Source organism: Amycolatopsis sp. NBC_00348 (assembly GCF_036114655.1).
GTDB lineage: Bacteria > Actinomycetota > Actinomycetes > Mycobacteriales > Pseudonocardiaceae > Amycolatopsis.
Genome location: NZ_CP107994.1, coordinates 4196105 through 4252461, shown reverse-complemented (window position 1 = coordinate 4252461; position 56357 = coordinate 4196105). Strand labels below are relative to the sequence as shown.

54 protein-coding genes and 3 pseudogenes (2 of these 57 running past the window's edge) are annotated in these 56357 nt (G+C 71.1%); 28 read left to right on the top strand and 29 right to left on the bottom strand.

Annotation, left to right across the window (positions count from 1 at the left end; genetic code table 11):
* Together OHS58_RS18475 and OHS58_RS18470 are read left to right on the top strand one after the other, a co-directional pair.
* Positions 1–983, top strand: the 3' portion of a protein-coding gene (locus OHS58_RS18475) for an ABC transporter permease (RefSeq protein WP_328649179.1). Its footprint begins 100 nt before the window's first position; the window shows 983 of its 1083 coding nt (coding positions 101–1083); the start codon falls outside the window, past its left edge; the stop codon is at positions 981–983.
* Entirely contained in the window at positions 980–1669 is a 690-nt protein-coding gene (locus OHS58_RS18470) for an ABC transporter ATP-binding protein (protein ID WP_328649178.1), read from the top strand. Before OHS58_RS18475 ends, OHS58_RS18470 begins: the two co-directional genes overlap by 4 nt.
* A gap of 395 nt (positions 1670–2064) precedes the next feature.
* On the opposite strand, the gene OHS58_RS18465 is transcribed toward OHS58_RS18470, so the two are convergent.
* The gene (locus OHS58_RS18465; protein ID WP_442875546.1) at positions 2065–3297 is read right to left on the bottom strand and encodes a cytochrome P450 family protein; all 1233 of its coding nucleotides are present in this window, start codon (positions 3295–3297) and stop codon (positions 2065–2067) included.
* Positions 3298–4000: 703 nt separating this feature from the next.
* Between OHS58_RS18465 and OHS58_RS18460 the strand changes: the two genes are divergently transcribed.
* From OHS58_RS18460 to OHS58_RS18445, 4 genes are all read left to right on the top strand, one after another.
* Entirely contained in the window at positions 4001–5494 is a 1494-nt protein-coding gene (locus tag OHS58_RS18460) for a hypothetical protein (protein WP_328649176.1), read from the top strand.
* Positions 5495–5837: 343 nt separating this feature from the next.
* The gene (locus OHS58_RS18455; protein WP_328649175.1) at positions 5838–6629 is read left to right on the top strand and encodes a hypothetical protein; all 792 of its coding nucleotides are present in this window, start codon (positions 5838–5840) and stop codon (positions 6627–6629) included.
* A complete protein-coding gene (locus tag OHS58_RS18450) occupies positions 6626–7447 on the top strand; it encodes a hypothetical protein (RefSeq protein ID WP_328649174.1) in 822 nt (273 codons plus the stop codon). The genes OHS58_RS18455 and OHS58_RS18450 overlap by 4 nt, the downstream gene beginning before the upstream one ends.
* Positions 7448–7733: 286 nt before the next feature.
* Complete coding sequence (locus OHS58_RS18445; RefSeq protein ID WP_328649173.1) at positions 7734–7934, top strand: hypothetical protein; 201 nt, start codon at positions 7734–7736, stop codon at positions 7932–7934.
* Positions 7935–8439: 505 nt separating this feature from the next.
* Here OHS58_RS18445 and OHS58_RS18440 read toward each other — a convergent pair.
* Complete coding sequence (locus tag OHS58_RS18440) at positions 8440–8964, bottom strand: hypothetical protein (protein ID WP_328649172.1); 525 nt, start codon at positions 8962–8964, stop codon at positions 8440–8442.
* 304 nt (positions 8965–9268) lie between these two features.
* Here OHS58_RS18440 and OHS58_RS18435 point away from each other — a divergent pair, with 304 nt between their 5' ends.
* A complete protein-coding gene (locus tag OHS58_RS18435; RefSeq protein ID WP_328649171.1) occupies positions 9269–12661 on the top strand; it encodes an nSTAND1 domain-containing NTPase in 3393 nt (1130 codons plus the stop codon).
* Positions 12658–12813, top strand: a complete 156-nt coding sequence (locus tag OHS58_RS18430) for a hypothetical protein (RefSeq protein ID WP_328649170.1) — start codon at positions 12658–12660, stop codon at positions 12811–12813. The genes OHS58_RS18435 and OHS58_RS18430 overlap by 4 nt, the downstream gene beginning before the upstream one ends.
* Before the next feature lie 288 nt (positions 12814–13101).
* Here the strand turns inward: OHS58_RS18430 and OHS58_RS18425 are convergent, their stop codons facing one another.
* The 3 genes from OHS58_RS18425 to OHS58_RS18415 all read right to left on the bottom strand — a co-directional run bounded on the left by OHS58_RS18425 (position 13102) and on the right by OHS58_RS18415 (position 15598).
* Positions 13102–13599, bottom strand: coding sequence for an N-acetyltransferase (locus tag OHS58_RS18425; RefSeq protein WP_328649169.1), 498 nt, complete (start codon positions 13597–13599; stop codon positions 13102–13104).
* A 116-nt stretch (positions 13600–13715) separates the two neighbouring features.
* Positions 13716–14366, bottom strand: a complete 651-nt coding sequence (locus tag OHS58_RS18420; protein WP_326954135.1) for a response regulator transcription factor — start codon at positions 14364–14366, stop codon at positions 13716–13718.
* Positions 14354–15598, bottom strand: coding sequence for a sensor histidine kinase (locus OHS58_RS18415; protein WP_328649168.1), 1245 nt, complete (start codon positions 15596–15598; stop codon positions 14354–14356). Before OHS58_RS18415 ends, OHS58_RS18420 begins: the two co-directional genes overlap by 13 nt.
* Before the next feature lie 396 nt (positions 15599–15994).
* Between OHS58_RS18415 and OHS58_RS18410 the strand changes: the two genes are divergently transcribed.
* Positions 15995–16417, top strand: coding sequence for a hypothetical protein (locus OHS58_RS18410; protein ID WP_328649167.1), 423 nt, complete (start codon positions 15995–15997; stop codon positions 16415–16417).
* A 438-nt stretch (positions 16418–16855) separates the two neighbouring features.
* Here the strand turns inward: OHS58_RS18410 and uppS are convergent, their stop codons facing one another.
* The 7 genes from uppS to OHS58_RS18375 are packed head-to-tail and all read right to left on the bottom strand — an operon-like array spanning position 16856 to position 21777.
* Complete coding sequence (gene uppS, locus OHS58_RS18405; protein ID WP_328649166.1) at positions 16856–17632, bottom strand: polyprenyl diphosphate synthase; 777 nt, start codon at positions 17630–17632, stop codon at positions 16856–16858.
* A gap of 12 nt (positions 17633–17644) precedes the next feature.
* Entirely contained in the window at positions 17645–18367 is a 723-nt protein-coding gene (locus OHS58_RS18400; RefSeq protein WP_328649165.1) for a hypothetical protein, read from the bottom strand.
* Entirely contained in the window at positions 18364–18660 is a 297-nt protein-coding gene (locus OHS58_RS18395; RefSeq protein WP_328649164.1) for a PadR family transcriptional regulator, read from the bottom strand. The genes OHS58_RS18400 and OHS58_RS18395 overlap by 4 nt, the downstream gene beginning before the upstream one ends.
* A 52-nt stretch (positions 18661–18712) precedes the next feature.
* On the bottom strand, positions 18713–19633 hold the full coding sequence (locus tag OHS58_RS18390) for a M56 family metallopeptidase (RefSeq protein WP_328649163.1): 921 nt from the start codon (positions 19631–19633) through the stop codon (positions 18713–18715).
* Between the two features lie 3 nt (positions 19634–19636).
* Positions 19637–20020: a BlaI/MecI/CopY family transcriptional regulator gene (locus tag OHS58_RS18385; protein ID WP_328649162.1), complete on the bottom strand. Its 384-nt coding sequence runs from the start codon at positions 20018–20020 to the stop codon at positions 19637–19639.
* Positions 20021–20029: 9 nt separating this feature from the next.
* On the bottom strand, positions 20030–20734 hold the full coding sequence (locus OHS58_RS18380; RefSeq protein ID WP_328649161.1) for a polysaccharide deacetylase family protein: 705 nt from the start codon (positions 20732–20734) through the stop codon (positions 20030–20032).
* Positions 20731–21777, bottom strand: a complete 1047-nt coding sequence (locus tag OHS58_RS18375; protein ID WP_328649160.1) for a hypothetical protein — start codon at positions 21775–21777, stop codon at positions 20731–20733. The genes OHS58_RS18380 and OHS58_RS18375 overlap by 4 nt, the downstream gene beginning before the upstream one ends.
* Positions 21778–21912: 135 nt before the next feature.
* On the opposite strand from OHS58_RS18375, the gene OHS58_RS18370 reads away from it, so the two are divergent.
* Together OHS58_RS18370 and OHS58_RS18365 are read left to right on the top strand one after the other, a co-directional pair.
* Positions 21913–22527, top strand: a complete 615-nt coding sequence (locus OHS58_RS18370) for a phosphatase PAP2 family protein (protein WP_328649159.1) — start codon at positions 21913–21915, stop codon at positions 22525–22527.
* Positions 22528–22628: 101 nt separating this feature from the next.
* Positions 22629–23258 (top strand): transglycosylase SLT domain-containing protein, encoded by a 630-nt coding sequence (locus OHS58_RS18365; protein WP_328649158.1) that lies wholly within the window; start codon positions 22629–22631, stop codon positions 23256–23258.
* A gap of 1 nt (position 23259) precedes the next feature.
* Here OHS58_RS18365 and OHS58_RS18360 read toward each other — a convergent pair whose 3' ends face one another.
* Positions 23260–23646, bottom strand: a complete 387-nt coding sequence (locus OHS58_RS18360) for a phosphatase PAP2 family protein (RefSeq protein ID WP_328649157.1) — start codon at positions 23644–23646, stop codon at positions 23260–23262.
* 111 nt (positions 23647–23757) lie between these two features.
* On the opposite strand from OHS58_RS18360, the gene OHS58_RS18355 reads away from it, so the two are divergent.
* The 3 genes from OHS58_RS18355 (at position 23758) to OHS58_RS18345 (ending at position 26293) form a co-directional block, all read left to right on the top strand.
* Positions 23758–24348, top strand: coding sequence for an Rv1733c family protein (locus OHS58_RS18355; RefSeq protein ID WP_328649156.1), 591 nt, complete (start codon positions 23758–23760; stop codon positions 24346–24348).
* Between the two features lie 83 nt (positions 24349–24431).
* Complete coding sequence (locus OHS58_RS18350; protein ID WP_326954121.1) at positions 24432–25061, top strand: DedA family protein; 630 nt, start codon at positions 24432–24434, stop codon at positions 25059–25061.
* Positions 25062–25207: 146 nt separating this feature from the next.
* Entirely contained in the window at positions 25208–26293 is a 1086-nt protein-coding gene (locus OHS58_RS18345) for a phosphodiester glycosidase family protein (RefSeq protein ID WP_328649155.1), read from the top strand.
* Here the strand turns inward: OHS58_RS18345 and OHS58_RS18340 are convergent.
* Entirely contained in the window at positions 26244–27539 is a 1296-nt protein-coding gene (locus OHS58_RS18340) for a HAMP domain-containing sensor histidine kinase (protein WP_328649154.1), read from the bottom strand. The two genes, OHS58_RS18345 and OHS58_RS18340, sit on opposite strands and share 50 nt — an antisense overlap.
* 138 nt (positions 27540–27677) lie before the next feature.
* On the opposite strand from OHS58_RS18340, the gene OHS58_RS18335 reads away from it, so the two are divergent.
* The 3 genes from OHS58_RS18335 (at position 27678) to OHS58_RS18325 (ending at position 29879) form a co-directional block, all read left to right on the top strand.
* Positions 27678–28379 carry a response regulator transcription factor gene (locus tag OHS58_RS18335; protein ID WP_328649153.1) on the top strand — a complete coding sequence of 234 codons (702 nt, stop codon included), beginning with the start codon at positions 27678–27680 and terminating at the stop codon, positions 28377–28379.
* Between the two features lie 98 nt (positions 28380–28477).
* On the top strand, positions 28478–28927 hold the full coding sequence (locus tag OHS58_RS18330; RefSeq protein WP_328649152.1) for a DUF1707 SHOCT-like domain-containing protein: 450 nt from the start codon (positions 28478–28480) through the stop codon (positions 28925–28927).
* A 121-nt stretch (positions 28928–29048) separates the two neighbouring features.
* Positions 29049–29879, top strand: coding sequence for an undecaprenyl-diphosphate phosphatase (locus tag OHS58_RS18325; RefSeq protein ID WP_328649832.1), 831 nt, complete (start codon positions 29049–29051; stop codon positions 29877–29879).
* A gap of 5 nt (positions 29880–29884) precedes the next feature.
* On the opposite strand, the gene OHS58_RS18320 is transcribed toward OHS58_RS18325, so the two are convergent.
* The 6 genes from OHS58_RS18320 to OHS58_RS18295 form a co-directional block, all read right to left on the bottom strand.
* Positions 29885–31093 carry an alpha/beta hydrolase gene (locus OHS58_RS18320; RefSeq protein ID WP_328649151.1) on the bottom strand — a complete coding sequence of 403 codons (1209 nt, stop codon included), beginning with the start codon at positions 31091–31093 and terminating at the stop codon, positions 29885–29887.
* 38 nt (positions 31094–31131) lie between these two features.
* The gene (locus OHS58_RS18315) at positions 31132–31680 is read right to left on the bottom strand and encodes a hypothetical protein (protein ID WP_328649150.1); all 549 of its coding nucleotides are present in this window, start codon (positions 31678–31680) and stop codon (positions 31132–31134) included.
* Positions 31681–31784: 104 nt separating this feature from the next.
* Positions 31785–33800 carry a glycosyltransferase family 4 protein gene (locus tag OHS58_RS18310; protein ID WP_328649149.1) on the bottom strand — a complete coding sequence of 672 codons (2016 nt, stop codon included), beginning with the start codon at positions 33798–33800 and terminating at the stop codon, positions 31785–31787.
* Positions 33797–34420: a DUF998 domain-containing protein gene (locus OHS58_RS18305; RefSeq protein ID WP_328649148.1), complete on the bottom strand. Its 624-nt coding sequence runs from the start codon at positions 34418–34420 to the stop codon at positions 33797–33799. The genes OHS58_RS18310 and OHS58_RS18305 overlap by 4 nt, the downstream gene beginning before the upstream one ends.
* A 55-nt stretch (positions 34421–34475) precedes the next feature.
* Positions 34476–35873 carry a HAMP domain-containing sensor histidine kinase gene (locus tag OHS58_RS18300; protein ID WP_328649147.1) on the bottom strand — a complete coding sequence of 466 codons (1398 nt, stop codon included), beginning with the start codon at positions 35871–35873 and terminating at the stop codon, positions 34476–34478.
* A gap of 11 nt (positions 35874–35884) precedes the next feature.
* Positions 35885–36583 carry a response regulator transcription factor gene (locus tag OHS58_RS18295; protein ID WP_328649146.1) on the bottom strand — a complete coding sequence of 233 codons (699 nt, stop codon included), beginning with the start codon at positions 36581–36583 and terminating at the stop codon, positions 35885–35887.
* Positions 36584–36745: 162 nt separating this feature from the next.
* Here OHS58_RS18295 and OHS58_RS18290 point away from each other — a divergent pair, with 162 nt between their 5' ends.
* Positions 36746–37210 carry a DUF1707 SHOCT-like domain-containing protein gene (locus OHS58_RS18290; protein ID WP_328649145.1) on the top strand — a complete coding sequence of 155 codons (465 nt, stop codon included), beginning with the start codon at positions 36746–36748 and terminating at the stop codon, positions 37208–37210.
* A gap of 338 nt (positions 37211–37548) precedes the next feature.
* Here the strand turns inward: OHS58_RS18290 and OHS58_RS18285 are convergent.
* Positions 37549–38237, bottom strand: a pseudogene (locus OHS58_RS18285) (transposase); the annotation flags it as partial.
* A gap of 121 nt (positions 38238–38358) precedes the next feature.
* Between OHS58_RS18285 and OHS58_RS18280 the strand changes: the two are divergent.
* Together OHS58_RS18280 and OHS58_RS18275 are read left to right on the top strand one after the other, a co-directional pair.
* Positions 38359–38733 carry a dihydropteroate synthase gene (locus OHS58_RS18280; RefSeq protein WP_328649144.1) on the top strand — a complete coding sequence of 125 codons (375 nt, stop codon included), beginning with the start codon at positions 38359–38361 and terminating at the stop codon, positions 38731–38733.
* A 351-nt stretch (positions 38734–39084) separates the two neighbouring features.
* A pseudogene (locus OHS58_RS18275) lies at positions 39085–39738 on the top strand (lysostaphin resistance A-like protein); the annotation flags it as partial.
* 141 nt (positions 39739–39879) lie between these two features.
* On the opposite strand, the pseudogene OHS58_RS18265 reads toward OHS58_RS18275, so the two are convergent.
* The 4 genes and pseudogenes from OHS58_RS18265 to OHS58_RS18250 form a co-directional block, all read right to left on the bottom strand.
* A pseudogene (locus OHS58_RS18265) lies at positions 39880–40546 on the bottom strand (response regulator).
* The gene (locus OHS58_RS18260; RefSeq protein WP_328649142.1) at positions 40543–41721 is read right to left on the bottom strand and encodes a sensor histidine kinase; all 1179 of its coding nucleotides are present in this window, start codon (positions 41719–41721) and stop codon (positions 40543–40545) included. Before OHS58_RS18260 ends, OHS58_RS18265 begins: the two are co-directional and overlap by 4 nt.
* Positions 41722–41743: 22 nt before the next feature.
* The gene (locus tag OHS58_RS18255; RefSeq protein ID WP_328649141.1) at positions 41744–42385 is read right to left on the bottom strand and encodes a response regulator transcription factor; all 642 of its coding nucleotides are present in this window, start codon (positions 42383–42385) and stop codon (positions 41744–41746) included.
* On the bottom strand, positions 42382–43458 hold the full coding sequence (locus OHS58_RS18250) for a sensor histidine kinase (protein ID WP_328649140.1): 1077 nt from the start codon (positions 43456–43458) through the stop codon (positions 42382–42384). Before OHS58_RS18250 ends, OHS58_RS18255 begins: the two co-directional genes overlap by 4 nt.
* A gap of 222 nt (positions 43459–43680) precedes the next feature.
* Here OHS58_RS18250 and OHS58_RS18245 point away from each other — a divergent pair, with 222 nt between their 5' ends.
* From OHS58_RS18245 to OHS58_RS18230, 4 genes are read left to right on the top strand one after another with little or no spacing between them, the layout of a single operon-like run.
* Positions 43681–44319: a VC0807 family protein gene (locus tag OHS58_RS18245; protein ID WP_328649139.1), complete on the top strand. Its 639-nt coding sequence runs from the start codon at positions 43681–43683 to the stop codon at positions 44317–44319.
* Positions 44316–44510: a ferredoxin gene (locus OHS58_RS18240; protein ID WP_326954102.1), complete on the top strand. Its 195-nt coding sequence runs from the start codon at positions 44316–44318 to the stop codon at positions 44508–44510. Before OHS58_RS18245 ends, OHS58_RS18240 begins: the two co-directional genes overlap by 4 nt.
* Positions 44507–45721 carry an NAD(P)/FAD-dependent oxidoreductase gene (locus tag OHS58_RS18235; protein ID WP_326954101.1) on the top strand — a complete coding sequence of 405 codons (1215 nt, stop codon included), beginning with the start codon at positions 44507–44509 and terminating at the stop codon, positions 45719–45721. The genes OHS58_RS18240 and OHS58_RS18235 overlap by 4 nt, the downstream gene beginning before the upstream one ends.
* Positions 45718–46920 carry a cytochrome P450 gene (locus OHS58_RS18230; protein ID WP_326954100.1) on the top strand — a complete coding sequence of 401 codons (1203 nt, stop codon included), beginning with the start codon at positions 45718–45720 and terminating at the stop codon, positions 46918–46920. Before OHS58_RS18235 ends, OHS58_RS18230 begins: the two co-directional genes overlap by 4 nt.
* 261 nt (positions 46921–47181) lie before the next feature.
* On the opposite strand, the gene OHS58_RS18225 is transcribed toward OHS58_RS18230, so the two are convergent.
* From OHS58_RS18225 to OHS58_RS18210, 4 genes are all read right to left on the bottom strand, one after another.
* Positions 47182–47613 (bottom strand): STAS domain-containing protein, encoded by a 432-nt coding sequence (locus tag OHS58_RS18225; RefSeq protein ID WP_328649138.1) that lies wholly within the window; start codon positions 47611–47613, stop codon positions 47182–47184.
* Positions 47614–47785: 172 nt separating this feature from the next.
* The gene (locus OHS58_RS18220; RefSeq protein WP_328649137.1) at positions 47786–47986 is read right to left on the bottom strand and encodes a hypothetical protein; all 201 of its coding nucleotides are present in this window, start codon (positions 47984–47986) and stop codon (positions 47786–47788) included.
* A gap of 133 nt (positions 47987–48119) precedes the next feature.
* Positions 48120–49382 (bottom strand): sodium:proton exchanger, encoded by a 1263-nt coding sequence (locus tag OHS58_RS18215; RefSeq protein ID WP_328649136.1) that lies wholly within the window; start codon positions 49380–49382, stop codon positions 48120–48122.
* 952 nt (positions 49383–50334) lie between these two features.
* Positions 50335–50733 carry a DUF1003 domain-containing protein gene (locus OHS58_RS18210; protein ID WP_326954096.1) on the bottom strand — a complete coding sequence of 133 codons (399 nt, stop codon included), beginning with the start codon at positions 50731–50733 and terminating at the stop codon, positions 50335–50337.
* Positions 50734–51331: 598 nt separating this feature from the next.
* Between OHS58_RS18210 and OHS58_RS18205 the strand changes: the two genes are divergently transcribed.
* The 4 genes from OHS58_RS18205 to OHS58_RS18190 form a co-directional block, all read left to right on the top strand.
* Positions 51332–55150 carry a Pls/PosA family non-ribosomal peptide synthetase gene (locus OHS58_RS18205; protein ID WP_328649135.1) on the top strand — a complete coding sequence of 1273 codons (3819 nt, stop codon included), beginning with the start codon at positions 51332–51334 and terminating at the stop codon, positions 55148–55150.
* 290 nt (positions 55151–55440) lie between these two features.
* Positions 55441–55785: an ATPase gene (locus tag OHS58_RS18200; protein ID WP_328649134.1), complete on the top strand. Its 345-nt coding sequence runs from the start codon at positions 55441–55443 to the stop codon at positions 55783–55785.
* 51 nt (positions 55786–55836) lie between these two features.
* Complete coding sequence (locus OHS58_RS18195) at positions 55837–56175, top strand: hypothetical protein (RefSeq protein ID WP_328649133.1); 339 nt, start codon at positions 55837–55839, stop codon at positions 56173–56175.
* Positions 56162–56357: the 5' portion of a carboxymuconolactone decarboxylase family protein gene (locus OHS58_RS18190; RefSeq protein WP_328649132.1), read on the top strand. Its footprint extends 386 nt past the window's final position; only the first 196 of its 582 coding nucleotides appear in the window; its start codon is at positions 56162–56164; the stop codon falls past the right edge of the window. Before OHS58_RS18195 ends, OHS58_RS18190 begins: the two co-directional genes overlap by 14 nt.

Genomic DNA, 56357 nt, shown 5'->3' with positions numbered 1-56357 from the left:
GCCTCACCGCCGGCCTGGGCCAGCAGAACGTCTCGGCGATCACCGGGCTGCCCGCCGACATGATCGTGTTCGGCGGTGGCGGGGAGAAGCTCTCGTACGCCGATTCGGCCGTCACCGCCGGGCAGCAGCGGCAGTGGGCTGCCACCCCGGGTGTCGCCGCGGCCGAACCGCTGGGTATCACGACGGTCAAGGCCGCCGCCGGCGGCAAGAGCACCGGCGTTTCCGCCTTCGGCGTCGAGCCCGGTTCTAGTCTCGCGCCGGACAGCGGAAAGCTCGACGACCGCTCGGTGGTGCTGTCCGGGCCGGCGGCCGACGCCCTCGGCCTGCACCCCGGCGACCACGTCACGCTCAGCGGCCACGAGCTGGCCGTGACCGCGGTGGGGGGCGACGCCTCGTTCAGCCACCTGCCGGTGATCTGGACGAGCCTCGGGACCTGGCGGACGCTGGTGCCGCCCGCCGGCGACGTGACCGCGACCGTCCTCGCGCTGACCACCTCGTCCGATGTGGACACTGTGGACACCGCGGCCGCAGATCGCGCGGCGGGCACGAGGACGGTGGCGACCGGCGACTCGCTGTCCGCGATCGGGTCCTACACCTCCGAAAACGGTTCGCTGCAGCTGATGCGCGGCTTCCTGTTCGTCATCTCCGCCCTCGTCGTCGGGGCGTTCTTCACCGTGTGGACCATCCAGCGCAGCAGGGACGTCGCGATCCTCAAGGCGCTCGGCGCCGGCACCGCCACGCTCGTGAAGGACGCCCTCGGCCAGGCGGTCGTCCTCCTGGCCGGCGGCACGCTGATCGGTACCGGCCTCGCGGTGGGCCTCGGCGCCACCCTCGCCGGTTCCGCCGTACCGTTCCGGCTCGACCCGGGCACGGTGCTGGTCCCCGCGGCCGTGCTGATCGCGCTGGGCGCGCTCGGCGCCGTCCTCGCCGTCCGCCGCATCACCTCCGTCGACCCGCTGACCGCCCTGGGAAGTGCCCGATGAGCCTCGACCTGTCCGATGTCACCCTGACCTACCCAGACGGCGACTCCCGCCTGACCGCGCTCGACCGGGTCAGCCTGCACGTGCCCGCCGGCACCGTGACCGCCGTGCTCGGGCCGTCCGGCTCCGGCAAGTCCAGCCTCCTCGCGGTCGCGGCCACGCTGATCACCCCGGACACCGGCACGGTCGTCGTCGACGGCGTCGCCACCGCAGGGCTGTCCCGGGGCGAGCTGGCTGCGCTGCGCCGCCGCAAGGTCGGCATCGTCTTTCAGCAGCCGAACCTGCTGCCGTCGCTCACCGCCGCCGAGCAGCTGGAGGTGCTGGCGAGGCTCGACGGCCGGTCACCGGCGAAGGCCCGCGCACGGGCCGCGGACCTGCTGGCCGCCGTCGGGCTGGGCGACCTGGCGGGGCGGCGTCCCCACCAGCTCTCCGGCGGCCAGCGGCAGCGCGTCAACGTCGCTCGCGCGCTGATGAACACCCCGAGTGTGCTGCTGGTCGACGAGCCGACCAGCGCGCTGGACCACGACCGGGGTGCCGCGATCGTCGACCTGATCACCCGGCTCACCCACCAGCAGGCGACGGCCACCGTGCTGGTCACCCACGACCGCAGCCACCTCACCGCGGTCGACCGGATCGTCGAAGTCCGCGACGGGCGCCTGGCCGCCCCCGCGGCCGGGAACGCCGGCTGATGTCGGCTCCGGTGCGTCAGGGCCGGGTCGCTCTGTGCGGCTTCGCGCCGGTCACCCGGTCGGCACGCCCGCCTGTTCCTGTTCCATGTTTCGGCGTAGGGCGGCCACGGCGGTGGCCAGCTGGTCCAGCGACCGCGCCGACAGAGGGCCGGAAAGCCAGCGCCGCAAGCCGTCGTCGAAGGTGAGGGTGGTAGCGGTCAGCAGCTTGGCGTTGCTCTTTGGTGTGCGGCGCGTAGCGTGCGGGCGCGGTGGAGGCGGGCTCCAGCAGATCGGGTAAGACGGCAGGCAGCCGGCCGGACAACGGCTCGTCCGCGGTAGCGGTGTCGCGGAGCTCGAACCGAGGGATGAACCGGACACGCTCGGGCCGCGCCCGCGGTGGAGGGCCGGTTCCGGTGTCATCGAGGTGCGGGCCGGAGGTGGACGGGCAGGCTGGTGTGTCCGTTGGACAGGAACGTGGGCAGGGTGGTCAGTTTCTCCGGTGGCACGGCGAGGGACAGCTCCGGGAAGCGGTCGAACAGCGCCGGGAGCGCCACCTCGGCTTCGAGCCGGGCCAGCGGCGCGCCCGGGCAGCGGTGCACGCCGTAGCCGAAGGTGAGGTGTGGTGCGGCCGCGCGGGTGATGTCGAACTCGTCGGCGGTGTCGCCGTGCTGGGCGGGGTCGCGCCCGGCGGCGCAGAAGCCGACCAGGATCGCGTCGCCGCGCCGGATCATCGTGCCGTCCACCTCGATGTCCTCGACCGCGTACCGCAGTGGCGTGTAAGGGATCGGCGCCTGCCAGCGCAGCGTCTCCTCCACCACGGCGGTCCAGGATTGTCGCCCGGACCGGACCTGGGCGAGCTGATCAGGGTGGGTCAGCAGCGCGGTGATGGCGTGGTCGAGCAGGTTCACGGTGGTCTCGTGGCCGGCGGTCATCATCAGCATCAGCGTGTCGACGAGCTCGGTTTCGGTCAGCGCGCTGTCCCGGTCGTCGCGCGCGGCGATCAGGGCGCTGGTCAGGTCGTCGGCGGGCGCCGCGCGCTTCTGCGCGATCAGTTCGGTGAACAGGGCGTACGCCACCGCCACGTTCGCCTGCGCCTGTTGCGCGGTGATCGCGCTGTCGAAGAAGCCGTCTACTACTTCGCGGATCCCGGCCTGTTTGTCTCCCGGGACGCCGAACAGCCGGCAGATGACTTCGATCGGCAGCGGGTAGGCGTACCGCGCCCGCAGGTCGACGGGCGCGTCACCGGAATCCGCCTCGATGGCGTCGAGCAGGTCCCGGGTGATTTCTTCGACTTTCGGGCGGAGCGCCTCGGTGCGGCGGGCCGTGAAGGCGGCGGCCGTCAGGGAGCGCAGCCGCCGGTGGTCGGCACCGTAGGCGGTGAACATGTTCCGGATCGACACCCAGATCCGCAGCGGCCAGTCTTCGGCGATGTCCCCGTTGATGAATGCGGGCCAGTGCTGCAAGGCGTCCTTGGACACCCGAGGGTCGGCCAGCAGCCGACGCAGGACGTCGTTTCCGGTAGCGGCCCAGGCCGGAACGCCGCCGGGCAGTTCGATCCGGGTCACCGGCCCCCGTTGCCGCAGGCGGGCGCCTTCGGCGTGCACGTCGGAGGCGTTGACGTCGAGCGTGATCGGCTGTTCCACTCTCATTCTCCCCCCGCCGGTTCTCGCATGGACCCGGCCGAACTCGGATACGGAATACTGGCTGCGGATCAGTGCGTGTCCAGGATGCAGATCACGGTCACTCCCTTGCGAACCGGTGTTTCCGGCGTTGCCGCGGACCGCGACCGTGCCGCCGCCGACTCACGGGTTGCCGTAGAACGGCGCGGCGGCGAATGAGCCGCAGTTGTTCCGAGACTCGCCTCAAGGCGCGACCCCACCGGTGGGATTCACTGAACAAAGTGCATTTAGACCCCGCACTGCAGTGATCCAGCACATAGCCTTCCGGTTTCCCGTTATGGTTTCACCCCCCAACGATCGCCCGGAAGACAGCATTAATAATTGTGCCACCGCGAGGACGCGGCTCGCGTGCCCTCAACGAGTGAAATGACGCGCGACCGGCTCTAATCTGCCATCCCAGTGAAGTCACCCGCGTGGGGGATATTGGCGCCCGGATCAGGTGAACGATGGGTGACCAAATGCGGTTTCTCGACGGGGCAGTCCGAGTTTCCGCCCGCCCCAGCTACCGTGCGGAGCAAGCTGCAGGGAACTCTCTCTGTGCTGGGCGTTCACGCCGTCGGATCCTTCGCTCAAGCGCGGTGCCGACGTCAGGTCCGCGCTCTACACCAGCGCGGCCGGTTCGGACGGCGCTTTCACCCCGTCGTTCGACCACCCTTCGGTCCGCGGTGACCTGGTGTTGTCCACCGACGCCTCCGGTCACCAGGCCGGTGAGCTGCGGACGTACGACCCGTACGGCCGGCCGCTCAAGACGGACGGCGTGGTCGACCCGCAGAACGTGCCGGACAACTCGCCTGGCTCGATGGACTACGGCTGGCTCGGTGAACACCAGCGGGCCTACGAGCACGCCGGTGGCCTGTCCTTGGTGCAGATGGGCGCCCGCCCGTACAGCCCGCTGCTGGGCCGGTTCCTTTCGGTCGACCCGGTCGAAGGCGGCGCCGACGCCGCGACCGCGTCCCGGACGTTCGGCTACGACCCGAGCGGGCGGATGACCTCGGCCGCTACCTCCGAGGCCGGAGTGACCGGGCATTCCGACCACCAGGCGGCGTCCAGCGAAACGTTCACCTACAACGACCGCGGGGCGCTGCTCACGGCGAGCGGTTCGGCCGGGGCGTCGTCGTTCGCCTACAACACCGACGGGCTGATGACGTCGCGTGTGGACGCGGCGGGTACGACGTCGTACGGCTACGACAGCGCCGATCGGCTCTCGAATATCACCGACGCGGCTACCGGCGGTTCGCAGACGTTGAGCTACAACGCGCTCAACCAGGTCAGTGGCGTGAAGTACGGCACTGGCAACGCACGGACGTTCGGCTACGACGGCCTGCACCGGCTGACCGGCGACGCGCTGACGACGGCCGGGGGAGCGTCGATCGCGTCGGTCGGCTACAGCTACGACGCGAACGACAACCTCACGTCGAAGACGACCGCGGGCTTCGCCGGGTCGGCGGCCAACACCTACACCTACGACGCGCGCAACGAGCTGACCTCCGACGGTTCGAACACCTACAGCTACAGCGCCCGTGGCACCCTGCGGGAGCGGGCGTCCACGACCGGCACCCTCGTGTCCGCGTCGGACGCCTTCGGGCAGATGATCGTGCAGGGCACGCAGAACTTCGGGTACGACGGACTGGGCCGGAACCTGACCGACACCACGATCGCGTCGGGCGCGACGACGGCGTTCTCGTTCTCGGGCCTCGGCAACACGATCGCTTCGGACGGCACGTCGACCTACAGCCGCGATCCCGGTGGCGGACTGGTCGGCATCGCCTCCGGCGGCACCGGGGCGTTCGCGTTCGTGGACCAGCACACCGACGTCGTCGGGACGTTCACCGCCACCGGGTTCTCGCTGATGCGCTCGAAAGGATGGATGTCAATTCCCTCGCGGGTTGTAGCGAGCGGGTGTTCGACGCCCTGTACCTGGTCGACAGTGAATACAGTCATCAGGTGGAAAGCGGCCTCGCCAAGCTGGAGGACCGTTCGTGGCGGCGGGATGCTCACAAGCTCGCTGACGAGGGTGCCGGCGCTCTCGCTGTGGCGGCTACGGAAGCAGTTTCGTGCGCTGAGCTTGTCCGGTCAACCTGTATCGACGTCGATGTCAGAGGCCAGTTTCTGGATCTCGGAAACGGACATCGGTAAGCGTTGGCCGAGCGAACCCGGCGCCCGGTAGGCCGGATCGGTCGAGAGGAAGGTTGTCGTGCTGGTCGCCGCGGTCTATCGGGAGACACTCGCCCCGACATCGAGGCGTTCTTGACTGAGCTTGCCCGGCGGCTGCGTCACCCAGCTCCGGACCGCTTCGCTGCCTATCCTGGAGCCATCGGGCAGTGGGCCCCGACCCTGCGCAACTCCCACCCCGACCGGGAACGGCTTGAGCTGGCGGGCCCTATCGACCTCAACCTGCAGATCCGACGGCGAGCCCTGAAACGCCTGGGCGCCACGAGGGCCCGATAACCTAGGTTCGCGCCAACCTTTCGGTGCGTTCGTGCGTGTACTCCTCGAGGCGAGGGGGAGACGTGGAAGGACCGACGAAGGCCGAGGTCAGAGCGGCCAGGAAGTGGCTGGCTAAGCGCGGCGTCACAGTGGCCGAGCCGAGGACGCTGCTGGCGCTGCGGCTGGGCGCCCGCCGCGGCGCGCGGCCGCCGGGGTACTGGGCGTGGGCGGTCGTGCTGATCGTGCTGGTGGTGCTCGCGGGCATTGCCCTGCAGTTCCTGGCGCTCTGGCTCCACACGCCCCTGGGCAGTGTGCTCTTCGTGGGCAACGCCAGCGGGTTGCTGCTCGTCCGGAGCTCAGTACAGCGGGCCGACCGCCGGGCCGCGGCCTGGCTGGGCGACCGGCGCCTGGACGTGCCACGGCCGTCGTGGCGGAAGTCGCTGGGCGGCTGGTACCTGGCGTCGTTGGTGATCACGTTCGGCGGAGGCGCTCTCCTGGCCGTCGTGATGTGCGTGACGACGTCGCAGTGGGTCTGGGCGGTGGGCTGGCTCGCCCTGCTCACATTCGGGGCGGCGGTGGTGGCGGTGGTCCTCATCGGCGTGCTCCGGCGACCGGTCATCGCCGAGGACGAGACGTCGCTTGTGATCGACGGCGTGGTGCGGGCCGAAGACCCGTTGCTCGCCATGCCCGCGCTGTTCTCGCTCCCGGTGCTCTTCGACGTCCTGACGTCGGGCTCGCAGCCGCACGAGTTCACACCGTGGCTCGTCGGCTACGTCATCCTCGCCTACGCGACCATGCTCATCGGCCTCTACACGCAATACCGGCGCCGGAAGCTCCCGGCGGGCGACTACGGCACCTTGGCGGTGGCCAGATGATCATGGTGACCGCCGCGGAGCAGGACGTGGCCCGGCGGTGGCTGGCCAGGCGCGGACAACCGGTCGGTCGGCCGACACCGCTGGTGACGGCACTGATCGCGACGCGACTGCCGTTTCAAGGCCGTCGTTTCTGGCGCTTCATCGTCTACGCGGTGGTCGCCGCGGCCGCGGCGAGGGTGTATTCGCTGCCGTTCGAGCCCTGGATGACCGGGATCTTCCAGGGCTACTTCGTCTACTTCGCGCTCGGACTCTCGTTCAGCGACGGCATTCGCCTGCGGGAGCGGGAGCTGCGGGAGGAGGTGCCGTCGACGCACGCGCCGGATCCATGGTGGCGAGTGCTGGGCGGCTGGTACATCGCGGCTCTCGTGCTCGCTTTCGCCGGCGGGGCCGGGCTCGCCGGTGCCATCTACTTCACGACGTCGGCCCGGACGTACGCGGTGAGCTGGCTGGTTCTTCTCGTCCTGAGCGCGCTTTACGTCGGTTGGGTGCTGGCCGGTGTGCTCCGCCGGCCGCTGGTCGCCGAAGACGCCACGTCCCTGGCCGTCGCCCGGGCGATGCGGACGGAGCACCTCGTCGTCGGAACGCCGGTGCTGGCGGTCTTCCCGCTGGTATCGGATCTGCTGCTGGGGAACCGCCGGCCGCCGGCGTTCACGCCTTGGGTGGCCGGCTACGTCGTGGCGGTCGTGATCCTCCAGGTGGTCAGCTGCTTCGTGAACTTGCGCCGGCACCGCACTCTGCCACCGGGCCACTACGGCACACCGCCGGTCCAGGACCCGGGCACTCCGGTCGACTGGTCACCGCCGAGGGAGGCCCGATGATCGACGTGACGTCGGCGGAGGAAGGGCCGCGCTGAGGTGGCCGGCGCGGCGTGGTCCGCGAGTTAGGGCGGCCACGCCGCAGCTGATCGCCGTGAGACGGCCGATGTTTAACTGCGGTTTGGGTGCTATGGCGCCGAGACATGGGACGAGGTCTCCATCGGCGAGCGAGGTCGGCTTCGGCGTGCACCAAGAGCGCCAGCACCCCGTTGGCCGGGTGCGGCACGAACGCGAGTACATCACCGCGAGTTCGACCGCGAAGACTGCGGTTCGCAACGTCGTGGCGTGAGTGCCGGTGCTGGAGGGGACGGTGGTCTCTTCGCTGGCGACGAAGGGCGCCGCCCCGTTGGGTTCCGACCTGAGTCAGCCGTGTTCGGCGGAACGTTGGCGCGGCGATATCATCGCCTCGTCGTTGGTGATTGCCGTAGCCGGTTACGACCAGTCTGTGCAGCCGGTGTTGCAGCCGCGGGTGACGAAGCTCTTGACGTGAGTGAAGCTCCCGCTGGTGGTGAACAGGGTGGCGATCGGGCCGTCGAGTCGTGCCTGAGCGAACGCTTCGCCGGATTGCGCGGTGATCCTCCACGTACCGTTGTAAGCACCCCTGCCGTCGGATGTCCACGTCCGGCACACGGTGATCGATCCGCCTCCCGGCGGATTGTGGGTGCGGCACGCGCTCCCTGCCGGCGTCTGAACAGAGTTCCCTGTTGCCGACGCGGCAGTGGTTGTGCCGGCCAAGGTTATGGCCAACCCGACGACGGCGCCGACGACTGCCGTCCCCTTGGCCACGCGCATACTTGCCGAGACGGCACCGGTCGATCCGGTCGTTTACCGAGGTGGTCCCGAAGGGCAACCGGAGCCCCCTCGACTCCGGTTGCCCTTCTCGGTAGCGCTGATGGGTTGTCCGGGACCCGGCCGGTTCCGTTCTCGTAGGATTTGCCGCTGACCTGCGGAGAGTTGCTGGGGCTGGTTGCGCCAGTCCAGCCCGGCTCGGGCGGTTACGTGACGGCGAGCGACCGTGCCCGGTTGTTCCAGTTCCCGCTGGCGAAGCAGGTCCTCATGTCAGGACAGTTGACGCCCTTGGTGACGTGATTGCCGTGGAACCCGGTCTGGTCGTAGAAGGTGACCAGGCACGTTGAACCGGGCAGGATCACGAACGAGCTGATGTCCTTGTCCACGGTGGCGCCGGTGTCGAAGTAGTCGTTGCTCAGGTCGCCGTCGGACGCCTCGTTGGGGGTGAGGCTGTTGTCGCAGTAGGCCCGGCCGTAGGCGCTGTAGTAGTTCTTGTACCCACCGGTGTAGTTGACATCGTCGAACACGGTGAGCAGCGGATCGATAGCGGCGGCCGCTTGGTGGGACTCCAGCGCCTGCTCGGAGGCGAAGCACGTCGCCGGCCCGCCCTCCAGGGCTTGGAGACAGTAGTCCCCCTGTGGAGCCGACTGTGCGCTGGCCGGGGTCACGCTCGCCAGCGTGAAACTGACGACCAGGGCGACGATCGCGCCGGCGAAACGCTTCAGTCGCATCGCTCGGACATTGCTTCTCAAAGAATTCTCCTCGGAAGTGGGCGTTTCTGACTCTGCTGCTGCAGCAATTCGCGGATCACTGTGATCCGGAAGCGAGTCAACCGGCCAAATGGTTGATAAGCAATGGTCAGCGCGGTGCTTATCAATTCTTGCGCGCCGATCGTGCCTCTGCGAGGCTGGTCGCGGAGGGGGAGACATGGGACGCCGGGAAAGAAAGCTGGACGCCGACGCGGGTCCGACGCAAAAGTTCGCCGGTGAGTTGCGAGAACTGCGGCAGCGCGCCGGTAGTCCGACGTACCGGGCAATGGCTGCCCATTCGGGCTATTCCGCGCCCGCGCTGTCGCAGGCCGCCGCCGGGGTGCGGCTGCCGTCTCTTGCGGTGACGCTGGCCTACGTCGCCGCGTGTGGTGAGGACGTCCACGAGTGGGAGGCGCGTTGGCGGGAGGCGGCGCGTGATGCGGCCGCCCAGCCCGTCGATGACGGTGCCGAGGAGCCGCCGTACCTCGGGCTGGCCCGGTTCGAAACCGAGGACCACGACCGGTTCTTCGGGCGGGACCGCCTCATTGGCGAGCTGGCGGACCTGCTGGGCGACAGCCGCATCGTGGCTCTCGTCGGCGCGTCCGGAAGCGGGAAGTCGTCGGTGCTGCGGGCCGGTCTGCTGCCCCGGCTGCACAACGAAGACCCGCCGCGGTTCGGCGAGATCCGGATGATCACCCCCGGCCCGCACCCGATGGCCGAGCTCGCCCGGATCCCTGCACCGGCGTGTGGTGCCTTGCTGGTCGTGGACCAGTTCGAGGAGGTGTTCACCCTCTGCACGGATCCGGCGGAGCGCAGCGCTTTCCTCGGTGCGCTGCCGGCCATGGCCGCCCGGACGAAGCACCCGCTGCGGGTCGTCATCGCGATCCGGGCCGACTTCTACGGGCGCTGCGCGGAAGACCGGGCCTTGGCCGAAGCGGTGAGCCGGGCGCACATCCTGGTCGGCCCGCTCGCCGCGGACGAACTGCGGGAGGTGATCGTGAAACCTGCGGCGGTGGCGGGGCTGGTCGTCGAGCGCGCGTTGACCACGCGATTGATCGAGGAGGTCGTGCACCGGCCGGGCGGTCTGCCGCTGCTGTCGCACGTGCTGCTCGAAACCTGGCGTCGCCGACGTGGCCGCACGCTGTCCCTCGAGGGGTACGCCGCCTCGGGCGGGCTGCACGGCGCGATGGCGCAGACCGCCGACAGCGTCCACGAGAGCTTCACCGCGCAGCAGCAGGTGCTCGCGCAGCGGATCCTGCTGCGCCTCGTCGCGCCGGACGACGGTACCCGGCGGCCCGCCGACCGCGCCGAGCTCGTCACCACGCCGCTGCCGCACGACGACACCGAAGTCGTCCTCGCGAGGCTGGTCGCGGCGCGGTTGATCACGCTCGACGGCGACACGGCCGAACTGGCCCACGAAGCGCTGATCACCTCGTGGCCGCGGCTGGCGGACTGGATCGAAGAGAACCGTGAGTGGCTGCGTGTCCACCGCGAGCTGACCGGAGCCGCCCGCCGCTGGGAAGAACTGGACCACGACCACGGCGCGCTGTACCGCGGTGCCCGGCTGACGGTCGCTCGCGAGTGGACCGAGCACGGTGGCCGGGCCGCGGATCTCAACCCGGTCGAGCGCGCGTTCGTCGACGCCAGCGTCGAGGCGACCGACCGCGAGCGCACGGCTTCGGTGCGCAGCCAGCGCCGCATCCGGTACCTCGCGATCGGGTTGGCGGTGGCGTTGTTCGCGGCCGTCGGGGTCGGGGTGACGGCGATCGGCCAGTACCAGGAAGCCGTGGCCGCCGGCAAGGTCTCGCTCTCCCGCCAGCTGGCCGCGGAAGCGCTCGGGCTGGCGGACTCCCGGCCCGGCACGGCGATGCTGCTCGGTGTGGAGGCGTTCCGCGCCGCGCCGACCCCCGAGGCCCGCGGCGCGCTGCTCAGCGTGGCGAATCGCCAGGCTTACCAGGCGGAGTTCACCGGGCACAGCGACGCGATCAGCAAGGTCGCCTTCAGCCCGGCCGATGACACGATCGCCACCGTGAGCAAGGACCGGACGCTCGTGCTGTGGGACCGCGTGCACCACACCCGCCGCGCCGTGTACCGCGACCACGCGGCCTGGCTGCGTGCCGTCGCCTTCAGCGGAGACGGCAAGACCCTGGCCACCGGAGGCGATGACGGGAAAGTGATGCTCTGGGACGTCGGGCTGGGCAGGCCGGTCGCCACGCTGACTGGGCACGCGAAGCGGGTCGACGACATCGCCTTCGGGCCCGACGGGCACACCGTCGCCTCGGCGGGTGCGGACGGCACCGTCATCGTCTGGGACCTGGACCGCCGCACTGAGCGCTTCCGGCTGATCGGGCACACCGGCGCGGTACAGGCGGTCGCATTCAGCCCCGACGGGCGAACTCTCGCCACCGGGGGTGCCGACGGCACGATCGGCCTCTGGTCGGCCGGCAACGGAGCGAGGACAGCCGTCCTGACCGGGCACACCCGTTCGGTCGATGATGTCGCGTTCAGCCCTGACGGCCGGACGCTCGCGTCGGCCAGCCCGGACCTGAGCGTCCGGCTGTGGGACGTGACCAGGCATGCCGCGCCGGCCACGTTGAGCGGGCACACCGGTGAAGTCCGGACGGTCGCCTTCAGCCCGGACGGGACCACACTCGCTTCCGCCGGGCACGATTACCAGGTCATCCTGTGGGACGTGCGGACGCGGCAGGCGCGTGCCCACCTGACCGGGCACACCGACAACATCTATTCGGTCGCCTTCCACCCGCGGCTTCCGCTGCTGGCCTCCGCCGACGAGGACGGGCGGATGATCCTCTGGGACACCACGCGCGTACCGCCGGCCGGTGACACGGGCCCGGTCAACGCGGTTGCCTACAGCCCGGACGGGAAGACCCTGGCCACCGGCGGAGAGGACCGGAGCGTCCGGTTGCAGACCCCGCACCGCGGTGCCGGGACTGCCGTCATCACCGGGCTGAGGGGGCCGGTCAACGCTGTCGCTTACAGCCCGGACGGGCGGACCATGGTGATCGGCGGGGGCACGGCCGTGCAGAGCACGGGCCGCCTCGACGAGATGCTGACGGTCTGGGACGTCACGAACCGGCTGGCGCCGGTGCAGATCGGGGAGCTGCGCGGACACACCGACCGGATCAAGACCGTGGCCTTCAGCCCCGACGGGCAGTTGCTGGCCAGCGCGGGCAGCGACGAATCCGTGAAGGTGTGGGACCTCCGGCGCCGGGCGGAGGTGCTCAGCCTCGACGCGGGCGGCACGCTCAACACCGTCGCGTTCAGCCCGGACGGCCGGACGCTGATGTCGCTCTCCGGCAACAACCGGACCGCGACGCTGTGGAGCGTCCCCGACGGCGCCCGGGTGGCGACGCTGACCCACGACGGAGTGGTCAGCAAGGCCGCGTTCAGCCCCGACGGCCGGACGCTCGCCGTGACGTCCATCGACCGCACCCTGACCCTGTGGGACGTGCCGAGCCGGACGCGCACCGCGACGCTGAGGCACAGCGAAACGCTGACAGGCGTCGCCTACAGCCACGACGGGAGGATGCTCGCGACGGGCGATGCCAAGGGGACGACTGTTCTGTGGGACGTGGCCACGCGCACGAGGCTGGCCACGCTCACCGGGCACCACGGGGCGATCACTTCGGTCGCGTTCAGCCCGATGATCGTGAGGTGACCAGCAGCAGCCTGACCGGCGAGGTCATCACCTGGACCACTGATCCGGAGGAGGCGATCGCTCAGATCTGCGGTGCGTTGAAGCGCAACCTGACTACGGAGGAGCTGGCGCAGTTCTTCACTCGGGCGCCGGATCACGAGACGTGCGGGTAATGGCCGAGTACGGCCCCCTGCTACCCACGCGACCGAGTCGGCGACAGGAAACCGTTCCCAAGCTGCCGGTGATCGCGACGTGGATACGTGTTCGAACACGCGCCTGAGGGCTTGTCGCCATCGCCGCTTACGCCCGTGGTGTCGAGCGACAGCCTAGTTGACCAATGCGACACGCAACTTGACCACGCTTGGCCCTTACGTCAGGGATTCCGGCCCTAGCTCGACTCCGCCACACAAACGATGAGAGGAACTTCAAAGGGACATGATCCAGCTATCGCTTCGGACGTGTCATGAGACGGGCGGCAGCGCGAGCCAATCCCGCCAGGCAATGTCGCGACCCAGAAAGCGGGGCCGGCGGAAGGGCCAGTCGGCGGCGATCCACTGCGGCACCAGCGCGTCGAGCGCACGCTCCACGTCGCTGCCGGCGAGGTCGTCCACCACCCACCACGCCACCTCGCCGTCGGAACCGGTGCGCTCGGGCGGGTCGATGTACACGCAGCCGAGGATCGCGGTCTCCTCTTCGTCCAGCAGTGCGTAGTTGAACGACTGATGAGCGGCTATCTCCTTCTCGTGCCGCAACAGGTCGAGGCGGTCCTCCTCGTACGTCATCGTCTCCCTGGGCCAAGACCAGGCCGGGCCGAAGATTCCCCACAAGCGCTCCCGGGAGCCCATCACGGCAGGGTAATCGAGAGCGGTGTCCGTCTCCCGGATCGGCCGCAGGTGAAGCCCGGTGTCGAGCACGGGCGTGTAGACGGGGTGGACGAAATCGTCAGGCAGCCAGCTCATAGCAGCCGACGCTACACACCTGGCCACCGTGGCATCCGCGCGATCATCCTTCAACGGGCCGATCAGATCTTGCCCGAGGCATCATCAGCCGTAGATCGTGATCACGGATGGGAAGGTCAGGCTCGGGACGCTCCGAGGAACCGCAGCACGGCCAGGACGCGGCGGTGGTCCGCGTCGACCACGGGCAGGTCAAGCTTGGCGAAGATGTTGTTGATGTGCTTCGCCACGGCGCTCTCGCTGACCACCAGCGCCTGCGCGATGCCGGCATTGGAGCGCCCTTCGGCCATCAGGCCGAGCACCTCCCGTTCGCGGGGGGTCAGCCGCGCGAGCGGGTCGCTGTCGCGCCGCAGCAGCAACTGGGCGACGACCTGCGGATCCAGGGCCGTGCCCCCGTCCGCCACGCGCCGGACCGCCGCCACGAACTCGGCGACATCGGCAACCCGCTGCTTGAGCAGGTAGCCCACACCGCTGGTGTTCGCAGACAGCAGGTCAGCCGCGTACCGCTCCTCCACGTACTGCGAAAGCAGCACCACCGGCGTCCCCGGCCAGCGCCGACGGATCTCCATCGCCGCCCGCACTCCCTCGTCGGTGAAGCCGGGCGGCATCCGGACGTCGATCAAGGCGAGTTCGGGCCGGTGCTCCGCCACTGCCGCCAACAGCCCCTCCGCGTCGCCGGCTTCCGCGGCGACCTGGAACCCGCCCATCTCCAGCACCTTGATCAGGCCTACCCGCAACAACACCGAATCCTCGGCGATCACTGCGCGCACGGCAGCTCCGCGGTGATGGTGGTGGGCCCGCCGACGGGGCTGCTGACGTGGAAGGCCCCGTCGAGGGAGCCGACCCGCTTGGCCAGCCCGGTCAGCCCCGTGCCGGCGGCGTCGGCACCGCCCAGCCCGTCGTCGGTAACGCGCACGCGCAGCACCTCGCCGACCTGACGGACCAGCACCTCCGCACGCATCGCGTTGGCGTGCTTCGTCGCATTGGTCAACGCCTCGGAGATCACGAAGTACGCGACCGACTCCACATTGGGCGCCACCCGTTCCGCCAGATCGACCCGCAACCGCACCGGCACGGGCGTGCGGGCAGCCAGCCCGGACAACGCCGCGTCCAGACCTCGGTCCTCGAGCACGGCCGGGTGCAGCCCCCGCACCAGGTCATTGAGTTCGGCGATCGCCTCCTTCGCCTCCAGGTGCGCTCTAGCGATCACCTCGCGGGCATCACTCGGCAGGTCCGGGCGGGTGGCCATGGCCAGACCCAGGTTGACCGCGAGGGACACCAGCCGCTGCTGGGTGCCGTCGTGCAGGTCGCGCTCGATCCGGCGGCGCTCCGCGTCGACGGCCTCGATCAAGTCGGTCCGGCTCACGGCCAGCTGATCGACCCGCTCCTGGAGCCGCTGCGTCCGGCTGGGCCCGAGCAGGCCCGACGCCAGCCGCGCCTCGGCCCGGGCTACTGCCCGCGCGGTCCAGGGCAGGGCGCACAGGAGGAGGAGCCCAGCCGCTGTGTAAGCCGGCAGCTGGGTCGCGTAGCCGAACCCGTCGTGGCGGATTCCGGTCGGCAGCGCCCATGACCAGGCGTAGGCGGTGACGCCCGCCAGGCACGTCACTGCTACCGCGAGCACCAGCAGTTCCAGCAGCGCGAGCAGCGGGCCCAGCAGGAGGTGGTAGCAGATCTTGCGCCAAGGCCGTGTAGCCGCGAGCCACCGGGCGGTCGAGGCCCACGTCCATTGTTCCGGCGCGGCGGGGGTGAGCCGGGGGATGTCCACCCCGATGAGCGCCCGGTGGCGAGCCCGCTGAACGGCCGTCAGCACCGGGGTGCCGAGCAGGACCAGGACGGCCGACACGGAAACCGTGAGGAGCCAGTTCCCCGTCTTGGCGGTAGTCGTCGCCGCCCAGGACCACACGGGCACCAGCGCCAGGTGCGGCAGCACACCAGCGGCAAGAAAGCCGGTGTCCCGCCGCGCCCGGAGGACCGTGCGCCTCAGTCCGGCTGGAATCGTCATGGCACGACGCTAGGGCACCGCAGGAGCACCGTGCCATGAAACCTGGACCCGATCTCATGGTGAACCTAGGTTCACCTGAACCGCGGTCAGCAGTGAAGATCACCCCGGCTGAGGCGATGTCCCTGGCGAACTCCACATCGGTCTGGTGCAGGGCGAACCCGAGAGCCGGCGATGCGTCGTTCCCGCCCGGGGTGCCGTGTCCATGATCCGACGGTAATCGAGCCGGGACCGGCACCACCATCCTGCAGCCACCCGGACCGGTGCGGTAGCAGGTACCACCACGAAGTCGGAACCAAGGGCTACTGATCTCGGCCGGTTCCGGCAGCAGAGTTCTGCCGCAGGGCTGCCCCGCACCGGCGTCGGCAGCAGCAGCACGACGTTCAGCGGAGGAATTTCATGACCGTTCAGACGATGCCCTGGCTGCCATGCACGGCGACGTCGCCGGGTGCCCGGCACAGGTGGGTGCCTGGCGTGCTGGGCGCGGTGGCGGCGGGGATGGTGCCGTGGGTGTTCGTGCTGGGCCGGACCCTGCCCGAGACGACCCAGGTGCGGCACTGGCCGGCCGTGTGGATCGGACTCGACCTGGCCATGGCGCTCGGCTGCGCGACCACGGCGCGGTGGTATCACCGGGGCGATGCCCGCGCCCGCCTGTCGGCCTCGGCGGTCGCGGCGCTCATGGGGATGGACGCCTGGTTCGACGTCCTCACCGCCCGGCCCGGCACCGGATTCACCCAGGCCCTCGTCTGCGCGGTCCCGGAACTGGCCCTGGCCGGACTGTGCACCTGGCTCGCCCTGCGTGATACAGAAAGGCTGTCATGAAACGAGAACACCCGCGACTGCGGCGGTATGCGTTTTCGCCGCAGTGATGTGTGTTCCGGGAACAGGCGAGGCCATTGTCGGCGGCGAACAGGCCGATCAGCGCTACCCGGTCGGTTCGTTGCAGTACGACAATGGAACGACCCGAACTGGCCCACGTGTGGTGTGTGGATCCACGATGCCTGGCATGCCGCGCCCAACGCGCATTGTGTGACGAACCTCGCCCGGCGTGGGGCCGAAGAGATGCCGGTCGGTTGTCAACGAGGGTGCCCTTGTCTGCGACTCCAGACTCACGTGCCCACTGCTCGATCGACCTGGACTTGGCTGAGCGCGTCCGTCAGTGCGGCGCATCCGCGGACCGGTCGTCTCGGCCCGTTCCCTTCAACGGTGGGAAGAGAATCGGGCGCGACGCGGTACCGACGAAGATAATCCGGCGCGGCGTCAGGCGCCGAACCGGCGTTGCCGGCCCGCGTAGCTGCGCAGGGCACGGAGGAAGTCGATGTCTCGGAAGGCTGGCCAGTAGGCGTCGCAGAAGTGCAGTTCCGCGTAGGCGCCTTGCCAGAGCAGGAAGTTCGACAGGCGCTGCTCGCCGCTCGTGCGGATGATCAGGTCGGGTTCCGGGTGCTCCGGCGCGTACAAGTGGGCGGCGACGTCGTCGACGGTCAGCGTTTCCGCGACCTCCGTGAGTGTGCTGCCCGAGGTGGCACGCTCGGTGAGGAGGTCGCGGAGGCCGTCGACGATCTCCTGGCGGCCGCCGTAGCCGATCGCCAGGGTGACGTGGGCGCCGGTCGGGCACTCCCTGGTGGCTTCGGCGGCGTGTTTCAGGGCGCGTGCCGTGGACGCCGGCAGCAGGTCGACGGCGCCCGCGACGTGGACTCGCCACCGGGCGCCCGGCCGGGCCAGCTGGTCGGTGGCGAGCCGTTCGACGACGTCCATGAGGAACGCCACCTCGCCGTCGGCGCGGCTGGTCAGGTTTTCCGTGGAGCACAAGAAAACCGTGACGTAGCGGATGCCGAGAGACTCGCACCAGGAGAGCACGCGTTCGGCGTGCTCGGCGCCGTACCAGTGCCCGAGGCTGGGGTTGGCCATGCCCTGTTGCCGGGCCCAGCGCCGGTTGCCGTCCATGATCAGGCCGACGTGGCCCGGCAGGGCGGTGCCGTCGAGCTGCTTGCGCAGGCGTCGCGCGTACAGGGCGTAGAGGGGCGCGGTGACGCGCATCGTCTTCACCTTTCAGGCCGCGGCGGCCGGGGGCCGGAGGAACAGTGGTGCCGCGAGCAGGCACAGACCGAGCGCGGCCGGGACGGGTGCCGGATCGGTGACCGCCGCGACCAGCTGGGTCGCACCGGTGGCCGCGGCCGCGGCGGCCAGGACCCGGACGCCGAACCGGAAGCGCCGCGGGGGCACGGCCGGGTCGGAACCTACCCCGGCGATGGTCCTGGCGACCTGGATCACGGCCCAGCCCCAAGAACCCCACCAGCACGCGAGCACGGCGAGCCGGATCGGCGGGACGAAGGAACCGCCGGTCCCGTGGACGACGGCGACGACGGCGACGCCCAGCACGGCCGGTCCGGCGAGCCGGCGCAAAAGCCGCCGCCCGATGGCCTTCAGCGTGGCCGGGGCCGGGCGCGGCACGGCGAGCAGCAGACCGGCGACCACCGCGACCGCGCAGACGTCGAGCATCCGGGGAAGCCCGCGGGTGCCCTCGACCATCAGGTGCGCGGCGAACCAGCCGATGCCCGTCACGATCACCGCCACCGCGACGACCCGGGCCTGGCGCTGGGCGGCCGAGCGTGCGGGCCAGGCGGCGGGGTGCAGCCACATGTCGGCGACGCCCGCGAGCAGGTTCGGCCACGACCGCGGGCCGCTCGTGCGGACCTCCACCGCCAGGTCCGCGCCCCAGCGATCCCGGAACGCTCGCGGATAAAGCCGGACCAGCCCCTGGGCGACGGTCATGCCGGCCGCGCGCCGAGCCGCCGGAGTCCCGCGTCGGCCACCCTGGCCATGGCCAGCAGTTCGCGCTCCAGGACGGTCCGTCCCTGGTCGGTGATGCGCACCGGACGCTGGCGGCCTTCACCTTCGAGAGCTTCGATCAGCCCCTTCGCCTCCAACCGGGCGAGGGCGCCGTAGAGGCTGCCCGGCCCCAGCCGTTCGCCGGTCAGCTCGCCGATCGCGGTGTTGACGGCGTAACCGTGCAGCGGCCCGTCGATCAGGGCGTAGAGCACGAGGATCTGGGCGTCGTTCGGCATCCACGGCACACTACTACGCGTCGAGTAGTACGCGCAACGTAGTAATGGGGGATCAGTCGGACTGGTGCCCCGTCTGCGCCGATTCAATGGTGCTGTGCAGGTCGGTGACCGAATCCAGCGCGGTCTCCGCAGACCACGCGGTGATGCCGAAGACCACCGTGGCCGCGAGCAGTGCGGCCGGGAGCCGGCGGTGCTGGGCCGTCAGCAGTGCCTTGACGCGGCGGGGGACCGGGCCGCCGGTCGCGGCCAGCGCGTACGTCGGCCGGGACCGCCCGGCCAGTGCGGCCTTGGCGACGGCGTGGGCGACCACCGTGCGGTCGCCCACGTGCTCGGCGGCGGCCTCGTCGGCCCAGCGCTCCAGAGCGAACCGGGCGGCCGCGCACAGCGGGCGCAGCAACGGGTTCAGTGTGCCGGCGAGGGTAATGGCGACGAGGAAGTGGTGGTGGCGCAGGCGGAGGTGGGCGCGTTCGTGGGCGAGCAGGGCGGTGCGTTCGGGAGGGGAGAGGGCGCTGAGCATGCCGCTGGAGATGGCGATCCGGCCGCCGCGTCCGGGTGCGGCGAACGCCACGGGCTCGGCGCCGGGCAGGATGACCACGCCCGGTTCGCGGCTGTGGTCGTCGAGTTCCCGGGTCAGGGCGCGGATCCAGCGTGTGTAGCCGATGGTGGCCCGGGCGAACGCGACGGCGAGCCCGGCGAGCAGCAGTCCGCAGGCGGCCGACACTGGCAGGTTGATCGGGTCCAGGCCGCGCAGCACGTCGGGGGACCAGTGCCCGGCCCGCGCGACCGCCGGGATGAGCGTCAGACCGGCGAAGGCCTGCAAAGCCAGGGTGATGGTGCTGCCCGCGGCCAGCACGAGGCAGCCGGCGGTCAGCAGCCAGCCGGCCTCACGGGGTGCGAGCCGGGGAGCGACGAGACGCGCCAAGGGCCACGCGGCCAAGGGCAGCAGCAGCGGGATCCAGACGTCGAGGTCCACGGCTCATCGCCCGGTGCCGGGCTTGCCCAGGAGCTTGCGCAGCTCGCGTTCGTCCGATTTGGACAAGTTCGAGACGAAGCGGGCGAGCACGCTGCGGCGGTCCGGCTCGTTGTCGAGCACCTTGGTCATCCGCCGCGCGGCCAGGCCGGGTTCGTCTTCGACGGCGTGGTAGCGGAACGACCGGCCCTGCTTTTCCCGGGCGGCGACGCCCTTGTCGTGCAGGCGGGAGAGGATCGTCACGACGGTGGTGTAGGCAAGGTCGCCTTCGAGGCGCTCCTGGACTTCCGCCGGGGCGAGGGGCCCGTCGGCTTCCCACAGGATCGCCAGGACCTCCGCCTCCAGCGCGCCCGGGGCCCGCCGTGCGCTTTCGTCCCGCTGCATCCTCATGGCCGCATTCTACAGAAGTGTCGTACTGAGCCGGCCGAGGTGGAGACCGCGGCGGCGGGAGTCGCCGATGATCGACGGGAGCGCGCCCAGGGTGGCTCGCCAGGCGCCGTTGCCGGTGGTGACGTCGCTGTCGTGCAGCAGGATCGTGCCGCGGTCGCCGAGGTTCCGCATGACCTTGCGGTGGATGGACGCCGGGGTGCAGCCTTCGGTCCAGTCGAAGCCCCACGTGCTCCACAGCACCGGGGTGAGCCCCAGCCGCCGGGCCGAGAGCAGGGACGCCCCGCTGAAGACGCCGTAGGGCGGCCGGAACCAGCGGGGCCGGACGCCGGTGAGGGTCTCGATGAGGTCGCGGGCGCCGAGCAGTTCCCGGTGGGTGCGGCCGGGGGGCTTGCGCAGCAGGCACTGGTGGTCCCAGCCGTGGACGCCGATCTCGTGCCCGGCCTCGGCGATGGCCCTGGTCAGCTTCGGGGCGCGCAGGGCCTGGGCGCCGAGCAGGAAGAACGTCGCCTTGATGCCGTGGCGATCGAGGGCGCTGAGGAACTGCGGGGTCGACGTCGGCGACGGGCCGTCGTCGAAGGTCAGGGCGACCTGCCCGGGGACGCCGATCCCGGCCAGCCGCGGCAGGAAGGTGCGCCGGGGTCCGGGAAGGAAGGCCGCGGCGGGTGCCGCGTGGGCCAATGCCACGAGTCCCGCGAGCCCGATAGCTGCTTTCATGCGCGGTCCAGGAGCTTCTCGAGCAGCGGGATCGGGGCTTCGGCCGGCTGGGCCGTGGCGGGCGGGCAGTCGTCCGATGCCAGCGCGGCGGGCAGTTCGGCGGGGTCGCGGATCCAGCGGGCGAGGCCGAGCCGGTCGAGTACAGCGGCGTTCGCGCGCCCGTGGCCCGGCAGGCAGCGGTAGGTCAGCACGGGTAACCGAGCCGCGAGGGCTTCCGAGCTGGTCAGCCCGCCGGCGTTCTGGACGACGACGTCGACGGCCCGCATCAGGCCGGGCATGTCCTCGACCCAGCCGAACGCGTGCGCGAGGCCTTCGGCTCGCAGCCGGTCGCGCAGGCCGGTGTTGCTGCCGCAGGCGACCACCGGGGTCACTATGCCGGACCGGGCGACGTCGTGGGCGGTCCGGCGGACCTGCCCGACGCCCCACGAGCCGGCGGTGACGAGTGCGAGCCGCCCTTCCGTGGGCAGTCCGAACGCCAGCCGGGCCTGCTGCCGTTCGGGTGGCGTCGCGGGCCGGAAGGCAGGCGCGACCAGCGGCGCCGCGACCGCGGCCGCACGTGCACCCAGGGTGCGGGCCTGCTGCCGGGCGAGGTGGTTCGGCGCGATGTGGAGGTCGGCGGCGCCGGAGACGCAGATGCGGTGCACGGCGGGGTCGGTCAGGTACACCGCGAGCGGGGCGGTCAGCTCGCCGCGTCCGCGCAGGTGCGCCAGCGCGTGGGACGCGAGCGGGTAGGTGGAGACGGCCAGTTCCGTCCGGTCGCCGAGCGCCTCGCGCAGTCCGCCGCAGGCGAGCGTGGCGGCGCGGCTCGCCAGCCCGGCGGCGCGGGGGCCGTTCAGGGCACGCAGCGTCCAGTCCCAGCTGCGTGGGGCCGTCTGCAGCTGGCGCCGGTACAGCCGGCACAGCCGGCCGCCCAGCGCGGGTGGCAGGAGGTCCAGGAAGTCGAGGACCTCGACCTCGTGGGCGCTCAGCCGGTCCGCCAGGGCGTACGCGGCCCGGTCGTGCCCGGCGCCGAACCGGGCCGAAACGATCACGATGCGCGCCATGCCTCCTCCTTCGACTCGATGTCGAAGTTCTACATGCATGTAGATTAACGGGTGGCAAGAAGAGGCGGCGACTGCATCTACACTGAAGTAGAATTTCTAGAAGACTGTAGATGTACGGCGGAAGGGGACACTCGCGTGGACGGCGGGGCAATCGATGGCAACTGGTACCTCGCGGTGCTGGGGTTCGCCCGGGAAACCCCGTGGTTGCAGGGGTTCATGGCGCTCTTCACCAACGTGGGCCTGGTCCTGCTCGCACTCCTCGCCGTGGTGACGTGGTGGCGGATGCGTCCCCTCGACGCGGCTCGCATGGCCGCCGCGCTGTGGGTGCCGCTCGCCGTCGCGCTGGCCTACGGCCTGAGCAACCTCGTGAAGGTCCTCGTCCAGGAGCCGCGGCCGTGCATCCGGTACCCGGCGGTGCCGACGGTGGCGACCTGCGACTACGTCACCGACTACTCGTTCCCCAGCAACCACGTCACGCTCGCCGTCGCCGCGGCCGTCGCCCTGCTGTTCGCCGCGCGCCGCACCGGCCTGGTCGCGCTCGGGCTGGCCCTGCTGGTCGCGTTTTCGCGCATGTACCTGGGTGCGCACTACCCGCACGACGTGTTCGCCGGAGCTGTTCTCGGTGCGCTGGTCGCGTGCCTGGGCCTGCCGCTGTGGCGCCCGATGAAGGCCCTCGTGGACTACTTGCGGGACGGAGCCCTGCGGCCGCTGACCGGGACCGGCGAACGAACCACGGTCGCGGCCCGCTGATGTGAGTCCTTTATGGACATTAATGAGGGCGTCGTGCGGAGCCGACGCGCTCGACCGGCCGCACGCCGTACAGTGGCGTTCACCCGACGAAGGCAGGACTCATGCGGCCGTATCGTGTGCTCGCGGCCGTTTGCGCGCTGGCGCTGGCGGGCTGCTCCGCAGCTCCCGGGTCCAGCGCTCCCGCGACGTCGGCCACCCCGGTTGCGCCCGTCACGAACACATCGGCCCAGGACGCCGCGGTGAACCCCGATCCGGCGAAGTTCGCGCCGCAGGTCATCGCGCGCGCCCGCGAAGCCGGCGTCGACCCGCAGCTGGTGCTGGCCATCCTCTACAACGAGAACTACAAGCCGCACGATCCGCAGCTCGAGCGCGCCTGGCAGAACCTCAAGCCGGACGCCGCGTTCGGGGTGGCGAACATGCACCGCGCGACGTACGAGCAGACCCGCCGCGGCCGGCCGTTCGCCGGCCGCGACTGGCAGGAACTACCCGACGACCCGGACCTCGCCATTCAGGCCGAAGCCTGGTATCTACACGACCTGGCCGCTCAGCTGCCCGCGAAACACAGCGGCCAGTACACGACCGACGAACTGCTCGCGCTGGGCTACAACGCCGGACCGGGCAATATGAAAGCATTCGCGCGCGGCACGAAGCCCGGCGCGCAGGTGCAGACCTATCTGACGGACCTGCGCGCCACGTGGGCGAAAGCAGGCGCGGCGGTGGGAAAGCCCTGAATCAGGCCCGATGACTCGTCTCACGCTCGTCGAGGCGTTGCAGGACGAGCGCGCCGGACAGCCAGGTCGTGACGAACGCCAAGCTGCCCAAGACATCGGTAGGCCAGTGGACGCCGAGGTAGACGCGGGTCCACGCGATCAGCAGGGCATACGCGGCGGCGATCGGCCACACCACCCGCGCAGTGACGCGGCCGGTGAACCGGCGTACGACGAGCCAGGCGATCAGGCCCGCGGCCAGGGCGGCGTCGGAGGTGTGCCCCGACGGAAAGGACAGTCCGCCGGCCCGGACGACCCGATCCGCCGTGGGCGGACGTGGCCGCGCGACCTGAAATCCAAGTCGCCGACCAAGTGTTAGCCAAACATTAGGAACGGACAAAGCGGACATCATGCTTCGACGTCGCTGCTCGCAGCCCGGCGCCGGGTAAGCATCTGCCGGCGCCGGGCAAAGGCCCGGTTAACGGCCGTGCCCCGGCTCTGGCCGGGGGCGCACGCTGAATTCATGAGGGTTGTGCGGGGATCGAGCGGGGTGCCGAGGCGCCTGCGGCTGCTGAAGCCGATGGTCTCCCGGTCCGGCCGGATGCCGGACCGGCTGGAGGCGTGGGTCATCGCCCTGCTGGGACTGCTGGCGGCCGGGTCGGTCGCGGTCGTCGGCGTGCTCTCCGTGGCCGACTACGGCAGGCTCGCGGCGTCGGCGGCCGCCGACGCCCGTGCGCGCCACGTGGTGAGCGCGAGTCTCCGGCCTGACATCCCCGTGCCCGCCGGTCGGGCGACGGGTGTCGCCGACGTGGCGTCGGTCATGGCGATCTGGAGCGCGCCGGACGGGCGGTCCCGGCGTGGTGTCGTGCAGGTGGCCGTCGGTCCGGTGTTCCCGGAACACTTCCAGGTGTGGACGGATCAAGTGGGGCGGCAGGTCGCCCCGCCGTTGAGCGGCTCCGAGGTGTTCATCACCGCCGTCCTCGGTGGGGTGCTGTGGGAATCGGCCGCGCTCGCCGTGCTGGGCGGGGTCTACCTGATCGGCCGTCGTCTGCTGGACAAGCACCGTGCCCGGCTGTGGGAACGCGCCCTGAGTGGTGACGCGACCGCGCCCTGAGCGGAGGTGGACTGGTGGCCGCGTAATACGACATGGGTGTAGAAATACTACGTACGTGTCGAAGATGGAAGGCGGTCCGACCGATGAACCCGTTGAGCGCGACATCCTGGTTGTCGAGCCTCGGCGCGGCCGGGGTGTTCCTCGTCCTGTTCGCCGAAACCGGCCTGCTGATCGGGTTCTTCCTGCCCGGCGACTCCCTGCTCTTCACCGCGGGCCTGTTCTGCACGACCAGTGCGACGGCCGCCGTGCACCTTTCGCTGCCCCTCGTGCTGATCGCGTCCGTCGCGGGCGCGCTCCTGGGCGCGCAGACCGGATTCCTCATCGGGCGGCGCGGCGGCCGTGCCCTGCTGGCCCGGACCCGCAACCAGCACCTGCATCGGGGATTGACCAGGGCCGAAGAACTCTTCGGCCGCTACGGCCACGCCAAGGCCATCGTCCTCGCGCGGTTCATCCCGGTGGTCCGCACCGTCCTGAATCCGCTCGCCGGTATCCTCGCCGTTCCCGCCCGCACCTTCGCGGTGTGGCAGGTCCTCGGCGGCCTGCTCTGGTCGATCGGCATCACGCTGGCCGGCTACGTCCTCGGGTCCAGCATCCCCGGGATCGACCAGTACCTGCTGCCGATCATCGCGCTCGTCGTGATCGTGTCGCTCATTCCGCTCGGCCTCGAACTCCTCCGGAACCGCAAACAGCGCGACGAGGTCAGCGGCTCTTAGCCATTCATCAGCACTTCGCTGCACTGGGGCGAACCCGGGCGTCGTTACCGTGAAATATGGTCGACGCAGCGAGCCGAACCGGAACTCCGAATCTTCCTCGTCCGCCGGTGAAACGCCGTAAAAAACGACTGCGGCGGTTGCTCGTCGTGTTCCTGGTTTTGATCATCTACCCGGGCGTCACCTACGTTCAGGCGCTCACCGCACCCGGAGCGGCCACCTTCACCGCCCGGAGCGCGGACTGGGCGCGGCAGATGGGCGCCGGCCCGGTCGTGAACGCGCTCGAGAACTGGTACTACACCGGACATCCCCCGGCGAACAGCGCGCCGAGCACCGACGCCCTGCCCGTGCCGGTCCCGGCGCCGGCCGGGGATCAGGCGAACGCCCCTGCGGCGCTGACGACTCATCCGGGTGCCCTGCCTGGTGAAGGCGTGTGGATCCCCGGAGCCCGGATGGCCGGTGGTCAGGCGGCCGACTACACGACGTTCCTCCGCCCGGACCCCGATCACACGAGCGTGGTGGCCGCGATCGTCGCCTTCGACCAGAAGTGGACCGGCACCCACCTGATCGCGGGCACGAAGGAGCCGGGCGGCAGCTGGCCCGAGCAGGCGCAGGTGCCGAACGCGCTCCGCCCGTCGCTGCTCGCGACGTTCAACTCCGGCTTCAAGTTCCGCGACACCGACGGCGGCTTCTACGCCGACGGCCAGTACGGGAAGCCCCTGAAGAACGGGATGGCCTCCCTGGTCGTCGACCGGTCCGGCGTGGCGACCGTCGCGCTGTGGGGCCGCGACGCCCAGATGACGCCGCAGGTCGCCGCGGTGCGCCAGAACCTCGAGCTGATCGTCGACGGCGGCAAGCCGGTCCCCGGGCTGTCGGGGAACCCGGCGGGGCAGTGGGGGAGCGCACGCAACCAGTTCCAGTTCACCTGGCGTTCGGGCGTCGGGGTCGACGCGCAGGGCCGGCTCGTCTACGTGGCCGGCAACCAGCTCACCCTGACCGCCATGGCGAGCGCGCTGACGGCGGCGGGCGTCGTCCGCGGGATGGAGCTGGACATCCACGGCGGGATGGTGAGCTGCAACCTGTTCCGCCCCGACGTCGCGGGTTCGGCGCCCCGGACGCTGGTCCCGAGCATGCCCACGGCGCCGGATCGCTACCTGTCCGCCGACCAGCGTGACTTCTTCGCGATCACGGCGCGCTCCGGTGCGCTGCGGGCGCCGGGGGCAGCAACAGGGTGAACGTCATCGGGGCGGGCCGGCTGAGCCACAACCGGCCGCCCTCGGCCTCGGCGAGGTCCCGGGCCAGCGCCAAGCCGATTCCGGTCCCCCCGGCGCCGCTGTGGCCCCGGGTGAACAGGTCCGGGCCGTCGCTCGTGCCACGACCCTCGTCGGCGACGTCGATCGCGAACGCGTCGGCGCTGTCGCGGGTCGTGATCGTCACCATCCCCGCGCCGTGGATGACGGCGTTGTCGAGCAGGACGCCGACGATCTGCCGCACCGCCGCCTCGGCGGCTCTCGGACGCCCGTCGGCGTCGGGGGAGATGACCAGCTGCCGTCCCTGGGTGGCGAGCAGGTTCCGCCAGCCGGCCACGACGTCGCGCAGCAGCACGTCCGGCTCGATCACCCCGCGGTCCTCCGGCGGGCGGACGGCGAGGGTGACCAGGTCGTCGATCGTCGTCTCCAGCCGGTCCGCTGTTGCGATCGCCGCCACGACCGCCGCTTCGAGGTCCTGTCCTGGCGGGTCGAGGGCCGACTCCAGCTGCAGACGCAGGCCGGCCAGCGGGGTGCGCAGCTGGTGCGACGCGTCGGCCGCGAGGGCGCGCTGGCGGTCCAAGGCGTCGGCGATCCGCGCCGCCGCCCCGTCCAGGGTGCCGCCCAGCTGGTCGATCTCGCCGATGCCGCTGATCGGGGCGCGGACGCCGAAGTCGCCGTCCCCGAGCCGCCCGGCGGCCGCGGACAGCTGCTCGAGCGGGCCGGCGACCCGTGCCGCCAGCCGCGCGGCGAGCAGCCACGTCAGGGCGACCGCGGCGGCCGCCAGCCCGGCCATGGCGAGCCAGGAGAGCGCGATCTTCTGGTAGCCGTCGGTGCGGGGCGTCGACGCGCGCACGATGCCGCTCAGCCGGTCGTCCTGCAGGATCGGCACGGCGACGACGAGTTCCGAGCCGACCTCGCCGGTGGCCACCGCGCCGCCGCGAGCGCGTGACACGACGGGATCGGCCTGCGCCGGGCCGCTGCCCGTCAGGAGGACACCCGCCGGGCTGTAGAGCCCGGTGGTGTCCTCTTCGGACCCCGGGGACTCCGGCAGGCTCCGGTGCGTGAGCACGTCGTCGGCGATCGACAGGGCCGCGGCGTCGGCGGTGCGCTCGAGTTCGGTGCGCTCGTCCTGGGTGAAGTAGCTCGCGACACCGACCGCGAGGGGGATCCCGAAAAGGCTGGTCGCCAGGAGCGCGGCGGCGACGGCGAGCAGAATGATCCGTCTGCGCATGACGCAAGTCTGCCGTGACAATCCGCTGATCGCGAAGTTTCGGCGAGGGAAAAGGTTAGCCCACGGTTAGCGTTCACCTCAACGAGGTAAATTATCCGGCCGGAGATCGGTCCCCCGGAATTCCGGTAACATTTCCCCATGGCCGCGGTTCTGCTCGTAGAAGACGACGAAACCATCGGCAGCCTGCTCGAGTCGGCCCTGCGGATGCACGATTACGACGTGATGTGGTCCCACACCGGGGGCGACGCGCTGCGCCGGATGAAGCTCGACGAGTACAACGTCGTCCTGCTCGATCTGGGGTTACCGGACCTCGACGGGATCGAGGTGTGCCGGCGCGCGCGGGTGATCACGCCGAACGCGCTGATCATCATGATCACGGCCCGCACGCAGGAGATGGACGTCGTCGTGGGGCTGGAGGTCGGCGCCGACGACTACCTGACCAAGCCGATCCGGCTACGGGAGCTGCTGGCGCGGCTGCACGCGCACCTGCGCCGAGGATATTCGTCCAACGCGATGCCGCTGCGGGTGGGGGAGCTGGTGGTCCAGGTCGCCGCCCGCCGCGTGGTACTGGCGGGCGACGAGGTTTCCCTGCGCCCCAAGGAGTTCGACCTGCTTCTGCGGCTGGCACAGGAGCCCGGTGCGGCGATCAGCCGGGACACCTTGATGGCGGACGTGTGGGACACGCACTGGCACGGCTCGACGAAGACGCTGGACGTGCACATCGTCGCCCTCCGGCGCAAGCTGGCCGCCGCCGCGGCGGACTCCGGCGCGCTGCCCGTCATCACCACCGTGCGGGGCTATGGCTACCGCTTGGAGCAGCCGGTTCCGCGGGGGACGTGACTGTTCTTGCCGGACGTTAACCTTTCCCTAGCGCGCCGGAAACTTCCGCCCTTATAGCGTGAGGCAACGAATCCGGACCACCAGCTCGAGGACGTGCGATGGCTGATCCCGTCTCAGTGGGCGAGGGCGCCCCACCCGGGGCGATCCGCTGCTCGGACGGAGAACGCGAACAGACCCGGTCGCGGCTGGCCCAGGCCGCCGGGGAAGGGCGCATCACGGTCGAGGAGCTGGACGACCGCCTGGCGCTCGTCGCCGCGGCGCGGTTCCGGCACGAGCTGGACGCGGTCGCCGCCGACCTCCCTCGATCGGAAAGGCCGCCAGGTGCGGCCGCCGGGTGGCTGCCCATCCTGGCCACCGCACGACGGCAGCTGAGCGCGGACGCGACGGCGCTCGTCGGCCGAGGACAGGTGGCCGTGAGCCGGCGACGTCGCTGGGCGGTGTTCGTCGCCGCGGTCGCGGTGGCGCTGATCTTCACAGCGCTCGTCCTGGCCGCGGTGCACGGATTCGGCGACGAAGGGCTCGACCACCACGAACTCGGGCGAGGCTGAGGCCCGGCACTCTGCTTCCCGTGCGATCCTTTGCGGATCGTGCACCAGACCGGGCGGACATCCGGACCGACCCCCCACGACCCGGGTGTCCGCCCTCCTCAGAAAGAACAACTCCTTGAGCGTGATCGACATCGGCCAGTCCGTGATCCTCGGCGTCGTGGAAGGGCTGACCGAATTCCTGCCCGTGTCGTCCACGGGCCACCTGAAGATCGCGGAAGGACTGCTCGGCATTCCGGTCGACGACCAGTCTGTCGTCGGCTTCACGGCGGTGATCCAGGTCGGCGCGATCGCCGCCGTGCTCGTCTACTTCTTCCGCGACATCGCCCGGTTCGCCGGCGCGTGGGGCCGCGGGCTCGTCAACGCCGAGGCCCGTCAGGAACACGACTACAAGTTCTCCTGGTGGGTCATTCTCGCGACCATTCCGATCGTGGTCACCGGACTGCTGTTCCAGTCGCTCGTCAAGGGACCGCTGGCGTCGTTGTGGGTGGTCGCGGCCTCGCTGATCGGGGGCAGCGCGGTCATGTGGCTCGCGGACCGCTTCGGCACGGGCAGGCGCGCCGAAGCCGACGTCACGCTGCCCGACGCGATGCTCGTGGGCTCGTCGCAGATCCTGGCGCTGCTCTTCCCAGGCTTCTCGCGATCCGGCGCGACGATCTCGACGGGCCTGCTGCGCGGCCTCGACCGGGTCGCCGCGACGCGGTTGTCGTTCTTCCTGTCGATCCCCGCGTTGACCGGCGCCGGGCTGTACGAGCTGAAGGACGCCCTGGGCGGCAGCATCGACGTCGTACCGCTGGTCGTCGGGACCGTGGTGTCGTTCGCCGTGGCGTACGGGGCCATCGCGTGGCTGCTGAAGTTCGTGGCCGGCCACACCTTCACGGCGTTCGTCGTCTACCGGGTCATCGTCGGAGTCGCGCTGCTGGGCCTGCTGAGCACCGGCGTGCTCCACAGCTGACCGGCTCAGGGGGCCGTGCGCTGCACCTCGACCTCCGCGTACGGCGAAGGTGCGGCGAGCAGCGCGGCGGGGCGTCCACGGACGGCGTGGTCGACGAACGCGCCGAGGTAGGCGTTGACGATGGCGAGCGCGACGTCGCCGTCGATGGGGCCGAGCGTGAGCAGGAACCCGGCCGGTGCGGCGAGGTAGTAGGCGCCGTAGTCGGTGAAGTCGAAGTGCTCGGCCCCGCGGATCCGGTAGCACCAGACGGGACCGGTGCCGGCGTTCACCAGCGACCGGGCCGCGTCCCGGTCGGCCTGGTCACCCGGAGCGCTCGGCTCGCAGGTTCCCGTGACACAGGAGTCCTGGCTGCCGATGAGCAGCAGCGGCTTGGTGAGTCCGGAGTGGACGACGGCGCCGTACTGGGTGCCGTCCAGGTCGGCGGCGCCGGCGCAGTGCGGGTCGGACCGGCAGGCTTCGAGGGCTGCGGCCCCGCCGAAAGAATGTCCGATGTAGACCGTCGCGGCGGTGTCGACGTGACCGGCGAACCGGCCCCGAGCCTGAAGTCCCGCGACCTGCGCCGCGGCGAAGCGAGCGTCGGCCGCCCAGACGTCCACCAGCCGGTCACCCGCGACCTGCGCCTGCCCGGCGTGCAGGTCGGCGGTGTCGAACGCCGAAGGGTTGCCCGCTTCGTCGGACGGCACGGCGGTGCCGTCGAGGACGGTCAGGTTCGCGCTGTAGGTCGGGGTGACGCCCGCGACCAGATACCCGTGGGAGGCGAGGTTCTCCGCGATCGCGGTGTACTGCGGCGCGGCGAAGCCCAGACCCGGTTCCAGCACGACGACGGGGAACCGGCCGGCCGCGACCGGGACGTCGGCGACCGCGTGGACGTGGACGTCGTCGAAGCCGGTCTCGCTCCACGCCAGTGCGCCGTCGAGATGGAGTCCCGCCCACGCTCCGGGCGCGTACGGAGCGGTTCCGGCCTCGGCCGCCGGAGCGGCGGGGTACCAGAGCCAGACCGACAGCCGCCGTGGTGAACCGGGTTGCGGTGCCAGCGGGTCGAGGCGGGCGTGGTCGGTCCACTCGGTGATGGTGCGGCCGACGGGGTAAGGGCCGGTCGGCGCGGGCAGAGTGACCGGTTGCGCCGCCCGGATCGCGGCGTAACCGACGTAAGCGCCGAGCCCCACGACGATCAGCAGGGCCACGACGAGCAGGATCCGCAGCGTGCGAGCCATGGCGCGAATAGTACACGCTGCGTACTACGCGACACGTACTACATTCGCGGGGTTTCCGACAGCGCCGAGACCAGGACGTGGGCGATTTCGGCCACCGCCGCGGTGACGGCCTGCCGCGCGAGGGAGTCCAGCTGCCGCAGGGCAGACGTGCTTCGGCCGGCCAGGCGCACCGGCTCACCGGGCTGGGCGCAGCCTTCAAGCTCGAGCGAGAGCGCCTGGTCCCCGGTGAAGGTGAGGTGGAGGGTGGCGGTCTCGAGTTTCGCGGTGTCCGGTGGGCCGGACCGCTCGACGACGGGCGCGTCGTGGCCCTCGGCGATGAGGCTTTCCATGGCCGCCTGGACGATGTGCTCCCCGCGGGAGGCCAGGTCGTTCAAGCTGCGCAGCCGGGTATCGGGTTCCCCCGCGAGCTGTCCGCCCGGCAGGAGCTCGGCGACGCGCTGCAAGGCGTTCATCGCGTGCCACGCGGCCACGACCAGCGGATCGGGCTCCGGCGCGTCCTCCGCCAGCATCGCCGGACCCAGCTGGGCGGCCACCCGATCGGCCAAGTCGGAGAGCTTCCCCGCCGGCAGGGGACTGCGTTCGGGCATGGCGGTTCTCCGATGTCACGGCGGCACGGACACCGCACTGTCACACGGAGCCGGTAAGCGCTCGGCAACCGGCGTTGGCCGAACGCTTACCCTCCGCCCCCTGATCACGCGATCTGCGGAACCGCCGGTTCGCTTGCGACGGCCGCTTCGGGCAGCCCGAGCAGGATCCGGTACTGGCCCTCGAAAGCGTCCAGGGCACGGTCGATGTCGTGACCGGCGACGATGGCGTGGGACGCCTCGCCCATCCGCGTGCGGGACGCGGGATCGGCCGCCAGCTCGGCGAGCCACCGCGAGATCGTCGTGATCGCGCCGGGCTCGAACAGGTAACCGTTGCCACCGTGGTGGACCAGGTGCGGCAGGGCGAGCGCGTCGGCCGCGACGACGGGCAGCCCGGCGGCCATCGCTTCCATCGTGGCGAGGCTCTGCAGCTCGGCCGTGCCGGGCATGCAGAACACGTCGGCTTCGGCGTACCGGCGGACGAGCTCGGCGTCGGGCACGAAGCCGTGGAAGGTCACGCGGTCGGTGATGCCCAGGTCCACGGCGAGGGTTTCGAGGTCGCGGCGGCGGGTGCCGTCGCCGACGAGGTCCGCGCGCACGTGCGGCAGCGGAGCCAGCGCGCGCAGCAGCTGGTCGATGTTCTTCTCGGCGTCCAGGCGCCCGACGAAGAGAACCGACATCGGCCCGTCCGAGCGGCGGCCGCCGGCTGCGTAGTGGGCGAGGTCGATCCCGCAGGAGACGACCTGGACCGGGCGGTCGAGACCGATCCCGGCGAGGACCTCGGCGGCCCGCGGCGTCGGGGTGGTCACGATCCGCGCGTCGCGGTAGACGCGCACCAGGTCCCGCCAGGCCCAGCGGGCGATCGAGTCCTTGACCCGCCGCGGGAACGGCGTGTAGCCGAGCAGGTTGTCCGGCATGAAGTGGTTCGTGGCCATGCCGGGCAGCTCGCGTTCGGCCGCCGCATCGAGCAGCGCGCGGCCGACGCCGAAGTGGGCCTGGACGTGCACGACGTCGGGGCGCAGCCGGTCCAGCAACGGCCCGACTTCCTTGCGGGCGCCGCCCGGTGTGCAGAACCGGTAGTCGGTGTGGAACGGGATGGCCCGGGACCGCACCCGGTGGACGGTGTAGCCGTCCCGCTCGTCGGTGTGCGAGGGACCGCCGGCGGACGGGCACACGACGTGGACGTCATGACCCCGCCCTGCGAGGCCCCGGGCCAGCCGCTCGGCGAAGAACGACGCGCCGTTGACGTTGGGCGGGAAGGTGTCGGCGCCGATCAGGACGCGCAGGCCGGACGAGGGCACGGGGATCTCCTTGACTGGTGACGGGTTCCGCGGAAGGGCACCGGCGAGCACACGCACACCGGCGAGAGCGACGAGAGCGGCCGCGGCCGCGAGCACCGCGGTGGCCGCGGTGAGATGGGGTGCTTCGCCGTAGGCCACGGCGGCCACGGCGACGGCGGTCAGCGGGTCGAGCACGGTCGTGGTCCCGACGACGACGGCGGTGTGCCCGGCGGCGTAGGCGCGGTGCAGGACCACCCCGCCGGCGCCCAGCAGGAGCAGGGCCTGGGCACCGAGCAGGAGGGCCGCCGTGAGCGGCTGGGTGACGGCGGCGTGCACGACCGCGGAGCCGAGTCCGAAGAGGACGGCCGCGGCCCCGGCCAGTACGGCACAGCTCGCCCGGGCGAACCAGACGACCACGGCCACCGCGAACCCGGCCACCGCGACCGACTCGGCGGTTCCCCAGCTGACCACCGGGTCCGTGGTGGTGGACGCCGCGAGCGCCACGAAACCCGCGACGCCGAGCAGGACCAGGACCACGGCACCGAGGACCCGGCGGTCGCGGGCCCGGCGCGTGAAGACGACCGTGAGGACGAGGCTGAACACGCCCAGCGGCTGGACGACCGGAAGCGGCGCGAGGGACAGGGCGACGACGTGCAGCAGGCTCCCGCCGGTCGCCAGTGACGTCCCGGTCCACCACGCGCGCGAGCGCAGCAGCCGGGCCAGGGTGCGCAGCCGGGGTGTGCCCTCGACCGCCAGGCCCGCGACCTCGTCGTGCTGCCGGGTGGCCGCCGCGGCGAAGAGGACCGCGGCGAGCAGGGCGCAGGTGACAGCGAGGGCGGTCATCGGACGGCCCGCCGCAGCGCGGTCGCCATGGTGGCGATGATCAGGAACTCGGCCAGGAGCGCGACGCGTTCGAGCAGGCCGGCCGGGAGCCAGCCGACGAGCTGCGCCAGCCCGAACGCCGCCGCGGTCACGACGCCCGCGACCGCGCCGCGCCGGAGGGTGGCCGCGGCGGCGAGCCAGCGGGTGTCGGTCCGCAGCCGCGTGCTCAGCGTCCACGCGGCCAGCGGGAGGCTGGCGAACAGCACGGCCCCGCCGGCGCGGTGGATCTCCCCGGACGCCGTCGGGTCCGCGGTGCTGAGGTTGCTGCGGAACAGCAAGACCACGAGGAGCCCGGCCGTCCACAGCAGGAACAAGCTGCTCACGAGCGGTGTCCGGGGCAGCGCGGCGAGGTGGGCGGCGACCGCCAGCGCGGCGGCGGCCGCGAGCAGGAGTACGACGGCCACCGCGAACAGGAGCCGGCCGCCGCAGTGCCAGGCGTAGTCGCTGACCGGGTCGCGCCAGGGACTGACGTGGCCGGCGAAGCCGAGGGTCAGCCCGGCGATGATGGCCTGGGCGACGGCCGCCATCACCAGCGTCAGGGTCGCCAGCGGAGTGGGCGAAAGCGTGGACTGTGGAGTCACACCTCAAAGCTGCTGGGCCCGCATGAGAGTTCGATGAAGATCGCGCGCGGTTTCCTTAAGAAGCGGCCAGGGGGAGCACCAGATCGAACCGGGCGCCCCCGCCGTCGGCGCGCGCGGCCTCGGCACGGCCGCCGTGCTGCGTCAGCACCTGCTCGACGATCGCCAGACCCAGCCCCGAGCCAGGCAGCGCGCGGGCGGCGTCGGCCCGGTAGAACCGCTCGAACACGTGCGAGAGGTCGGCTTCGGCGATCCCCGGGCCCTCGTCATCGACGCGAACCCGGACCGCGAGGGACGTCACCGCCATCGTCACCCGGACGGTCCCACCGGACGGCGACCACTTCGCGGCGTTGTCGAGCACGTTCAGCACGGCCCGCTCCAGAGCGGAAGGCCGGGCGTGCACGTCGGCGCCGGTCAGCTCGGCGTCGAAGGAAACCGCCGGCCACCGCGACCGAGCGCGTTCGACCGCCGAGCCGACGACGTCGGCCAGCGCCACGCGCTCCTCCGCCTCGCTCGGCCGTTCCCCGGTGGACAGCTCGATCAGTTCACCGATCAACGCGGTCAGCTCCACGGCCTGGGTGTCGAGATCGGCCAGCAACCGGGAGCGATCCTCGGCCGGCAACTGCCGCTGCGGGTTCGCCTCGGCGTGGATGAGCAGCTCGATGTTGTTGCGCAGGCTCGTCAACGGCGTGCGCAGCTCGTGACCGGCGTCCTCCACCAGCCGCCGCTGCTCATCCCGGGAACGGCTCAACGCCCCGAGCATCGCGTTGAACGCGGTCGAGAGCCGGCCGATCTCGCCGGACGCGGCGACGTCGATGGCCGCCGACAGCTCCTGGGTCCGGGCGACGTTCTCGGCCGCCGCGGTCAGGTCGTCGACCGGCCGCAACGCCGACCGCGCGATCGCCCGGCCCACCAGCGTCGCCCCGAGCACCCCGGCCACGGACACCACCAGCAGCCAGATCCCCAGCCGCGCCAACGTGTCTTCGACGTCTTCGGAGTCCTGGGCGACCTGGACCGCGCCGCCACCGGCGCGCTGGGCCGTCCACACCCGGAACCGGTCGCCTTCGATGCGGCGGACGTCGGAGGTGCGGTCGAGCTCCCCGGCCGCGACCGGGGCGTCGGGCGGCAGCACCGGGATGACGGGCTTCGCCCCCGCCGTGCCGGTGATCTCGCCCGTGGCGGACAGGAACTGCACGGTCAGGCCGCCGCCGTGGCCGGAGTCCGGGCCGTGGTTGCCGGTGGAGGTCAGCGTCGCGAGCGCTTCGGCGGGAGACGACGTCTTCGCGGCTAGCTGGGCGTAGGACTGCAGGCGGGCGTCGAACTGGTCGTAGAGATCCGCCCGGGTGATGCTCCAGGAGATCGCCGACACCAGCACGACGGCGACGGCCACCGCCGCCGCGACGAGCACCCCGAGGCGGGCCCGCAGGGAGAGCGTCTTCCAGCGGACCCGTTTCACAGAGGCTCTTCTCACAGTGGCTCTTCGCGCAGCACGTAACCGACGCCGCGCACCGTGTGCAGCAACCGGGGTTCGCCTTCGGCTTCGAGCTTGCGCCGCAGGTAGCTGACGTAGACGTCGAGCCCGTTGGACGCGGTCCCGAAGTCGTAGCCCCAGACGTGCTCGAACATCGCGGTGCGGGTCAGCACGATCCGGGGGTGCCGCAGGAAGGTCTCGAGCATCGCGAACTCGGTGCGGGTCAGGTGCACCGGCCGGTCGCCGCGGAACACCTCCCGCGTCGCCGGGTCCAGGGTGACGTCCGTGAACCGCAACGCCGTCGACGACGGGACCGCGGGCGTCGGGGTGTTGTACTCGGTGCGGCGTAGCAGCGCGCGGACGCGGGCGAGCAGCTCCTGCAGGGCGAACGGCTTAGCCAGGTAGTCGTCGGCCCCGGCGTCGAGGCCGGCGACCCGGTCGGTGACCGCAGTGCGCGCGGTCAGCATGAGGATCGGCACCGGGTTGCCCTCGGCTCGTAGCACCCGGCAGGTCTCGAGGCCGCCGAGCAGCGGCATGGTGACGTCGAGCAGGACACCGTCGGGCGCCTCGGCGCGGATCAGCTCGAGCCCGGCCACGCCGTCCCCGGCGACGGAGACGGTGTAGCCCTCGAACCGCAGCGTCCGCGACAGCGAGTCCTGCACGGCAGCTTCGTCGTCGACGATCACCAGGTGCACCCTCGCGTCCCTTCGCCCGGAGTTGATGACACACCGTGACTGTAGTCGAGGTCCGGCCGGGGCCGCCCAACTCTCATCGAACATTAACGTTCGACCGGGCCGGGCACGGTTTTCCGCGGTTAATCTCACAACAAGGGTTGTTCCGCCACAAAGGAGGAAACGATGAGCGAGAATCCGGTCGGTTCGACGCTGCCTGCGGACACCACGGACGGGATCCGCTGCTCGGACGCGGAACGTGAGCAGGTCCGGGCCGCTCTCTACGCGGCGGCGGGCGAAGGTCGCTTGACGATGGACGAAGTCGAGGAACGCCTGGCGCGGATCGAGGAAATCCGCTTCCGTCACGAACTCGCCGACGTGACCGCGGATCTGCCCGTCACTTCACCGGATGTGGCGCACGGCTGGCGTCCGATCGTCGCGGGTGCCCGTCGTAACCTCGCCGCGGACCTCGCGGTGCTGCTCGGCCGAGCCCCGGAATCCACACCTGGCCGACGGCGGTTGCTGCTGATCGTCACTGTCCTCATCGGACTGTTGTTCACGGTGGCGATCGTCGTCGCGGCTGTGCACGGGTTCGGCTCGGACGGGTTCGAACCCTACGGGATCGACGCCGGCGAGCACGCTGGTGGTTAAGCGGTACCGACGCGCCAATGTCTTGAAGTATTGACGCAGATGCGTTACCAGTGTTGTTGCTGGCCGATCGCCGGCCCCCGCCAGACTCCGGTGGGGCCGATATCGGCGAGCTGGGGCGGCTCTTGACGGCATCGGATGATGCAAGGTGGTCGCGGGGTATAACGCTCAGTGGCGTTCTGCTGGTCAAGTCGATGAGATGGTCCGCGGCCGGGGCGCGATTGGCCCCGTTGAAGGTCGGAATGTTTCCAGATGATGTGGCACGAACCTGCGACAGTGGCGACGCGTGGGAGGGTGTCTGCTTCTATCGTCACATCAGGGACTTGACCGCCGCCCACCACGTAGCAAGTGAGGCTGGCTCCGAAGGCGAGGAAGTTGCCGGCTTTGCGTTCGTAGCGCACGGTCAGGCGCCGGTATCCGGTGAACCAGGCCATGGTTCGTTCGATCACCCAGCGGTGCTTGCCGAGCTTATCCTTGGATTCGATGCCTTTACGGGCGATCCGGACCTTGATGCCACGGTCGCGGACCCAGCGCCGAGGTCGGTCTGGTCGTAGGCCTTGTCAGCGTGCAGCTTGGCCGGCTTACGCCGTCGCGGCCCACGGCGGGACCGGATCGCCGGAATCGCCATCACCAGCGGTTTGAGCGCGTAGGAGTCGTTCGTGTTCGCGGCGGACATGGCGACCGAAAGCGACAGGCCGGAGCGGCCGGACAGGATCGCGCGGCTCCAGTCGAGTAGGCCTTGGCTGCCGAGCTCGTCCAGCAGCACGTGGTGCAACTGTCGCCACAGCCCGGCTTCGGTCCACTGGCCGAAGCGGCGGTGCGCGGTCTGGAACGGCGCACCGAACGACGGCGGCAGATCCCGCCACGCACACCCGCTGCTCAGCATGTACACAATCGCCGTGAACACCGCACGAGCGTCCACCGGAGCCGTCCCACCACCCTGCGGTCGCGGCTCGAACCCGGGGATCAACGGCTCCGTCAGGGGCCACAGCTCATCCGGCACCAACCGCAACGACAAACGATCCGCCACACCCGAGATCATCTCTCGGGCGGGCAGCAGCAACGCGTCGCCATCGGTTCGGTGCTGACCATGTACCCGGAGGCGCTCGCTGCACCAGGTCGCTGCGCGCCTCGGTGTCGGCTACGTGGGCATGCACTCGACGACGGTCCCGGTGCGGGCGGGCGTGCAGCCGGAGTACGGCGACGTTGTTGCCGAGGTGAGCGCTCACCTGCTGGACGTCGCCGCGTCAGCGCGGTCCGGCGGTTCGACCGAGGTGTGGATCGACCCGGGTACCGGCTTCGGCAAGGGCGTCGAGGACAACCTGCGCCTGCTACGGCGCCTGCCGGAGCTGTGTGGCCCGGGAGCGCCGGTGCTGCTGGGCGTCAGCGGCAAGTCGTTCCTCGGCGCGGTTACGGGCCGCGACGTCGAAAACCGGCTGGCCGGTTCGCTGGCCTTGGTCGCCCCGGCGTGGTCGGCCGGCGTCGACGTCATCCGGGTACACGACGTGCGGAAACGCGGGACGTGATTGCGATGCTCGAGGCCGTCTGGGGCCGACCGGCCTGGTGGCAGCGTGCCGGGCAGGCGAGGATGTAGACCTGTTGTCGAGGACAGGGTGCCACGACAGCGGCCAGTGAGGCGGACAGGGTGGTGCCGGCGAAGTACTCCGATTCGAGCGCTCTCCGGCACCGGGTTTCCGCGCCGCCTTTCCCGGTGCTCGCCGGGCGAACGACGCTCGGATGTCCCCCGTGAGGGTTACTCGCCACCGTCCATGCCAGGGTGACTCGCAGGTACGGCTCTTCGTCTACTTTCTCCCCAGCTTGATAACCCTCGCGTGTCCCCGGTGGTGGGTGCACCGATCTGAGCTGGGAGCCGTTTCATGACTTTCCCTTCAACCGAACCGACAAGAGGCCGTCAGGCGCCGGCATGGGCGCACAGGTGGCGTTTTCCGTTGCTACTGGTCGCGATGCTCGTGGTGATGGCGCTCGCGCAGAAAGCGACCGTGGCGCTGAGCGACTTCGGTCCGCTGGATCTCGTGGTCGGCGTGGCCGCCGGCGTGGCGACGTTGTTCTGCTACCGGCGGTTGAGCCGGTTCCTCGAGCGGCGGCAGTCGGTCGGCGAGCTCCCGCGCGATCGCGCCTGGTCCCGGCTCCTGTGGGGCGTGGTCGTCGGAGCCGGTGCGTTCCTGTCCACGATGCTGGTCGTCTTCGTTTCCGGCGGTGGGCAGCTGGCCACCGGGAACCCCGGGAAACTGCTGGCGACCACCGGGATCATGGTCTGCACCGCGGTCACCGAAGAGGTCGTGTTCCGGGGCATCGTGTTCCGCGTCGTCGAGGCGCGCTTCGGCACCTGGGTTTCCTTGGCGGCGTCCGCGGTGCTCTTCGGCGTCGTGCACCTGGCGGGTGGTTCGGATACCGATTGGAGCGCGATGCTCTGGGGTGCGCTCGCGATCGTCCTGCAGGGCGGAATCCTGCTGGGGGCCGCGTACGTCGCCACTCGCGCGCTGTGGATGCCGATCGGCATCCACTTCGCGTGGAATCTCGTCGAGGCGGGATTCGGCACGGCCGTCTCCGGCAAGACGAACGAGTTCGGCAGCGTGGTCCACACGACGCTGTCCGGCCCGACCTGGCTCACCGGCGGCTCGTTCGGCCCCGAAGCCGGCGCGGCCGCGATCCTAGAGCGTGACGAACCCCGCGCGGTAGGCGAGCACCACGGCCTGGACGCGGTCGCGCACGTTGAGCTTCGCCAGGATGCGAGACACGTAGGTGCGTACGGTCTCGACGCCGATCGCCAGCTCCGCGGCGATTTCGGTGTTGGACATACCGCAGGCGATCAGGCGCAGGACCTCGCGCTCCCGAGGGGCCAGCAGACCGAGCGGGTCAGCGCCGGGGGGTCGCCTTGGCGGGCCGGATCCGGTCGGCGAAGCGGCCGATCAACGTCCGGGTCACCGTGGGGGAGAGCAGGGACTCTCCCCGTGCGACGGTGCGCACGCCGTTGACGAGCTCGGTGAGCGAGGAGTCCTTGAGCAGGAAACCACTGGCCCCGGCCTGCAGCGCGTCGTAGACGTACTCGTCGACGTTGAACGTGGTCACCACGAGCACCTTCGGTGATGACGTCGCCTCGGGCCCCGCGATGCGCCGGGTGACCTCGATGCCGTTGAGCAGCGGCAGCTGGATGTCCATGACCACGACGTCGGGTTTCAGGCGCTCGGCCGCTTCGACCGCGGCGGGCCCGTCGGCGGCCTCACCGACGACACTCATGTCCGCCTGCGCGTCGAACACCATGGCGTAGCCGGTGCGGACGATTTCCTGGTCTTCGCAGATCAAAACGCTGATGGTCATGCTTCACCGTCCACGGGTATCGATGCGTGCAAGCGGAATCCGCCGTCCGGTCGCCGGCCCGCGGTCACCTCGCCGCCGAGCGCGCCGACCCGGTCCCGCAGCCCGGCCAGGCCACGGCCACCCGCCGGTTCCCGCCGGGCGTTCGCCCGCCGTGGCACCGTCGCGGCGGTGTTGGCCACCTCGATCTCGACGTGGTTCGGAGAGAAGCCGATCCGCACCTCGGCCGGGCGGCCGGCGGCGTACTTGAGCACGTTGGTCAGGCCTTCCTGCACCACTCGGAACGCGGTGAGCCGGACGTCGTCCGGGAGGATGGGCTCGGTTCCCTCCGTGACGAAGGAAACCGGTTGCCCACCGGCTCGGGTCTGCTTGACGAGGTTCGTCACCGTCCCGTCGGCTGGAGCACACAGGGAGTCCGGCTCTCCGGTCGCTTCCAGCACGTCGAGCAGGTGCCGAAGCTCGGTCAGGGCTCGTCGCCCGCTCCGGCCGATCGTGGTCAGTGCGGTGCGGACGCGGTCCTGCGAGCCGGCGACGAACTGCGTGGCGTCGGCCTGGACGACTATCGCGGTGACGTGGTGGGTGACCACGTCGTGGAGCTCTCGCGCGATGCGCGCTCGTTCGGCGGTGGCCGCGGAGGCCACCGCCAGCCGGCGCCGTTCGGCTTCCTCGACGCGCCTGCGACGCACGAAAGCGCCGAGCAACCAGCACGCCACGAAGATGAAGTAGAAGATCAGGACATCGGCCGGCGAATTGGGCGAGCCGAGCACGTGCATGGCGGTCGACAAACCGAGGAAGACCACTGATGCCGCGACGCCGATGCCGCGCCTGAACCGTTCCTGGTGCGCCCCTACCGCGTAGAGCGCGAAGTACGTTGTCACAGTGCCGAATTCGGGCGGGTAAGCGAGCGTCTCGTGAACCGCGAACGACGTTCCGACGATCGCCAGGCAGAGCGCGGGCTGCCTGGCGCGCACCGCGAGCGGGACCGTCTGCGCGAGCACGAGGACGATCGCGAACGCGTCGGCGGGCCGTCTGGGCAGGTCGCCGAACTGAGCGCTCATACTTCCCAGCACCGGCGTGAAGGCCAGCACTGTCAGCCACGGGTCCCACGCCTCGGCGTTGTAGACACGCCATCCGTCCCTCAGCCTCCGCAACCTGTCGCCGAGCCAGGTCCGCAGCATGACGGGCAGTCTAGAGAACCGGCTACCGACCCGGGCTCAGCGCGTAGCGCACGGCGTCGGCGCGGTCGCGAAACCCGGCTTTCGCGAACAGGTTGTTGATGTGCGTCTTGACCGTCGCCTCGGAGATCACCAGCTTGGCGGCGATCTGCGGGTTTCGCAGGCCTTCCCCGATCAGGCCGAGGATCTCGCGTTCCCGTGCGGTGAGGCCGAAATCGTCACGCGGGCGCCGCGGCGAGCGCGTCGCCAGGGCCAGCAGGCGGCGCTGGACCTCGGGAGCCAGCACCGTCTGGCCCTGCGCCGCGGTGCGCACGGCGTTGAGGATCGTCGCGCGGTCGGCGTCCTTGGTCAGGTAACCGCTGGCGCCGGCCTGCAGCGCGGCCAGGATGGACTCGTCGTCGTCGAACGTGGTCAGCACGAGCACGGCGGTGCCGGTCCCGGCCGCGTGGATGCGTTCGGTGGCCTCGACCCCGCCGAGAACGGGCATCTTGAGGTCCATCAGCGCGACGTCCGGCCGGTGCCGCTCGACCGCTCGCACCGCCGCCTCGCCGTCGGCCACGCCCGCGACCACGCTCACGTCGGGCGCCAGGTCGAGCATCACCACGAGTGCTTCCCGCACGGTGGTCTGGTCGTCGGCCACGACGAGGGTGATCGGTGCGGCATTCATCGGGGCAGCTCCAGTTCCACGGTCCAGCCGGCGCCGTCCGGCCCGGCTTCGAGGGTTCCGCCGTGCAGCGCGGCGCGTTCGCGCATGCCCACCAGCCCCAGGCCGGTGCCGGTGGCGAGGTCGCCGCGCTGCTCGGCGGCAGGTCCATTGTGGACGGTCAGTCGCACGACGTCCGCGCGGCACGCCAGCCGCACGGACACCGCCGCGCCCGGTGCGTGCTTCGCCGCGTTCGTCACGGCTTCCTGCGCGGTTCGCAGCACGGTGTGTGCCACTTCCGCGCCGATGTGCCGAGCCGAGCCCGAAATCGTCACGTCCGCGGCCAGCGCCCGCAGGGATTCCCCGAGCGGCAACGCGCCCTGCCGCAGGGCGTGCACCGCGCGCCGCGTCTCGGCCATGCTGCCGACGGCGAGCGCGCGAGCTTTGCGCACGGCCGCGTCGGCCTGTTCGGCGCGGCCGCTTTCCCTCAGCGCGTCGGACATGTCCAGCTGCAGCGCGATCCCGGACAGCGAGTGCCCGAGCACGTCGTGGATCTCGCGGGCGATGCGGCCGCGCTCGACGAGGGCGAGTGCCGCGTTGCGTTCTCGTTGCGCGATGCCGATGTACACCGGCAGCGCGACGGTGAGGGCGAGCCACCACGGCCACGGACCGGCGTCCGGGTCCAGCGCCGCGATCACGGCGGTCAGCACCGCCGCGAGCACGGCACCGGTCACGGCGATCCCGGCCGCGGCCTTGCGGGAAGCCAGCCTGCTGCCCGCCGCGCCGGCGGCGAGGTAAGCGAAGAAGGGCCCGCTCGTCGTCTGCTCGGTCAGCGGCACCAGCACCGAGCCCGAGAGCATCGCCACCGACAGGAGGGTGACGAGCCACCCGAGGGGGAGCCGCCGCAACGGGAACAAGGCCACGATCGCCGACGCACCGGCCACGACGAACACCGGCAGCGCGACGCCGGGCCACAGGACCGCCCGCCACCACACGACGGTTCCCCCGATCGCGAACAGCAGCAGGAACGGCCGCACCAGCTGGTCGCCGAACGTGCCCAGGCGCGTGGCCGGGCCTGGCTCGTCAACGGCGCGCACGAGCCCGAGTCTTCCGTTCTCCGCGCGCACCTGTGCCTCCACTTCCGATCCCGTCGGGGAGATCTTACGAAGAACACGGCCCCGGGTCTTGGGAGCGCGGGTGCAGTCCGGGTGGAGAAGCGTCTCCACCCGCATTCGAACCTCAGGTCCACGACGCGGGCCGGCTCGCTCCGTAGCTTTTCGACCACCACCCGGGAACCGGGTCGAGCGAGGAGAAGCACAGTGCAGAAGACCGTCCCCGAAACGTCGGCCGCGCGCACCCTGATCGGCACCCTGGCCCTGGACGTGGGCTTGCCCGTGGCCGCGTACTTCGTCGCCGATGTGGCCGGCGCGAGCAGCTACCAGGCGCTCCTGATCGGCACCGTCGTCGCCGGCGTACGGGTGTTGTGGGTCGTGGTTCGCCAGCGAAGGCTGGAGCCGTTCGCGTTGTTCCTGCTCCTGTTGTTCGGCGTGGGCCTCGCACTGGCGTTCGTCAGCGGCGACGCGCGGCTGCTGCTCGCCAAGGACGCCGCGACGTCACTGCTCGCCGGGCTGGTCATGGCGGGCAGCTGCCTTCTCCGCAAGCCGTTCGCCTACTACGCGGCGGAGCGGATGGCCCGGTCCTCCGGGCGGATCGAGCAGTTCCGGGCCGCGGCGAACGCGCCCGGCGGGCAAGCGCACTGGTACCGGATTTCCCTGGTCTGGGGCATCGGGCTGCTGGTGGACTCGCTGGTGCGCGTCGCCGCGATCTTCCTGCTGCCGGTGGACCTGGCCGCCGACTTGTCGCAGGTCCTGATGGTCGCGGTGTACGTCGGGCTGGTGCCGTGGACGCTGCTCATGACGGCGCGCCGGAAGTCCTCGTCGGTGGCGGTCCGGCCGTGAAGGTGCTCGTCGACCTCAACCGCTGCCAGAGCTACGGCCAGTGCGTGTTCGCCGCCCCCGGGGTGTTCCGGTTCCGGGGCGAGGAGTCGCTGGAGTACGACCACGTTCCGGACGCGGCGGCCGCCCGCGAGGTGCGCCGCGCCGCGCTCGCGTGTCCCGTCGGCGCGGTCACCATCGGGGAGGACCGGTGAAGCGGATCGTCGTGGCCGGCGCGTCGCTCGCCGGACTGCGAGCGGCGGAGTCGCTGCGCGCCAACGGGTTCACCGGGGAGCTGCTCATCATCGGCGCCGAACCGCACGAGCCCTACGACCGGCCACCGTTGTCGAAGGCGGTGCTCGCCGGCCGGCTGGGCACGGACCACCTCCAGCTACCGGTCGCCCGCGGCCTGGACGCCGACTGGCGGCTCGGCCGCCCCGTGACCGGGCTCGACCTGACCACCCGCGAGGTGCGGATCGGCGATGACCGGATCGGTTTCGACGGCCTGGTCGTCGCCACCGGTGCCCAGGCCCGCCCCGGCCCGCCGGGCACGCACGTGGTCCGCACGCGAGACGACGCCGACCGCCTGCGTCGGGCCCTCGCCGCCGGGCCGGACCGGGTGCTCGTGGTCGGCGCGGGGTTCACCGGGTCGGAGGTGGCGTCGAGCTGCGTCGACCTCGGGCTGCCGGTGACCGTCGTGCACCGCGGTACCACGCCGATGGGGAGCGCGTGCGGCGACACCGTCGGCGCGGTCCTCGGAGCCCGGCACCGGGCCCACGGTGTCGACTTGCGGACTCTGACGACGTTGACCGGTCTCGACGGCGGCCTCGCGACGCTCTCGGACGGCACCCGCCTGCCCGTGGACGTGGTGGTCGTGGCGACCGGTTCGGTGCCGAACACCGCGTGGCTGCTCGGCAGCGGGGTCTCCGCGGGTCCCTCCGGAGTGGACTGTGACGCCGCGTGCCGCGTGCTCGACGTCGACGGCGACGTCATCCCGGGGGTCTACGCAGCGGGCGACGTCGCGCGGTGGCGGCACCCGCGGTTCGCGGCCCCGCCGCAACGCTTCGAGCACTGGGGCAACGCGCTCGACCAGGCGGATGTCGCCGCGCACAACCTGGCCGGCGGCCCCCGGCGGGAGGTCACCGCCCTGCCCGCGTTCTGGTCCGACCAGTTCGGTCTCAACATCAAGGCCATCGGCCTGCCGCACCTCGCCGCCGACGTCGTACTCGCCCAAGGCTCCTTCGAGCGCCGCTCGTTCGTCGCCGTGTACGGCCGCGGCGGGATCACGGTCGGTGCCGTAGCGGTCGACTCGCCGCGGGTGCTTGACGGCTACGCGGCCCTGATCACCGAGCGCGCCCCGTTCCCGCCCGCCACCGGCGCCACGGACGCACCCGAGCTCGTCACCGTCCCAGGAGGACAGTCATGACCCGTTACCCCGCGGCGGTTCCCTACGGCCGCTTGCTCGACATCGCGCAGCGGCCCGACCCGTACCCGGTGTTCGCCGAACTGGCGCGCGAGCCCGTGCAGCGGATCGACGAGCACGTCTGGGCCGTGAGCGGTCACGCCGAAATCAGCCGGCTGCTGCGTGACCCACGGCTGTCCGCGCAGGAACCCATGACGTTCGAGCCGGACGCGCCGCTGGGCTCGGACGGCACACCGTTCCGCGGCCCGTTCCTGCAGCAGGACCCACCGCACCACGACACCCTGCGCGGGCAGGTGGTGCGCCAGTTCGTGCCGCGGATCCTCGGCATGCGACCGAAGATCGAGGCCATGGTCACGGAGCTGGTCGACGGTCTCGACGGCGCCGACGAGCTCGACGTGGTGTCCGCGCTCGCCTACCCGCTGCCGGTCGGGGTGATCTGCGAACTGCTGGGGGTCCCGCGGTCGGAGGAGCCGGTGTTCCACGACTTCGCCGCGCGCCTGACCCGCGCGCTCGACCCGCAGGAGTCGTTCACGGAAGAAGAGCTCGCCGACGTCGCGAAGACCCGCGAGGACTGGCGCGCCTACCTCACGCCGATGATCGTGCGGCGCCTCACCGAACCCGGCGACGACCTGATTTCCGGCCTGCTCACCGACGGCGACCCGGCCGAGCGCATGACCATGGTGGAACTGGCGACCACTCTCGGCCTGCTGCTCATCGCGGGCCACGAGACCACGGTGAACCTGATCGCCAACGGCACGCTCGCGCTGTTGCGCAACCCGGATGTCCTCGCTCGCCTGCGCGCCGACCCCGGCCTCGCGCCCGCCGTCGTCGAGGAGGTGCTGCGCTACGACCCACCGGTGCAGCTGACCGGCCGCCTCACCACGGCCGACGTGCGCATCGGCGACACGGACGTGCCCCGGGGCGACCGCGTGCTCCTGCTGCTCGCGGCCGGCAACCGCGATCCGCGGCGGTTCCCGGACGCGCAGCGATTCTGGCCGGAACGCCCGGACAACCGGCACCTCGCGTTCGGCGGCGGCGTCCACTACTGCCTGGGTGCCGCGCTGGCCCGCATGGAGGGCGAGGCCGTGCTCACCGCGATCGCGACGCGGCTGGTCGCACCGCGCCTGGTGGCGGATCCGCCGCGGTACCGGCCGAACACGATCCTGCGCGGCCCGGCGGAACTGCGCGTGGCGGTCGGCTGACGCCGTGAGACATCGGACACGACCAGCCCATTCATCGTCCCTGACCTGCCAGTCCGTCGCCGCCGATCAGGGCCGCGTGCGGACAGTGCCGCCGATGCCCGCTCGCCGCCAACGACCTCGTCCGGCAGCACGACATCAAGGCAGGCACCTCCACCGTCCTGTTCGACCAGCACCGCACCGACTGGAATGTGCTCACCCACGGCCTGCCCGCGAACTCGCTCGCACCGATCGGAAGACCGACCCACCGCGGGGGTATGAACCTCAGGCCGGTTCGGATGTAGCGTCGGCCACGCCAACCACTGGGCTAAGGGGCACGCCGAGGCGGGCGAACGCCGCATCGAGGTCGGCGACGAGCGTGAGCAGCAGATCGAGGTGCAGCAGCGCCAGCGGCCGCAACACGGCGTACACCGTCGTCACCACGATCAGCGTCCGGCCGGTTCCCCGCAGCCGCCGTCCGGCGGCAGCGAGCTGCGTCAGGACACACGACCCGCAGCACGCCGCCGTGGTCAGGTCGACGACCACCGATCTGCCGAGAGACAGAGCCTGCTGCAGGCTCATCGTCAGCAGCGGGTCCGCTGCGAGGTCGAGTTCGCCGGTCCCGGTCACGATGACCACATCACCGCGATCGGTGACGTCGATCGCGTAGGCAGGTCGTCGCGCAGCCGACCGTGAGACGTTCATGGTGGGGTTCACTCCAGATACGACCGGTGTTTCGGGAGCACCCGGAGACACCAACTGCTGGTTCTCGGGTGCGAGGCCGAGAAGCTGGCTGGTGAACCTCTCGCCGCGACTTTACGCACCAGTACCGACAGTTCCGCCCCTCGCCACCCTGAACCGGCGGCAATGTCGAGCCGACGGGAGAAGTTCATCCTGGTGACTGGTCGTCGCCTGTGGCCAGGCGCGCGTGAGCGATGACGATGGCCGCTTCGTGCTCGGTGAGACCGAAGACCTGCATCAGCAACGGACCGGTCTGGCCGGCCTTGGCCTGGCTGAACACGACGAACAGCAACGTCACCGGCACCCCCGGCAAAGCCCGGAGCAACGCGGCCGGCAGCGCGTCGCGCAACTCCTGCAGGAAAGCTCGGCTCAGCTCCTGATCAGTCCGGCCGCGGCGTGCGCCCGGGGATCGGTGCCAGCGGCGGGCCCAGCGCCACGTCGATGACGGCCGCGGTGGCGGCCTCGTCGCCATCCGCGGGCCTTCAGTGGCGTGCCGTGGCGGTGACGTCCGGGACGCTCGGGTCCCGGTCATCACCGATGGCGTCGGCGTCGCTGGGAACGCGGCGGAACGGCGCGGCCAGCGTCGGCAGGATGTGGCGGCGGTTGCGGACCAGCGCGACCAGCGCGATCACCGCGTAGACGCCACACAGGACGTAGCGCGCGGTCTGGCCGGGCAACGCGAACTGGGTGGCAAACAAGCCCAGCAGCGTCCACGCCGCCCAACGCGGGAACCGCAACGCGAGCAGCGCGGCCACCCCGAGCAGCGTCTGCGTCGCCGTCAGCAGGAACTCCTCGACCTGCCGGGCGTCCAAGTGCAGCGCGGCACCCCCGCCGCCGAGCAGGTAGGCCAGCGGGAGGCTGCCGACCAGCAGCGTCCACTGGTTGACCTTGCTGGAGATCAGCGTCCCGATCGCGTCGCCCGCCTTGCCGCGGATCGCGAACAGGATCGCCACGATGAACTCCGGCGCCTCCGAAGCCAGCGGGGCCAGCCACTGCACGAGCAGGAACCGGTCGATCCCCAGCTCGGTGCCGGCGGCGATCAGGTTGTGCGCGAACGGTTCGGCACAGGCGAGGATCACCGCGGCGGCGAAGACGAACAGCCCGATGACCAGTGCGCGCCGGGCACGTTTCGGCAGGGCGCCGATGGTCGCGGCCGGCCCGACCAGGTGCGGTTCGGAGACGTCGGCGCGGGAGACTTTCCAGAGGTAGAACCCGAAGAACCCGAGCAGCGCGAACCCCAGCAGCAGCGAGATCTGCCCCGTCGCGGGGATCACGAACGCGACGACCGAGGCGATCGCCAGGAACCCGAGCTCGACCCGGTAGGGCGAATCCAGCGTCAGCTCGCGTACCGTCTTGCCGGTGCGCCGCTTCGCGATCGCGAGACCGATGAGCACGACCAGCGACCAGCCGAGACCGAGCAGCAGGCGGTTCGAGCCGGTCATGTTGGCCGCGGCGTAGGCGACGTACTCGGGGTCCGACCCGGCGGTGTAAGCGAAGTAGAGGTCGACGGCGTACTCGGGCAGCACGGCGATGACGGCGAGGATCGCGATCGCCAGCCCGCCGGAGATGTCGACCTGGGCGGCTTCGGCGGCCCAGGCGAGCACGAACGACGAGGCGACCACAGCCATCCCGAACAACAGCAGCCCGATGACCGGGCTCGGGGCCGCGCCGGAGAAGCGCAGGGCGAGGGCGGGCACGGTCAGGGCTACGCAGAGCCCGATCGGGCGTAGCAGCTTGGTCAACACGGTGCAGGGGCTCCTTCCCGGACGGAGGCGGCCTGCCACGGCCGCGACGTCCAGGGGTCTCGGCCAGGCACACGATCAGCTGGCCGAAGGTCTCGCCCACCCACCACCGATGGGTCCCGCTGCCGGAGAACACCGGGGTTCTCAGCATGTCGATCAGCGGGCTTGCGGGCTACTCCCCTTCGGAACACCATCACCCTGACCTGCTGGTTCGTGTTGCCGCAACCGTTGATCAAGATCACCGCGTCACGAATGTCCGGTTACGCGGCGGCGTCGCCTGCTGTTTCGGCATGCCGAATCCATGATCAAGCGCCAGCCGCAATCCAGCCGCCCGCCACCGGCAAGACGGTGCCCACTCGGCGGACGCGGCTCACGTCACCGCAGTCGAAAGGGGCGACTCGCGCCGACGTCGGCAGGACAGGTCTGTGCGACAGGTCACACAAGCGGTGGTTTGGCCGAATTCGGGCAGCCGACGATGCAGGGGCGGTCGCCCTTCGGCTGCAGCTGGGCGGGTACGACGTCTGGCTCGTGGAGGACAAGCTGGCCACGGTCGCCGGCGAGCTCGATCGTCGCGCGATCTGGCTATGAACCGACTACCGATTCGCGCCGACATGTCCGGTGCTGACGAATCCGGTACCCCCGGCGAGGCCTCGGTGACCAGCCGTCATGCGTAACTCTGACATCGCCTAGGGGTCTTGCTGCCAAGTTGAAAGGACCCGATCACCTGGGCGGCCAACAGGCCGGGCAGGCAGCGGAGCCGTCGAGCTTCCTGGACTGGCATCACACCGCGACACTGAGAACTGACCTCACTCAGGACGCCTTCGGCCCCCACCGCAGCGGTCTGCGCAGCAGCTCGAATTCCGGCCAGAGCTCGGATGTCATCTGTTCTCGGGCATCCGTGGCGAACGCACGGATCCTGCGATGTTGCTGCTTCGGAAGCTGGACACGACGAGGGTCACGGTGTCTCGGCGGCCCGGCGGGCCAGTTCCGTGGTCAGCGCGTGGATCTCGCGGGTGATCTGGGTATTGGTCTTGAGTTCGGTTTCCTGTTCGACGAAGTCATGGTCGGCTTTGGCCTGCTGGAAGGCCGCTGCCCGGTTCTGCCCGATCATGACGAAAGTCGAGAGGAAGATCGCTTCGAGGGACACGACCAGCGTCAGGGTCGGCCACGGGCTCTTCTCGACGAGCGTCATCCAGATCGCGAAGGCGAGGACATGCAAGTAGACGAACGACATCGAGCCGGCGAACTTGGTGATCGCGTCGGCGACCCGCAGTTGCGCGTTGGCGGCGCGATGCTCCCGCATGTGGACCACGACAGGGTGTTCGGGCTTGGCGTCACGACGAACGGTGGCCACAGGCGCTCCTTGAGTTGCGGACTCGGTCGATGTCGGCTGATCGCGGGCTTGCGTGGCGAGTGTGACCCTTCCGCGTCAAGATCGGGCCTGACGTGCACGTGCCGCGCCGAGGCGACGACATGATGACGCCGAAAAGTCCCGCTAGTCGGGTTCGAGGCAGCGGGTGGCGACACTGATCATCGCGGGCACGCAGTGGTCGCGACCCGCGCACGCAACCCCGAATCGTGGATCCGGCTCGTCGCTGGCCGGTCACCGGCGTCACGTTGCCTGATCTCGTACGACGGCTCGTTCCTGCTCGTCACCACGATGGTTCGGCCTTCGTGCGCACCGCGCCCCAGGCGTGCTCGCACTGTGGTTGCGTCGATTCCGCTGATTCACCAGAAAAGGTGAACGCTGCGCGTTTCTTGTGAAATGGGAGTCGAACTTTCAAGAATAGGTAAATGCGTATTGCTCCTACGTTTCCCGGTTCGCCCGGTTGTGCGCTGAGAAGACGCTGAGATCGTGGTGATCGTCACCTGCAAACCGGGTGCGTCCCTGCCATTGTGGGCAGCGACGCCGAGTTCGTGCGGCCATTCTTCGCTTATTCCAGGAGCAGTTCATGACGCCTTCGGTCATTGCCGACGTCCGGCCCGTGCAAGCTTCACGGTGGTCCGGGGGCCCGGCCGCGCCACCGCGCACCCTGCTCGACGTCTTCGCCGCGACCGTGGCGACGTTCCCCGACGCGCCCGCACTCGACGACGGCACTGACAACCTGAGCTACCGCACCCTCGCCGACCGGGTCGACGAACTCGCGCGGACGCTGCGGGCCCGTGGCGTCGGCCCGGGTGATCGGGTCGGGCTGTCGGTGCCGTCGGGGACGAACGACCTCTACGTCGCCGTGCTCGGGATCCTCGCCGCCGGCGCGGCCTATGTCCCCGTCGACGTCGACGAACCGCCCGAGCGGGCCGCGCAGGTGTTCGCCGAGGCCAGGGTCTGCGCGGTCGTCGTCACCGGCCTCGCCGTGCACACCTGCGCACCCGCCCGGGGAACCGCCGCGTCGCCCGGGCCGGACGAGGACGCCTGGATCATCTTCACGTCGGGATCCACCGGGACGCCGAAAGGTGTCGCGGTCACGCACCGCGCCGCGGCCGCGTTCGTCGACGCCGAAGCCGGGATCTTCCTGCGCGGGCGTCCGCTCGGACCGGGCGACCGGGTGCTGGCCGGGCTGTCGGTCGGATTCGACGCCTCGTGCGAGGAGATGTGGCTGGCCTGGCGGCACGGCGCCTGCCTGGTCCCGGCGCCGCGGGCGGTCGTCCGGTCCGGGCCCGACCTCGGCCCGTGGCTGGCCGGGCGTGGCGTCACCGTCGTGTCCACGGTGCCGAGCCTGGCCGCGCTGTGGGAGCCGGCCGCGCTGGCGGCGGTCCGGCTGCTGGTCTTCGGCGGCGAAGCGTGCCCGGCGGAGCTGGTCGAGCGGTTCGACGACGGCGCGCGCGAAGTGTGGAACACCTACGGCCCGACCGAGGCAACCGTGGTCACCACCGCGACACGGTTGCGCACGGGCGAGCCGGTCCGCATCGGCGTCCCGCTGGCCGGCTGGGACGTCGCCGTGGTCGGGCCGGCCGGCGAACCCGTCCCGCCAGGGGAGACCGGCGAGCTGGTGATCGCCGGTGTCGGCCTGGCCCGCTACCTCGACCCCGTCAAGGACGCGACGGCGTACGCGCCGGTGCCCGCGCTGGGCTGGGACCGCGCCTACCGCAGCGGCGACCTGGTCCGCGCGGAGCCGGGCGGGCTGGTGTTCGCGGGACGCGCAGACGGCCAGGTCAAGATCGGCGGCCGCCGCATCGAACTCGGCGAGGTCGAAACCGCCCTGCTCACCCTGCCCGGTGTGGCCGCAGCGGCGGCCACTGTGCACCACGGCACCGTGCTCGCCGGCTACCTGCGGCTCAGCTGTCCGGATCGGACGTTCGACACCGGCGACGCGCGGGCGCGGCTGGCCCGGCTCCTGCCGCACGGGCTGGTCCCCGTGCTGGCCGTACTGCCGGAGCTGCCGCTGACCCCGGCGGGGAAAGTCGACCGGCGGGCCCTGCCCTGGCCGCTGCCCACCGCGGCCGGCGCCGCCGAAGACACCGACGAGGACCGCGCCTGGATCGCCGGGCGGTGGCGGGAGCTGCTCGGCGTCCTGCCGGGAGCCGGCTCGGACTTCTTCGCCCTCGGCGGCACCAGCCTCGCGGCCGCCCGGCTCGTCTCCGCGCTGCGCACCCGGTTCCCGCACGCCGCCATCGGCGACGTCTACCGCCACCCCACCCTCGCCTCCCTGACCGCCACACTGTCTCGAGTGGACAGTGCGGCCGTCGGGACTCCAGCGGTGCCGGCGCGGCCGATGTCCCGGCACGCCGCGGTCGCCCGCACCGCCGTGTACGGCCTGAGCAGCTGGGTCACCGGCGCCCGGTGGGTGCTGGCCGTGCTGTTGTCCACTGCCGTGTTCGACGTGCTCTTCGGCGGCCCGGCCGTGCCGGTGACGCGCTGGCTGCTGCTGGCGGCCGGGTTCGTACTGCTGGTGTCGACCCCGGGCCGGGTCGGGCTCGCCGTGGCCGGCGCGCGGTTGCTCACGGCCGGCCTGCGCCCGGGTGAGTACCGCAAGGGCGGGTGGACGCACCTGCGGCTGTGGGCCGCCGAGCGGGTGGCCGCCCTCGCCGGGGTGGGCGGCTTGCCAGGCACCGCGTGGAACCTCGGGTACGCGCGGCTGCTGGGCAACCGGGTAGGTGCCGGCGTCGACCTGCACGCCGCGCCACCAGTCACCGGTCTGGGCGTGTTCGGGGCCGGGTGCGCGGTGGAGCCGGGTGCCGACCTCGCCGGCTGGCACGTCGACGGCGCGGTGGTCCGGATCGGCCGGGTCGAAGTCGGCCCCGGGGCCACGGTCGGCGCGCGGGCCACGCTGCTGGCGGACGTCGTCGTCGGCGCGGGCGCCGTGGTCGAGCCCGGCGCCTGCGTGGCGGCCGACGTCCCGGCCGCGTCGTCGCTCCCGGTGCCCGCGCCGCGTTCGAAGTGGTGGGCCGCGGCCTACACCGCGACGCCGCTGCTCACCGGCCTCGTGCTCCTCGCCGCCGTCCTGCCGGCCGCGGTCGTGTTCGCCTGGCTCGACACCGCCGCCGCGGGCCCGGCCACCCTGTGGCTGGTCCCGGTCCTCGGCCCGGTGACGCTCGTGCTCGTCGCGGTGCTGACGGCCGCGATGGCCCGGCTCGCGGGCCGATGGGTGCGCCCCGGCGCGCACCCGGTGCACAGCCGGGCCGCGTGGGCGGCCTGGCTGACCGAGAACCTGGCGTCCGCGGCCCGGGGCAGCCTGTTCCCGCTGTACGCCAGCCTGCTCACGCCCGGCTGGCTCCGGCTGCTCGGCGCGAAGATCGGCCGCGGCACCGAAGCGTCCACAGTGTCCGGTGTGCCCCGGCTGATGTCGGTCGGCTCCGGCGGGTTCCTCGCCGACGACAGCTCGGTCGCGCCGTACCGGCTGCGCGGCGGGCGGCTGCTGTGCGGGGTCGCGACGGTGGGGGACCGGGCGTTCGTCGGCAATTCGGCCGAAGTCGCGCCCGGGCACGCCGTCCCGTCCGGGGCCCTGATCGGCGTCCTGTCCCAGGCACCCGAGCGGGCCGGGGAAGGCACATCGTGGGTCGGGCGCCCGGCGCTGCGCATTCCCCGGCGGCCGGAGACCGCCGACCGCGCGCGTACCAGTGCCCCGTCTCGCCGGCTCGTCTTCGCGCGCGGGGCCGTGGAGCTGACGCGGCTGGTCCCGGTGGCGCTCAGCGCGTGCTTCGGTTACGCCGTTTTCGCGGTGCTGGCCTGGGTTTGCGCGCGCGACGGTGTGGCGTGGGCGGTCGCTGCGTCCGGGCCGGTGCTGCTGGCGGCCGGGCCGGTCGCGGCGGGGTTGGCGGTCGGGGCGAAGTGGCTGCTGCTGGGCCGCGTCACGCCGGGACGGCATCCGCTGTGGAGCGGGTTCGTGTGGCGCAACGAGCTGGTGGCGGTGTACCACGAGGAGCTCGCGATGCGGTGGCTCGGCGCAGGGATCGTCGGCACGCCGGTGCACACGGCACTGCTGCGGGCTTACGGTGCGAAGATCGGCCGTGGTGTGGTGTGCGAGACGACGTGGCTGCCCGAGCCGGACCTGGTGACGCTCGGGGACGGCGCCGTCGTCGACCGCGGCTGCGTGCTCCAGACCCACCTGTTCCAGGATAGGGTGCTGCAGCTGGGCCCGGTGACGCTCGGCTCGGGGGCCACGCTGGGCCCGCACGCGATCACGCTGTTCGACACGAACCTGGACGCGGGCTGCGCGATCGCCGCGAACTCCCTGGTGATGCGGGGCGAGCAGGTGCCGCCGGGTCGCTTCCACGGCAACCCGATCGCACCCCAGCGAAACCCGGCTCCGGATATCCGACGTTGCCTGTGATCGAGCTTGAGCCGGCACGCAAGCAGACGCCGCGGAGTGCAGTACTTGGACCGTCACCGGTTCTGTGATGTGGTGGTCTGTACGTAGCACGGGTATCCGGAAAGCAAGCAATGAGGAATGTGTGGCCATCACTTCGTCCAGGGCGTCGGTTCCCTTCGCGCTGATCACTGCCGTACAGCGATGGCGTGAACGTGGCGAGCCGTCGCAACCTGCTTCCCGCTGGTCGCGCGAATGAGCAGCACGTCACCAGCCGCGACCTCGGTTCAGGTCGACATCCGATCGAGCGGACGGTGCTGGAGCCCAAGGCCGGCGGCACCGTGTACGACGTGGGCTCCGACGACAGCCGGTGCATGTGGTCGCGAGTCCTCGCCTACGAGCCCTCGGGCCGGCTGGTCCTCAGCTGGGACATCAGTCCGCGCTGGCAGCTGGAGTCCGATCCGGACCGCACCGGCGAGGTGGAGATCCGGTTCACCGCCGAAGGCGCCGACCGCACCCGGGTCGCCCTCGAGCATCGGCACCTCGACCGGCACGGCGAAGGCTGGGAGAGCTTCACCGGCCTCGGCTCCGGCGCGGGCTGGCCGCTGTACCTCGACCGGTTCCGCGCCGCGACGCAACGGGATGCCGCAGGGGCCTGAAGCGGATACCGTCCCCACCGGACCTGATCCTGGCGATAGCGGAGAGGCCACATGAGCACAGGCACCCCAGTCTCACACCGCGATCGAGCGGAAGCATTGCGCACCGCAGTGGGCGGCAACACCGGAGTCACCGATGCCGCGCTGCGGACCGCGGTGGCGACCCGGGCGGCGGGTGGGCCGCCGGTTGCCGAACCGTACGACGAGCTGGCCCGGCAGATCGGTGACGCCTCCTACCGGGTGACCGATGCCGAGGTCGCTGCCGTCCGGCAGGCGGCGGGCAGCGACAAGGCAACGTTCGAGGTCGTCATGTCCGCCTGCGTCGGGGCGGGCCTCGCTCGCTGGGACACCGCGGCCCGTGTCATCGCGGAGGCGACCGATGCGCCTGCCTGAAGTCGAACGCGGTGACGGTCTCCGCAGCAAGATGCTGATCCGGGTCATCTCTTTGGCGCTGGGTGCGCGTCTCCCGGACGCGGCCCGGGTTGCCTTCTACCACAAGGGTTTCGTCGGCACGGCCCTCGGCGCGTGGACGCAGGACGCGATGCGCGGACCGAGCGAATGGTCCGTGGCGGAGC

Excerpts from the sequence above, each read along its gene's own strand:
- OHS58_RS18255 (WP_328649141.1), bottom strand. The coding sequence starts at position 42,385 with ATGAATGCCGCACCGATCACCCTCGTCGTGGCCGACGACCAGACCACC.
- OHS58_RS18205 (WP_328649135.1), top strand. The coding sequence starts at position 51,332 with ATGACGCCTTCGGTCATTGCCGACGTCCGGCCCGTGCAAGCTTCACGG.
- OHS58_RS18355 (WP_328649156.1), top strand. The coding sequence starts at position 23,758 with ATGAGGGTTGTGCGGGGATCGAGCGGGGTGCCGAGGCGCCTGCGGCTG.
- OHS58_RS18230 (WP_326954100.1), top strand. The coding sequence starts at position 45,718 with ATGACCCGTTACCCCGCGGCGGTTCCCTACGGCCGCTTGCTCGACATC.
- OHS58_RS18435 (WP_328649171.1), top strand. The coding sequence starts at position 9,269 with ATGGCTGCCCATTCGGGCTATTCCGCGCCCGCGCTGTCGCAGGCCGCC.
- OHS58_RS18350 (WP_326954121.1), top strand. The coding sequence starts at position 24,432 with ATGAACCCGTTGAGCGCGACATCCTGGTTGTCGAGCCTCGGCGCGGCC.
- OHS58_RS18450 (WP_328649174.1), top strand. The coding sequence starts at position 6,626 with ATGATCATGGTGACCGCCGCGGAGCAGGACGTGGCCCGGCGGTGGCTG.
- OHS58_RS18380 (WP_328649161.1), bottom strand. The coding sequence starts at position 20,734 with ATGAAAGCAGCTATCGGGCTCGCGGGACTCGTGGCATTGGCCCACGCG.
- OHS58_RS18195 (WP_328649133.1), top strand. The coding sequence starts at position 55,837 with ATGAGCACAGGCACCCCAGTCTCACACCGCGATCGAGCGGAAGCATTG.
- OHS58_RS18340 (WP_328649154.1), bottom strand. The coding sequence starts at position 27,539 with ATGCGCAGACGGATCATTCTGCTCGCCGTCGCCGCCGCGCTCCTGGCG.
- OHS58_RS18395 (WP_328649164.1), bottom strand. The coding sequence starts at position 18,660 with ATGCCGAACGACGCCCAGATCCTCGTGCTCTACGCCCTGATCGACGGG.
- OHS58_RS18425 (WP_328649169.1), bottom strand. The coding sequence starts at position 13,599 with ATGAGCTGGCTGCCTGACGATTTCGTCCACCCCGTCTACACGCCCGTG.
- OHS58_RS18365 (WP_328649158.1), top strand. The coding sequence starts at position 22,629 with ATGCGGCCGTATCGTGTGCTCGCGGCCGTTTGCGCGCTGGCGCTGGCG.
- OHS58_RS18360 (WP_328649157.1), bottom strand. The coding sequence starts at position 23,646 with ATGATGTCCGCTTTGTCCGTTCCTAATGTTTGGCTAACACTTGGTCGG.
- OHS58_RS18385 (WP_328649162.1), bottom strand. The coding sequence starts at position 20,020 with ATGAGGATGCAGCGGGACGAAAGCGCACGGCGGGCCCCGGGCGCGCTG.
- OHS58_RS18315 (WP_328649150.1), bottom strand. The coding sequence starts at position 31,680 with ATGCCCGAACGCAGTCCCCTGCCGGCGGGGAAGCTCTCCGACTTGGCC.
- OHS58_RS18465 (WP_442875546.1), bottom strand. The coding sequence starts at position 3,297 with ATGAGAGTGGAACAGCCGATCACGCTCGACGTCAACGCCTCCGACGTG.
- OHS58_RS18280 (WP_328649144.1), top strand. The coding sequence starts at position 38,359 with ATGCACTCGACGACGGTCCCGGTGCGGGCGGGCGTGCAGCCGGAGTAC.
- uppS (WP_328649166.1), bottom strand. The coding sequence starts at position 17,632 with ATGCGCGTCACCGCGCCCCTCTACGCCCTGTACGCGCGACGCCTGCGC.
- OHS58_RS18400 (WP_328649165.1), bottom strand. The coding sequence starts at position 18,367 with ATGACCGTCGCCCAGGGGCTGGTCCGGCTTTATCCGCGAGCGTTCCGG.
- OHS58_RS18260 (WP_328649142.1), bottom strand. The coding sequence starts at position 41,721 with ATGCTGCGGACCTGGCTCGGCGACAGGTTGCGGAGGCTGAGGGACGGA.
- OHS58_RS18335 (WP_328649153.1), top strand. The coding sequence starts at position 27,678 with ATGGCCGCGGTTCTGCTCGTAGAAGACGACGAAACCATCGGCAGCCTG.
- OHS58_RS18440 (WP_328649172.1), bottom strand. The coding sequence starts at position 8,964 with ATGCGACTGAAGCGTTTCGCCGGCGCGATCGTCGCCCTGGTCGTCAGT.
- OHS58_RS18290 (WP_328649145.1), top strand. The coding sequence starts at position 36,746 with ATGAGCGAGAATCCGGTCGGTTCGACGCTGCCTGCGGACACCACGGAC.
- OHS58_RS18415 (WP_328649168.1), bottom strand. The coding sequence starts at position 15,598 with ATGACGATTCCAGCCGGACTGAGGCGCACGGTCCTCCGGGCGCGGCGG.
- OHS58_RS18470 (WP_328649178.1), top strand. The coding sequence starts at position 980 with ATGAGCCTCGACCTGTCCGATGTCACCCTGACCTACCCAGACGGCGAC.
- OHS58_RS18310 (WP_328649149.1), bottom strand. The coding sequence starts at position 33,800 with ATGACCGCCCTCGCTGTCACCTGCGCCCTGCTCGCCGCGGTCCTCTTC.
- OHS58_RS18410 (WP_328649167.1), top strand. The coding sequence starts at position 15,995 with ATGACCGTTCAGACGATGCCCTGGCTGCCATGCACGGCGACGTCGCCG.
- OHS58_RS18320 (WP_328649151.1), bottom strand. The coding sequence starts at position 31,093 with ATGGCTCGCACGCTGCGGATCCTGCTCGTCGTGGCCCTGCTGATCGTC.
- OHS58_RS18375 (WP_328649160.1), bottom strand. The coding sequence starts at position 21,777 with ATGGCGCGCATCGTGATCGTTTCGGCCCGGTTCGGCGCCGGGCACGAC.
- OHS58_RS18330 (WP_328649152.1), top strand. The coding sequence starts at position 28,478 with ATGGCTGATCCCGTCTCAGTGGGCGAGGGCGCCCCACCCGGGGCGATC.